This is a genomic window from Hymenobacter rubidus (assembly GCF_016734815.1).
Classification (GTDB): Bacteria; Bacteroidota; Bacteroidia; order Cytophagales; family Hymenobacteraceae; genus Hymenobacter; species Hymenobacter rubidus.
This window is the reverse complement of record NZ_JAERQF010000029.1, coordinates 1-56,087: the sequence shown is the minus strand read 5'-3', so window position 1 is coordinate 56,087 and position 56,087 is coordinate 1. Positions and strand designations below refer to the sequence as shown.

Annotated in this window: 60 protein-coding genes and 4 tRNA genes (1 of these 64 running past the window's edge); 61 read left to right on the top strand and 3 right to left on the bottom strand. The window is 56.9% G+C overall.

Going from position 1 to position 56,087, the window contains the following annotated elements; genetic code table 11:
* The 59 genes from JKL48_RS17525 to JKL48_RS17235 all read left to right on the top strand — a co-directional run.
* On the top strand, positions 1–1,131 hold the 3' portion of the coding sequence (locus JKL48_RS17525; protein WP_201985346.1) for a M1 family metallopeptidase. Its footprint begins 1,458 nt before the window's first position; the window shows 1,131 of its 2,589 coding nt (coding positions 1,459–2,589); its start codon lies beyond the left edge, outside the window; the stop codon is at positions 1,129–1,131.
* Between the two features lie 170 nt (positions 1,132–1,301).
* A tRNA-Tyr gene (locus JKL48_RS17520) sits at positions 1,302–1,381 on the top strand.
* Between the two features lie 19 nt (positions 1,382–1,400).
* Positions 1,401–1,473 (top strand) — tRNA-Gly (locus JKL48_RS17515).
* A gap of 16 nt (positions 1,474–1,489) precedes the next feature.
* A tRNA-Thr gene (locus JKL48_RS17510) sits at positions 1,490–1,561 on the top strand.
* 170 nt (positions 1,562–1,731) lie between these two features.
* Positions 1,732–2,922 (top strand): elongation factor Tu, encoded by a 1,191-nt coding sequence (gene tuf, locus JKL48_RS17505; protein WP_046245268.1) that lies wholly within the window; start codon positions 1,732–1,734, stop codon positions 2,920–2,922.
* A 156-nt stretch (positions 2,923–3,078) separates the two neighbouring features.
* The gene (locus tag JKL48_RS17500) at positions 3,079–3,360 is read left to right on the top strand and encodes a type II toxin-antitoxin system HicB family antitoxin (RefSeq protein WP_201985343.1); all 282 of its coding nucleotides are present in this window, start codon (positions 3,079–3,081) and stop codon (positions 3,358–3,360) included.
* A gap of 416 nt (positions 3,361–3,776) precedes the next feature.
* Positions 3,777–3,847, top strand: a tRNA-Trp gene (locus tag JKL48_RS17495).
* Positions 3,848–3,909: 62 nt separating this feature from the next.
* On the top strand, positions 3,910–4,104 hold the full coding sequence (gene secE, locus JKL48_RS17490) for a preprotein translocase subunit SecE (RefSeq protein ID WP_201985341.1): 195 nt from the start codon (positions 3,910–3,912) through the stop codon (positions 4,102–4,104).
* A 12-nt stretch (positions 4,105–4,116) separates the two neighbouring features.
* On the top strand, positions 4,117–4,683 hold the full coding sequence (gene nusG, locus JKL48_RS17485) for a transcription termination/antitermination protein NusG (RefSeq protein WP_196290995.1): 567 nt from the start codon (positions 4,117–4,119) through the stop codon (positions 4,681–4,683).
* A gap of 227 nt (positions 4,684–4,910) precedes the next feature.
* Positions 4,911–5,354 carry a 50S ribosomal protein L11 gene (gene rplK / locus JKL48_RS17480; RefSeq protein WP_198067444.1) on the top strand — a complete coding sequence of 148 codons (444 nt, stop codon included), beginning with the start codon at positions 4,911–4,913 and terminating at the stop codon, positions 5,352–5,354.
* 20 nt (positions 5,355–5,374) lie between these two features.
* The gene (gene rplA / locus JKL48_RS17475) at positions 5,375–6,073 is read left to right on the top strand and encodes a 50S ribosomal protein L1 (protein ID WP_201985338.1); all 699 of its coding nucleotides are present in this window, start codon (positions 5,375–5,377) and stop codon (positions 6,071–6,073) included.
* A gap of 15 nt (positions 6,074–6,088) precedes the next feature.
* A complete protein-coding gene (gene rplJ, locus JKL48_RS17470) occupies positions 6,089–6,637 on the top strand; it encodes a 50S ribosomal protein L10 (RefSeq protein WP_201985336.1) in 549 nt (182 codons plus the stop codon).
* Between the two features lie 63 nt (positions 6,638–6,700).
* Positions 6,701–7,078, top strand: coding sequence for a 50S ribosomal protein L7/L12 (gene rplL, locus JKL48_RS17465; RefSeq protein ID WP_201985334.1), 378 nt, complete (start codon positions 6,701–6,703; stop codon positions 7,076–7,078).
* A 267-nt stretch (positions 7,079–7,345) separates the two neighbouring features.
* The gene (gene rpoB / locus JKL48_RS17460) at positions 7,346–11,215 is read left to right on the top strand and encodes a DNA-directed RNA polymerase subunit beta (protein WP_201985384.1); all 3,870 of its coding nucleotides are present in this window, start codon (positions 7,346–7,348) and stop codon (positions 11,213–11,215) included.
* 390 nt (positions 11,216–11,605) lie between these two features.
* Positions 11,606–15,958 (top strand): DNA-directed RNA polymerase subunit beta', encoded by a 4,353-nt coding sequence (gene rpoC, locus JKL48_RS17455; RefSeq protein WP_201985331.1) that lies wholly within the window; start codon positions 11,606–11,608, stop codon positions 15,956–15,958.
* 493 nt (positions 15,959–16,451) lie between these two features.
* Positions 16,452–16,775, top strand: a complete 324-nt coding sequence (locus JKL48_RS17450) for a DUF3467 domain-containing protein (RefSeq protein ID WP_046245258.1) — start codon at positions 16,452–16,454, stop codon at positions 16,773–16,775.
* Between the two features lie 34 nt (positions 16,776–16,809).
* A complete protein-coding gene (locus JKL48_RS17445; RefSeq protein WP_201985324.1) occupies positions 16,810–17,043 on the top strand; it encodes a hypothetical protein in 234 nt (77 codons plus the stop codon).
* Positions 17,044–17,045: 2 nt separating this feature from the next.
* Positions 17,046–17,312 (top strand): Txe/YoeB family addiction module toxin, encoded by a 267-nt coding sequence (locus JKL48_RS17440; protein WP_201985322.1) that lies wholly within the window; start codon positions 17,046–17,048, stop codon positions 17,310–17,312.
* A 183-nt stretch (positions 17,313–17,495) separates the two neighbouring features.
* Complete coding sequence (rpsL, locus tag JKL48_RS17435) at positions 17,496–17,927, top strand: 30S ribosomal protein S12 (RefSeq protein ID WP_068191715.1); 432 nt, start codon at positions 17,496–17,498, stop codon at positions 17,925–17,927.
* Between the two features lie 98 nt (positions 17,928–18,025).
* Complete coding sequence (rpsG, locus tag JKL48_RS17430) at positions 18,026–18,493, top strand: 30S ribosomal protein S7 (protein WP_035567919.1); 468 nt, start codon at positions 18,026–18,028, stop codon at positions 18,491–18,493.
* 107 nt (positions 18,494–18,600) lie between these two features.
* A complete protein-coding gene (gene fusA / locus JKL48_RS17425) occupies positions 18,601–20,739 on the top strand; it encodes an elongation factor G (RefSeq protein ID WP_201985313.1) in 2,139 nt (712 codons plus the stop codon).
* A gap of 97 nt (positions 20,740–20,836) precedes the next feature.
* Positions 20,837–21,142 (top strand): 30S ribosomal protein S10, encoded by a 306-nt coding sequence (rpsJ, locus tag JKL48_RS17420; RefSeq protein ID WP_035567915.1) that lies wholly within the window; start codon positions 20,837–20,839, stop codon positions 21,140–21,142.
* 121 nt (positions 21,143–21,263) lie between these two features.
* Positions 21,264–22,577, top strand: a complete 1,314-nt coding sequence (locus JKL48_RS17415; RefSeq protein WP_201985311.1) for an O-antigen ligase family protein — start codon at positions 21,264–21,266, stop codon at positions 22,575–22,577.
* 164 nt (positions 22,578–22,741) lie between these two features.
* On the top strand, positions 22,742–23,362 hold the full coding sequence (gene rplC, locus JKL48_RS17410; RefSeq protein WP_196291005.1) for a 50S ribosomal protein L3: 621 nt from the start codon (positions 22,742–22,744) through the stop codon (positions 23,360–23,362).
* Between the two features lie 9 nt (positions 23,363–23,371).
* Complete coding sequence (gene rplD / locus JKL48_RS17405; protein ID WP_201985309.1) at positions 23,372–24,010, top strand: 50S ribosomal protein L4; 639 nt, start codon at positions 23,372–23,374, stop codon at positions 24,008–24,010.
* The gene (rplW, locus tag JKL48_RS17400) at positions 24,010–24,297 is read left to right on the top strand and encodes a 50S ribosomal protein L23 (RefSeq protein ID WP_035567908.1); all 288 of its coding nucleotides are present in this window, start codon (positions 24,010–24,012) and stop codon (positions 24,295–24,297) included. The genes rplD and rplW overlap by 1 nt, the downstream gene beginning before the upstream one ends.
* A 52-nt stretch (positions 24,298–24,349) precedes the next feature.
* The gene (rplB, locus tag JKL48_RS17395) at positions 24,350–25,177 is read left to right on the top strand and encodes a 50S ribosomal protein L2 (RefSeq protein ID WP_196291007.1); all 828 of its coding nucleotides are present in this window, start codon (positions 24,350–24,352) and stop codon (positions 25,175–25,177) included.
* A gap of 3 nt (positions 25,178–25,180) precedes the next feature.
* Positions 25,181–25,459 (top strand): 30S ribosomal protein S19, encoded by a 279-nt coding sequence (gene rpsS / locus JKL48_RS17390; protein ID WP_068191730.1) that lies wholly within the window; start codon positions 25,181–25,183, stop codon positions 25,457–25,459.
* Between the two features lies 1 nt (position 25,460).
* Entirely contained in the window at positions 25,461–25,874 is a 414-nt protein-coding gene (gene rplV, locus JKL48_RS17385) for a 50S ribosomal protein L22 (RefSeq protein WP_196291008.1), read from the top strand.
* A 6-nt stretch (positions 25,875–25,880) separates the two neighbouring features.
* Positions 25,881–26,768 carry a 30S ribosomal protein S3 gene (rpsC, locus tag JKL48_RS17380; RefSeq protein ID WP_196291009.1) on the top strand — a complete coding sequence of 296 codons (888 nt, stop codon included), beginning with the start codon at positions 25,881–25,883 and terminating at the stop codon, positions 26,766–26,768.
* Positions 26,769–26,930: 162 nt separating this feature from the next.
* Positions 26,931–27,356 (top strand): 50S ribosomal protein L16, encoded by a 426-nt coding sequence (gene rplP, locus JKL48_RS17375; protein ID WP_046246580.1) that lies wholly within the window; start codon positions 26,931–26,933, stop codon positions 27,354–27,356.
* 3 nt (positions 27,357–27,359) lie between these two features.
* The gene (rpmC, locus tag JKL48_RS17370; RefSeq protein ID WP_196291010.1) at positions 27,360–27,572 is read left to right on the top strand and encodes a 50S ribosomal protein L29; all 213 of its coding nucleotides are present in this window, start codon (positions 27,360–27,362) and stop codon (positions 27,570–27,572) included.
* Positions 27,573–27,577: 5 nt separating this feature from the next.
* Entirely contained in the window at positions 27,578–27,874 is a 297-nt protein-coding gene (rpsQ, locus tag JKL48_RS17365; protein ID WP_201985306.1) for a 30S ribosomal protein S17, read from the top strand.
* 9 nt (positions 27,875–27,883) lie between these two features.
* Entirely contained in the window at positions 27,884–28,252 is a 369-nt protein-coding gene (gene rplN, locus JKL48_RS17360; protein ID WP_035567895.1) for a 50S ribosomal protein L14, read from the top strand.
* 3 nt (positions 28,253–28,255) lie between these two features.
* Positions 28,256–28,597 carry a 50S ribosomal protein L24 gene (gene rplX / locus JKL48_RS17355; protein WP_201985300.1) on the top strand — a complete coding sequence of 114 codons (342 nt, stop codon included), beginning with the start codon at positions 28,256–28,258 and terminating at the stop codon, positions 28,595–28,597.
* A gap of 15 nt (positions 28,598–28,612) precedes the next feature.
* Positions 28,613–29,167 (top strand): 50S ribosomal protein L5, encoded by a 555-nt coding sequence (rplE, locus tag JKL48_RS17350; protein WP_201985298.1) that lies wholly within the window; start codon positions 28,613–28,615, stop codon positions 29,165–29,167.
* Positions 29,168–29,179: 12 nt separating this feature from the next.
* Positions 29,180–29,449 carry a 30S ribosomal protein S14 gene (rpsN, locus tag JKL48_RS17345; protein ID WP_035567891.1) on the top strand — a complete coding sequence of 90 codons (270 nt, stop codon included), beginning with the start codon at positions 29,180–29,182 and terminating at the stop codon, positions 29,447–29,449.
* Between the two features lie 107 nt (positions 29,450–29,556).
* Positions 29,557–29,916, top strand: coding sequence for an Imm51 family immunity protein (locus JKL48_RS17340; RefSeq protein WP_201985290.1), 360 nt, complete (start codon positions 29,557–29,559; stop codon positions 29,914–29,916).
* Between the two features lie 174 nt (positions 29,917–30,090).
* On the top strand, positions 30,091–31,251 hold the full coding sequence (gene lepB, locus JKL48_RS17335) for a signal peptidase I (RefSeq protein WP_201985288.1): 1,161 nt from the start codon (positions 30,091–30,093) through the stop codon (positions 31,249–31,251).
* A gap of 147 nt (positions 31,252–31,398) precedes the next feature.
* Positions 31,399–32,259, top strand: coding sequence for an NAD(P)-dependent oxidoreductase (locus tag JKL48_RS17330; protein WP_201985285.1), 861 nt, complete (start codon positions 31,399–31,401; stop codon positions 32,257–32,259).
* Positions 32,260–32,539: 280 nt separating this feature from the next.
* Complete coding sequence (gene rpsH, locus JKL48_RS17325) at positions 32,540–32,938, top strand: 30S ribosomal protein S8 (protein ID WP_201985283.1); 399 nt, start codon at positions 32,540–32,542, stop codon at positions 32,936–32,938.
* Between the two features lie 27 nt (positions 32,939–32,965).
* Positions 32,966–33,520, top strand: coding sequence for a 50S ribosomal protein L6 (gene rplF / locus JKL48_RS17320; RefSeq protein ID WP_201985281.1), 555 nt, complete (start codon positions 32,966–32,968; stop codon positions 33,518–33,520).
* Positions 33,521–33,529: 9 nt separating this feature from the next.
* Entirely contained in the window at positions 33,530–33,880 is a 351-nt protein-coding gene (gene rplR / locus JKL48_RS17315; protein ID WP_196291017.1) for a 50S ribosomal protein L18, read from the top strand.
* Between the two features lie 90 nt (positions 33,881–33,970).
* Positions 33,971–34,462 carry a 30S ribosomal protein S5 gene (gene rpsE, locus JKL48_RS17310; RefSeq protein WP_035567955.1) on the top strand — a complete coding sequence of 164 codons (492 nt, stop codon included), beginning with the start codon at positions 33,971–33,973 and terminating at the stop codon, positions 34,460–34,462.
* A 5-nt stretch (positions 34,463–34,467) separates the two neighbouring features.
* Positions 34,468–34,647 (top strand): 50S ribosomal protein L30, encoded by a 180-nt coding sequence (gene rpmD, locus JKL48_RS17305; protein ID WP_190925707.1) that lies wholly within the window; start codon positions 34,468–34,470, stop codon positions 34,645–34,647.
* A gap of 13 nt (positions 34,648–34,660) precedes the next feature.
* Positions 34,661–35,110, top strand: coding sequence for a 50S ribosomal protein L15 (gene rplO / locus JKL48_RS17300; protein WP_201985279.1), 450 nt, complete (start codon positions 34,661–34,663; stop codon positions 35,108–35,110).
* Between the two features lie 15 nt (positions 35,111–35,125).
* Positions 35,126–36,445: a preprotein translocase subunit SecY gene (gene secY, locus JKL48_RS17295; RefSeq protein WP_196286032.1), complete on the top strand. Its 1,320-nt coding sequence runs from the start codon at positions 35,126–35,128 to the stop codon at positions 36,443–36,445.
* 8 nt (positions 36,446–36,453) lie between these two features.
* The gene (map, locus tag JKL48_RS17290; protein ID WP_201985277.1) at positions 36,454–37,239 is read left to right on the top strand and encodes a type I methionyl aminopeptidase; all 786 of its coding nucleotides are present in this window, start codon (positions 36,454–36,456) and stop codon (positions 37,237–37,239) included.
* A gap of 5 nt (positions 37,240–37,244) precedes the next feature.
* Entirely contained in the window at positions 37,245–37,463 is a 219-nt protein-coding gene (gene infA / locus JKL48_RS17285) for a translation initiation factor IF-1 (protein WP_035567874.1), read from the top strand.
* A gap of 21 nt (positions 37,464–37,484) precedes the next feature.
* A complete protein-coding gene (gene rpmJ, locus JKL48_RS17280) occupies positions 37,485–37,601 on the top strand; it encodes a 50S ribosomal protein L36 (protein ID WP_046246595.1) in 117 nt (38 codons plus the stop codon).
* Between the two features lie 111 nt (positions 37,602–37,712).
* A complete protein-coding gene (rpsM, locus tag JKL48_RS17275) occupies positions 37,713–38,090 on the top strand; it encodes a 30S ribosomal protein S13 (protein WP_196291020.1) in 378 nt (125 codons plus the stop codon).
* 87 nt (positions 38,091–38,177) lie between these two features.
* Positions 38,178–38,570, top strand: coding sequence for a 30S ribosomal protein S11 (rpsK, locus tag JKL48_RS17270; RefSeq protein WP_035567868.1), 393 nt, complete (start codon positions 38,178–38,180; stop codon positions 38,568–38,570).
* A 26-nt stretch (positions 38,571–38,596) separates the two neighbouring features.
* Positions 38,597–39,202 (top strand): 30S ribosomal protein S4, encoded by a 606-nt coding sequence (rpsD, locus tag JKL48_RS17265; RefSeq protein WP_196291021.1) that lies wholly within the window; start codon positions 38,597–38,599, stop codon positions 39,200–39,202.
* A gap of 90 nt (positions 39,203–39,292) precedes the next feature.
* Complete coding sequence (locus JKL48_RS17260) at positions 39,293–40,282, top strand: DNA-directed RNA polymerase subunit alpha (protein WP_198067467.1); 990 nt, start codon at positions 39,293–39,295, stop codon at positions 40,280–40,282.
* 170 nt (positions 40,283–40,452) lie between these two features.
* The gene (gene rplQ / locus JKL48_RS17255; protein ID WP_201985271.1) at positions 40,453–41,058 is read left to right on the top strand and encodes a 50S ribosomal protein L17; all 606 of its coding nucleotides are present in this window, start codon (positions 40,453–40,455) and stop codon (positions 41,056–41,058) included.
* Between the two features lie 234 nt (positions 41,059–41,292).
* Positions 41,293–42,564 (top strand): phosphopyruvate hydratase, encoded by a 1,272-nt coding sequence (gene eno / locus JKL48_RS17250; protein ID WP_201985269.1) that lies wholly within the window; start codon positions 41,293–41,295, stop codon positions 42,562–42,564.
* A gap of 77 nt (positions 42,565–42,641) precedes the next feature.
* Positions 42,642–42,956 (top strand): FtsB family cell division protein, encoded by a 315-nt coding sequence (locus tag JKL48_RS17245; RefSeq protein WP_201985267.1) that lies wholly within the window; start codon positions 42,642–42,644, stop codon positions 42,954–42,956.
* A gap of 100 nt (positions 42,957–43,056) precedes the next feature.
* Positions 43,057–46,713: a CARDB domain-containing protein gene (locus tag JKL48_RS17240; RefSeq protein ID WP_201985264.1), complete on the top strand. Its 3,657-nt coding sequence runs from the start codon at positions 43,057–43,059 to the stop codon at positions 46,711–46,713.
* A gap of 92 nt (positions 46,714–46,805) precedes the next feature.
* Positions 46,806–47,342: a hypothetical protein gene (locus JKL48_RS17235; RefSeq protein WP_201985258.1), complete on the top strand. Its 537-nt coding sequence runs from the start codon at positions 46,806–46,808 to the stop codon at positions 47,340–47,342.
* A 57-nt stretch (positions 47,343–47,399) separates the two neighbouring features.
* On the opposite strand, the gene JKL48_RS17230 is transcribed toward JKL48_RS17235, so the two are convergent.
* The 3 genes from JKL48_RS17230 to hscA all read right to left on the bottom strand — a co-directional run bounded on the left by JKL48_RS17230 (position 47,400) and on the right by hscA (position 51,983).
* Positions 47,400–48,578 carry an anhydro-N-acetylmuramic acid kinase gene (locus tag JKL48_RS17230; protein WP_236668883.1) on the bottom strand — a complete coding sequence of 393 codons (1,179 nt, stop codon included), beginning with the start codon at positions 48,576–48,578 and terminating at the stop codon, positions 47,400–47,402.
* An 84-nt stretch (positions 48,579–48,662) separates the two neighbouring features.
* Positions 48,663–49,988 (bottom strand): O-antigen ligase family protein, encoded by a 1,326-nt coding sequence (locus tag JKL48_RS17225; RefSeq protein WP_201985256.1) that lies wholly within the window; start codon positions 49,986–49,988, stop codon positions 48,663–48,665.
* A gap of 57 nt (positions 49,989–50,045) precedes the next feature.
* Positions 50,046–51,983, bottom strand: a complete 1,938-nt coding sequence (gene hscA / locus JKL48_RS17220) for a Fe-S protein assembly chaperone HscA (RefSeq protein WP_201985254.1) — start codon at positions 51,981–51,983, stop codon at positions 50,046–50,048.
* A gap of 315 nt (positions 51,984–52,298) precedes the next feature.
* Here hscA and JKL48_RS17215 point away from each other — a divergent pair, with 315 nt between their 5' ends.
* Together JKL48_RS17215 and JKL48_RS17210 are read left to right on the top strand one after the other, a co-directional pair.
* Complete coding sequence (locus tag JKL48_RS17215; RefSeq protein ID WP_201985251.1) at positions 52,299–54,500, top strand: DUF4331 family protein; 2,202 nt, start codon at positions 52,299–52,301, stop codon at positions 54,498–54,500.
* 114 nt (positions 54,501–54,614) lie between these two features.
* Positions 54,615–55,943, top strand: a complete 1,329-nt coding sequence (locus JKL48_RS17210) for a tetratricopeptide repeat protein (RefSeq protein WP_201985239.1) — start codon at positions 54,615–54,617, stop codon at positions 55,941–55,943.
* The last annotated feature ends 144 nt before the right edge of the window (positions 55,944–56,087 follow it).

Genomic DNA, 56,087 nt, shown 5'->3' with positions numbered 1-56,087 from the left:
TCAGCGGTTGAAATCTCCAAGCTGCGCACCGCTTTCGAAGAAACCACCGGCGAGGACCTGATGTGGTTTTTTGACCAATGGTTCCTCAAGCGCGGCCATCCCGAGCTGCACATCACCCACAGCTACACCAACGGCCAAGTAAGCCTTCGCGTGCAGCAAACCCAGGATACCCTGTTCCAGCCCATCTACCGTTTACCCGTCACTGTCGCCGTTTGGACCAACAGCAGCCAGCCCACCGAGCAGCGCATCACCGTCACCAAAGCTGACCAAACCTTCGTGCTGCCAGCCAGCCAGAAGCCCAACTTGGTAAAGTTCGACAGCCAAAGCCAACTCCTGGCGCAGTTCGATGAAGCGCGCAGCGTTGATGAGCTGGTGTTTCAGTTCTACCACGCCCAGAACTACCAGCAGAAAGCCGAGGTAATGGAACTCCTCCAGAACAAAACCACGGAGATGTCCGTGAGCAGCCTCCTGCGCAATGCGCTAAACGACAAGTTCTGGAACGTGCGCCGCCTTGCCCTCGACCACCTCCGCCGCTACCGTGGCCCCGAGCCCGAAGGCATGCGCAAAGACATCCAACGCCTCGCCAGCACCGACCCCAACCCCCGCGTTCGGGCCCAGGCCATCAAAACCTTGGCCACGTTCCCCGATGGCAATTACGCTTCCATCTACGGTACAGCCATTGGCGACAGCTCTGCCCTCGTAGCTGCCGCTGCTATCGAAGTCCTGGCCAAGAAACCCGAAGCCAACACCCGGCAGCAAGTAGCCGCTATCGAAAACACTACCAGCGGCCCGCTCGTCTTGGCCATTGCAGAGTATTATGCCCTCAACGGTGCCCTCGACCAGTATCCTTGGTTCCTGCGCCGCCTGCCCGATGTGACCGAAGCCGACCTCTACGCCTACTTCCAGTCTTTCGGCACCCTCATGACCCACATTCCGCCCGTTGAGCGCGACAAAGGCGTCAAAATCCTTGAAGACTACGCCCGCAATGCCCCGCGTTACGAAGTGCGGCTTGGTGCCTACAAAAGTCTGGCTTTGCTCGTCCCATCCATGCCCAACCTAAAGGCGCTTCTCCAGAACATCCGCGAAAAAGAAACGGACGAACGCCTCAAAGCATTTTATAACCTTATGTAAAAGCGCTTTCCGTAGAATAACAGAAAAAAGAACAACCTTTTTTTACATGTCTGCTTGCCTTATGTCAGAAAAACCTTAATTTTGCGACTCCTTACGAAACACTACTGCCTCGGCAATGGTCAAAACGCAAGGGTTTCGCTTATTGGCAATCGGCCGGGAAGCACCAAAATGGGGGTATCGCATAGCGGCAATTGCGGGTGACTGTAACTCACCTCCTTCGGGTTCATAGGTTCGAGTCCTGTTACCCCCACTTTATTACAATGCCATCTGCGGGAGTAGCTCAGTTGGTAGAGCGGCAGCCTTCCAAGCTGCAGGTCGCGGGTTCGAACCTCGTCTCCCGCTCACGTTTTTAGAATAAGCCGTTTTAGCTCAGTGGTAGAGCACTTCCTTGGTAAGGAAGAGGTCATGGGTTCAAATCCCATAAATGGCTCAGATTACAACACAAGTCCAGCGGTCGGCGTCAAGCCGGCCGCCGGCACGGTTCTCTCAGGCAAGCGACGCACAGTTTTCTATTACAGTAGGGGCTGAGTCTCGCTTTCTTCGTGTACGGTCCGTTTTTACCTCAAATTCACTTCACCACCTCTTTTTTTACTCTTTACAATGGCTAAAGAAAATTTCGACCGGTCCAAGCCGCACGTAAACATCGGTACCATCGGCCACGTCGACCACGGCAAGACCACCCTGACCGCTGCTATCACCATGGTGCTGGCAAACCAGGGCCTGGCCGAAAAGCGTGACTTCTCTTCGATTGACAATGCTCCCGAAGAAAAAGAGCGTGGTATCACCATCAACACCGCTCACGTAGAGTACTCCACCAAAAACCGTCACTACGCCCACGTTGACTGCCCCGGTCACGCCGACTACGTGAAGAACATGGTAACGGGTGCTGCCCAGATGGACGGCGCTATCCTCGTGGTAGCTGCTACCGACGGCCCGATGCCCCAGACCCGTGAGCACATCCTGCTCGCTCGTCAGGTAGGTGTTCCCCAGCTGGTGGTGTTCATGAACAAAGTGGACATGGTGGATGACCCCGAGCTCCTCGAGCTGGTGGAAATGGAAATCCGCGAACTCCTCTCGTTCTACGACTTCGACGGCGACAACATTCCGGTTATCCAGGGTTCGGCCCTCGGCGGCCTGAACGGCGATGCCAACTGGGTTCCCAAAATCAACGAGCTGATGGACGCGGTTGACTCGTTCATTCCGATTCCCGCTCGTCTGACCGACCTGCCCTTCCTGATGCCTGTTGAGGACGTGTTCTCGATTACGGGCCGTGGCACTGTGGCCACCGGTCGTATTGAGCGCGGCATCATCAACTCGGGTGAGCAAGTTGACATCCTGGGTATGGGCGCTGCTGCCGGCCTGAAGTCGACGGTTACGGGTGTGGAAATGTTCCGCAAAATTCTCGACCGTGGCGAAGCTGGTGACAACGTAGGTCTGCTGCTCCGCGGTATTGAAAAAGAAGCCATCCGTCGCGGCATGGTTATCTGCAAGCCCGGCTCGGTAACCCCCCACCAGAAGTTCAAGGCTGAAGTCTACGTTCTCTCGAAAGAGGAAGGTGGCCGTCACACGCCGTTCTTCAACAACTACCGTCCGCAGTTCTACCTGCGTACCACCGACGTTACCGGCATCATCTCCCTCCCCGAGGGCGTTGAAATGGTAATGCCCGGCGACAACATCACCATCACCGTTGAACTCATCAACAAGGTGGCAATGGAGAAAGGCCTCCGCTTCGCTATCCGTGAGGGTGGCCGTACGGTAGGTGCCGGTCAGGTAACGGAAGTTCTCGACTAGTTTTAGCTTAACCGCTAGAAGTGAAAACGCCCCCGAGCAATCGGGGGCGTTTTTTTTATTATGTCATACAGATTAGAAACAACTTGCTCGTCGCTTGCGTTTGCAATGCAAATCTTATAGATTTGTCCACACTCCCTCATCTCATCGCCTTTCATCATGTCTGACCAAGTGCTAAAACTGACGGCTGTTATCGAAGCCACTGAGAGTCCCGGAATCTTCATGGGATATATTAAAGAAATTAAGGGTATCATGACCCATGGCAACTCTGTGAAGGAAGTAATGGAAGACCTCGAAGAGATTACCGGTTATATGCTGGAATACAAACGTGATGAAGCTCTTGCATTGTTAATGGCGCAGACACACCAGCCTGCTCCATCCTTAAAGCGTATGGCTAATCTGCCCTATGAGATTATTGAGGCAGAACATGCACACGCTTAATATAGGATAATGAAGCTGGACCGATTCTTAGCGTACCTCGAGTATCGTGAGTGTTTTGAAGAGCAAAAACATCGAATATTCACGATTTATCGGAATCGTGAAACTGGTGAAACTGCTAACATAGGCACTAGAACGACTGATATACCATCCAACACAATCGTGCAATATTGCCGAGCGCTGGGAATTGCGTCTCCTGATGTAGATGATATCAAAGAGATTGAAAGGAAACTTGCAGCCATCTGGAAATAACACTTCGTTTATCAGGAGTTAGCAAGGCTCAAAATAAATCAAGCCGCTCTCGAACCTTCGGGAGCGGCTTTTTTACGCTGAAACAGAAGCAAGTATTTGTTTTCTCTTCTGTTTCTCTTACCTTTGCACTCCCTTTAGCGAAATGCGCTTTTCGGGAATGTCAATAAACGAGTGTAGTTCAAGGGTAGAATAGAGGTCTCCAAAACCTTTGATGGGAGTTCGAATCTCTCCACTCGTGCAATTTGGGCCAGTTGGTCCGCTCCATGTTATTTCAGCGGCAACGCTGTTTTTCCCATCACAATGGACAAACTGAGCAATTATTTCCGCACCACCATCGAAGAGATGCGCTACAACGTAACGTGGCCCTCGACGACGGAACTGCAAAAAAGCGCCGGCCTGGTGCTGATTGGTTCGCTCGTGTTTGCCATCGTCGTGGGCGTCATGGATGTCAGCTTTGAGTCGGTACTTAAAGCGTTTTATAACTCGTTTCGCTAGTCAGCAATCAAGATGGGCGAATTGAAATGGTACGTGGTGCGCTCCGTGAGCGGCCAGGAAAAGAAAGCCAAGAATTACCTCGAAACGGAGCTCGGTCGGCACAACCTGACCGAGCTTGTTCCGCAGGTACTGATACCGGTAGAGAAGGTGTTTGAGATGCGCAACGGCAAGAAGCGCGTCCGCGAGCGGAACCTCTACCCCGGCTACATCATCATCCACGCCGACCTCGGCCACGGTGAGGTGGACCACATCATCACCAGTACGCCCGGCGTGATTGGTTTCCTCGGCGACAAAGACAAGAAGGACGCAACGAACAACAAACCTGTTCCGCTGCACATTTCGGAAGTCAATCGCATCCTCGGCATCGTGGATGAAGCCGAGCAGCAAGCCGACGCTACTCTCGACAAGCCCTACGTAGTGGGCGAACTTGTGAAAGTGGTGGACGGCCCCTTCAACGGCTTCTCCGGCAACGTGGATGAGGTGTTTGAAGAGCGTAAGAAGCTTAACGTAGTTGTGAAGATTTTCGGCCGTTCGCAGCCGGTAGAACTCAGCTACACCCAAGTTGAAAAAGAGGTATAGAACGTCATGCCGAGCGAAGCCGAGGCATCTCGCTCGCATCGTCTGACGATTTAGTTAGTAACACACGCGAGATGCTTCGGCTTCGCTCAGCATGATGTTCTAACTGATTCATATAAAAAAACACCACGCCGGCTAATTGCTCCGGGTCGGCGGGGCTTCCAAACAGGAGTTTACTAAACTGAGGCAAGCGCGAGTTACGACGCAGGAGCCACAGCCAAACCAATCAAATGGCCAAAGAAATCAGAGGTTATCTGCGTCTGCAGATAAAGGGAGGCGCCGCGAACCCTTCGCCGCCGGTAGGACCTGCACTTGGTAGCAAAGGCTTGAACATCATGGAGTTTTGCAAGCAGTTCAATGCGCGCACCCAAGATAAAGCCGGCCAAGTTTGTCCTGTACTCATCACCATGTACACCGACAAGTCGTTCGACTTCGTGGTGAAGACGGCACCGGCTCCGGTGCTGCTCATGGAAGCTGCCAAGTTGCAGAGCGGTTCGAAAGAGCCGAACCGTAACAAAGTGGGCTCCGTGACATGGGACCAAGTGCGCACCATTGCCGAAACGAAAATGCCCGACTTGAACGCTTTCCAAGTGGAAGCCGCCATGAAGCAGGTAGCCGGTACGGCTCGCAGCATGGGCATTACCATCAAGGGCGATTCTCCTTTTGCTGAATAATTAAACGGAGAAAAGAACAGATGGCACAAGTAAGCAAAAAGCGCAAGGAAGCCCTTGCCAAACACGACCTGACGCAAGTGCGCAGCCTCGTGGAAGCCGCAATCGTGGTGAAGGACATTACCTACACCAAATTCGATGCTTCGGTAGATATTGACGTTCGCCTCGGCGTGGACCCTCGCAAAGCGGACCAGATGGTTCGTGGCGTGGCCACCCTGCCCCACGGCACCGGCAAAACCGTTCGCGTTCTGGCACTCGTGACTCCTGACAAGGAGGCCGAAGCTCTGGCCGCCGGCGCCGACTTCGTGGGGCTGGACGACTATATCTCGAAAATCGAGAAAGGCTGGACCGACATCGACGTAATCATCACCATGCCCGCCGTAATGGCTAAGGTAGGTCGCCTGGGCCGTGTGCTCGGTCCCCGTGGTCTGATGCCGAACCCGAAGTCGGGCACCGTAACGACCGACGTAGCCAAGGCTGTGCAGGAAGTGAAAGCTGGTAAAATCGACTTTAAAGTTGATAAAACCGGTATCATTCACTGCTCGGTTGGTAAAGTATCGTTCGACCCGAAGATGCTGGCCGAAAACGCCTTGGAGGTAATCCAGACGTTGGGTCGCCTGAAGCCTTCGTCTTCGAAAGGCACCTACATCAAGAGCATCACGCTCTCGAGCACGATGTCGCCCGCCGTTCCGGTTGACAGCCAAGTAAATTCCGCTAGCTAATTAAACCAACCAAACATGACTCGGGAAGAAAAACAAGCCCTCGTGGATGAGTTGAGCGGAAAAATGCAATCGCACAACTCGTTCTACATCGTCGATGCTTCGGTGATGTCGGTAGCGAAAATCAACGACTTCCGTCGTCTGGCGTTCAACCGCGGCCTGGAATACAAGGTGTACAAAAACACCTTCATTCGTAAGGCTTTGGATACGCTCGGCCACGACACGTCGGAAATGGATGCCGCGCTGAAAGGCCAGTCGGGCGTGTTGTTCTCCACGGAGAGCGGCTCGGCTCCTGCCAAGATGCTGCGTGACTTCTATAAGGCCCAGGCGTACCCCCGCGGTGTTGAGCCCAAGCCCGTGCTGAAAGGCGCTTATGTTGATGCCAGCATCTACATCGGCTCGAACCAGCTCGAAGGCCTGACCACCATCAAAGGCAAGCAGGAACTGCTCGGTGAACTCATCGGCCTGCTCCAGTCGCCCGCCAAGAATGTTATCTCTGCTCTGTCGAGTGGTGGCAACAAACTGGCCGGTATCCTCAAAACCCTCAGCGAAAAAGAGGCCGCGTAGCCCGCTGCTTTTTCGCACTCCAATCAAATTTTCAACAACACTTTTTTTTAACAATCTACAGAAATGGCAGATTTGAAAGCATTCGCTGAGCAGCTCGTAAACCTGACGGTGAAAGAAGTAAACGAATTGGCAGGCATCCTGAAGGACGAGTACGGCATCGAGCCTGCTGCTGCTGCAGTAGTTGCTGGTCCTGCTGGCCCCGCTGCAACTGAAGAGGCTCCCGAGGAAAAGACGTCGTTCGACGTTATCCTGAAGGCTGCCGGCGGCCAGAAACTGGCTGTGGTGAAGCTGGTGAAAGACCTGACCGGTCTGGGCCTGAAAGAAGCCAAAGAACTGGTTGACGGTGCTCCTAAGCCCCTGAAAGAAGGCGTAACCAAAGACGAGGCTGAGTCGCTGAAAAAGCAGCTCGAGGAAGCCGGTGCTGAAGTAGAAGTTAAGTAGTTTCTGCTCCTGAAGCATCTCCGGACCCGCTTCGAATAAGGATTAGACCTGGCAACTTAGCCAGGTCTTTTCCTGTTTGTAGCGTGTCAACCGCGCGAGCTACCCGGTTCGCGCTTTTGCTATGTCAGCTAACCATCTTGTTGCAGAGGTGGTTAGGGAGTGTACCGCACCGCTGACGGGCCGCCACCCCGGCCTCCCTTATTACGCTTCTGTGTCCATCTTTTAATCCCCATCGCATTGGCTACACCGAAAGCAAAGACGGCCGCCCTGAAGAAAACGGCCGCCGAGCGAATCAATTTCGCCAAGATTAAGAAGGTTATCGAGTACCCGGACTTCTTGGACGTGCAAGTGCGCTCGTTTCAGGAATTCTTTCAGTTGGAAACCGCTGCTGAGCGTCGTTCTAACGAAGGATTGTTCAAAGTGTTCGCCGAGAACTTCCCGATTTCGGACTCGCGCGAAAACTTCGTGCTCAACTTTATCGATTACCACGTCGACCCGCCGAAATATTCGGTCGACGAGTGCATCGACCGTGGTTTGACTTATTCGGTTCCGCTGAAAGCCAAGCTGCGTTTGATTTGCAATGATAAGGACAACGAGGACTTCGAGACGATTGAGCAGGAGGTGTTCCTCGGGAACATTCCTTACATGACCGTGAAGGGCTCGTTCGTTATCAACGGTGCCGAGCGTGTTATCGTATCGCAGCTGCACCGCTCGCCGGGCGTATTCTTCGCCCAGAGCAAGCACACGAACGGCACCAAGCTGTATTCGGCCCGGATTATTCCGTTCAAAGGTTCGTGGATTGAGTTTGCCACGGACGTGAACAACGTAATGTACGCGTATATCGACCGGAAGAAGAAATTCCCGGTGACGACGCTGCTTCGCGCTATCGGCTACGGCACGGACAAAGACATCCTCGACTTGTTCGGGCTGTCGGAGGAAGTGAAATCCGACAAGAAAAACCTCAAGAAAGCCGTTGGTCGCAAGCTGGCTGCCCGGGTGCTCCGCACCTGGACGGAAGACTTCGTGGACGAGGACACCGGCGAAGTAGTATCGATTGACCGCAACGAAGTGTTGCTGGAGCGCGATGCTACCATTGAGGAAGCTGATATCGATGTGATTCTGGAAGCCGGCGCTAAGTCGGTAATCCTGCACCGCGAGAATGTGAACATTGCGGATTTCGCAATCATTTACAACACGCTGCAAAAGGATAACTCCAACTCGGAGAAGGAAGCCGTTGAGCAGATTTACCGTCAACTCCGGAACACGGAGGCTCCTGACGAAGAAACCGCTCGTGACATCATCCAGAAGCTGTTTTTCTCGGATAAGCGCTACGACCTCGGCGAGGTGGGCCGCTACCGGATTAACAAGAAGCTCCAGATTGGCATGGACCAAGAGTCGCGGGTGCTGACCAATGAGGACATCGTTCTCATTGTGAAGTACCTGATTGGTCTGAGCAACTCGAAGGCCATTGTCGATGACATTGACCACTTGAGCAACCGTCGCGTACGCACCGTGGGCGAGCAGCTTTACGCCCAGTTTGGCGTGGGCCTGGCCCGGATGGCGCGTACCATCAAGGAGCGCATGAACGTGCGGGACAACGAGGACTTCAAGCCAGTGGACTTGATTAACGCCCGGACTTTGTCGAGCGTTATTAACTCGTTCTTCGGCACGAACCAGCTGTCGCAGTTCATGGACCAGACCAACCCGCTGGCTGAGGTGACGCACAAGCGTCGCGTATCGGCACTCGGGCCGGGAGGTCTGTCGCGGGAGCGCGCTGGCTTCGAGGTACGTGACGTTCACTACACGCACTACGGTCGTCTCTGTACCATCGAAACGCCGGAGGGACCTAACATTGGTCTGATTTCGTCGCTGTGCGTGCACGCTCGCGTGAATGCGATGGGCTTCATCGAAACCCCTTACCGCGACGTGAAAGGCGGTAAGGTGGACATGAGCGCCAACGTGAAATTCCTGACTGCTGAGGAAGAGGACACCCACCACATCGCGCAGGCCAACTCCCTGCTGGATGAGGGCGGTAACCTGACCCAGGAGCTGGTGAAAGGTCGTTTCGAAGGTGACTTCCCGGTGGTAAATCCGTCGGAGTACTCCTATATGGACGTGGCCCCGAACCAGATTGTATCGGTTGCGGCTTCGCTGATTCCGTTCCTGGAGCACGATGACGCCAACCGTGCGCTCATGGGCTCGAACATGCAGCGTCAGGCGGTGCCGCTTCTGCGCCCCGAGGCTCCGATTGTGGGCACGGGTCTGGAAGGCCGTATTGCCAGTGACTCGCGTACCCTGATTATGGCTGAAGGCGAGGGCGTGATTGATTTCGTGGACGCCAACAAAATCGTGGTGAAGTACGACCTCACGGAGGACGACATCATGGTGAGCTTCGACGCCGAGCGTATTACCTACGACCTCATCAAGTTCCGTCGTACCAACCAGGACACTTGCCTCAACCTGACGCCGCTCGTGAAGCGCGGTGAGCGGGTGACCAAAGGCCAGGCGCTTTGCGAAGGTTACGGCACCAACCAAGGCGAACTCGCTCTGGGCCGCAACATGCAGGTGGCCTTCATGCCATGGCAGGGTTACAACTTCGAGGATGCCATCGTCATCTCGGAGCGCGTGGTTCGCGACGACATCTTTACCTCGATTCACATTGAGGAATTTGAGTTGGAAGTGCGCGAGACCAAGCGCGGCGAAGAAGAGCTGACCTCGGAGATTCCGAACGTGAGCGAAGAAGCTGTGCGCAACCTCGACGACAACGGCATCATCCGCCTCGGCGCTGAAGTGAAGGAAGGCGACATCCTGATTGGTAAAATCACGCCTAAGGGCGAGACGGACCCCACGCCGGAAGAGAAGCTGCTCCGCGCCATCTTCGGCGACAAGGCCGGCGATGTGAAGGATGCTTCGCTCAAAGCGCCGCCCTCCTTGCAGGGTGTTGTTATTGGCACGAAACTCTTCTCGCGTCCTAAGAAAGACAAAAACCTCCGGGCCAAGTCGAAGAAGGAAGTGGAAGACTTGAAGGCGACCTACGCGCAGGAACTGCGTGGCGTGAAAGCCATCATGATTGACAAGCTGGTGCAATTGCTGGAAGGCAAAACGTCGCAGGGCATCAAGCACCGCTTCGGCGAGGAGATGATTGCCAAGGGCGTGAAGTTCAACCGCAAGAACATCAACGAGGGCATGTTCCCCGAGAAGAACCCTTACAAGGACGAAAGCAACTACGCCGTTCCGGAAGAGGTGAACCTGTTTAAGGACCTGATTCTGGAAGGCTGGACGGCTGATGCCCGCGTGAATGGCCTGGTGCTGGAGCTGGTGCGTAACTACGCCAAGCGCCGCAACACCATCACCGCGAAATTCAAGCGTCAGCGCTTCACCCTGGAAGTGGGCGACGAACTGCCCGCCGGCATCGTGCAGCTGGCCAAAGTTTACATCGCCAAGAAGCGCAAGCTGAAGGTGGGTGATAAAATGGCCGGCCGCCACGGTAACAAGGGTGTGGTAGCCCGCATCGTGCGCGATGAGGACATGCCCTTCCTGCCCGACGGCACGCCGATGGACATTGTGCTGAACCCGCTCGGTGTACCAAGCCGGATGAACATCGGGCAGATTTACGAGACGGTACTTGGCTGGGCTGGGCTGAAAATGGGTCGCACCTACGCTACCCCGATTTTCGACGGTGCTACCGAAGACGAAGTAGCTCGTGAGCTGACCGAAGCTGGTCTGCCGGACTGGGGCCGTGCTTACCTGCACGATGGCCTGACGGGCGACCGTTTCGACCAGCCGGTGACCGTGGGCGTGATTTACATGCTCAAGCTGGGTCACTTGGTTGACGACAAGATGCACGCTCGTTCCATCGGGCCGTACTCGCTCATCACGCAGCAGCCGCTGGGTGGTAAGGCGCAGTTCGGTGGCCAGCGCTTCGGCGAGATGGAAGTGTGGGCATTGGAGGCCTTTGGTGCTTCCAACGTGCTGCAGGAAATCCTGACCGTGAAATCGGATGACGTGGTGGGCCGCGCGAAAGCGTACGAAGCCATTGTAAAAGGCGACGTTCTGCCCAAGCCGAACATCCCCGAGTCGTTCAACGTGTTGCTCCACGAACTCCGTGGTCTGGCACTCGAAATCACGATGGAATAGTGAATTGCTGCGGTTGCGGCCGGGGCGCAAGTCTCGGCCGCAACTCGCGGTTTGCCTGCCGGCAGGCAACAGGAGGCGCTGATTGAGCGACTCTGGTAACGAAAGGTGAGAAAACGCTTCGGTGAAAGAGGAGCGGGGGCTGTTCCGAGATATGGTCAGTGCAGCATTAAAACCCCCAGCGAATCTTAATCGAAGGCCTTCTTATCATTCCGTCCTGTCAGCAGTTTTAATTTTTCGACCTTTTAAGAGTGCCTTTGCCCGACATACCTATCTGTTAAGCAAAGGCACTTTTTGAAGTGTCAAACTGTTTTGATTCTCTTGCGCCCTTCTGGCGAACGGCGAAGAATCAGGCAGCTCAAAGCCAACAGCTACTAGCTTAACCCCAATCAAATGGCTTTCGCAAAAAACAAGAAAGTAGTTCAGGACTTCTCCAAAGTCACCATCTCGCTGGCCTCGCCCGAAGCAATTCTGGAGCGCAGCACCGGCGAAGTGGTGAAGCCTGAAACCATCAACTACCGCACGTACAAGCCCGAAATGGGTGGCTTGTTCTGCGAGCGGATTTTCGGTCCGGTGAAGGACTGGGAATGCCACTGCGGTAAATACAAGCGCATTCGCTACAAGGGCATCATCTGCGACCGTTGCGGCGTGGAGGTGACCGAGAAGAAGGTGCGTCGTGAGCGCATGGGCCACATCGAGCTGGTGGTGCCCGTTGCCCACATCTGGTACTTCAAGTCGCTCCCCAACAAAATCGGCTACCTGCTGGGCCTGCCCACCAAGAAGCTCGACCAGATTATCTATTACGAGCGGTACGTCGTTGTTCAGCCCGGTTCGCTGGCTGAAGAAGGCGTGCAAGTGCTCGACTTTCTTACCGAGGATGAATACCTGGACATCATCGACAAGCTCCCCCGGGAGAACCAGATGCTGCCCAACGAGGACCCCAACAAGTTCATCGCCCGCATGGGTGCCGATGCCCTGCACATGCTGCTGGAGCGCATCAACCTGGACGAGTTGAGCTACTCGCTGCGTGACTCCGCTGCCCACGAAACCTCGCAGCAGCGTAAGGCTGAAGCCCTAAAGCGTCTGCGCGTAGTGGAAGCTTTCCGCGACGCCGCTACCCGCATCGAGAACAAGCCCGAATGGATGGTAATCCGCATGGTGCCCGTGATTCCCCCGGAATTGCGTCCCCTCGTGCCGTTGGACGGTGGCCGTTTCGCCACTTCCGACTTGAACGACCTGTACCGTCGCGTTATCATCCGCAACAACCGACTCAAGCGCCTGATTGAAATCAAAGCGCCCGAAGTGATTTTGCGGAACGAGAAGCGCATGCTGCAGGAAGCCGTTGACTCGCTGTTCGACAACTCGCGTAAGGTGAACGCCGTGCGCGCCGAAGGCAACCGCGCCCTGAAGTCGCTGTCCGATATGCTGAAAGGCAAGCAGGGCCGCTTCCGTCAGAACCTGCTCGGCAAGCGTGTCGACTATTCGGGTCGTTCGGTAATCGTCGTTGGTCCTGAGCTGAAACTGCACGAGTGCGGCCTGCCCAAGAACATGGCAGCCGAGCTGTTCAAGCCGTTCATCATCCGCAAGCTCATCGAGCGCGGTATTGTGAAGACGGTGAAATCGGCCAAGAAGATTGTGGACCGCAAGGACGCCGTTGTTTGGGACATCTTGGAAAACGTGCTGAAAGGCCACCCAGTGCTCCTCAACCGGGCTCCTACGCTGCACCGTCTGGGTATCCAGGCGTTTCAGCCACGCCTCATCGAGGGCAAGGCTATCCAACTGCACCCGCTCGTTTGTACGGCTTTCAACGCTGACTTTGACGGTGACCAGATGGCTGTGCACGTGCCTCTGGGCCCGGCCGCCATCCTGGAAGCTTCGATGCTCATGCTGGCGTCGCACAACATCCTGAACCCCGCCAACGGCGCGCCCATCGCGGTACCGTCGCAGGACATGGTTCTGGGCCTGTACTACGTAACCAAAGGCAAGCGTAGCACCGAAAACGAGACGATTCAGGGCGAAGGCCGTGTATTCTACTCGGACGAAGAAGTGGTAATTGCCATCAATGAAGGCCAGCTGTCGAAGCACGCTTACATTAAGGTGCGTACCAAAGTGCGCGACGAAAACGATGACCTCGTTACCAAAGTGGTGGAAACCGTGGCTGGCCGCGTGCTTTTCAACCAGCTGGTGCCTGAGGAAGTAGGTTTCGTGGACGAACTGCTGACCAAAAAGAAGCTCCAGCAAATCATCTCGCTGGTGTTCAAGCGCACGGGCATGGCCCGCACGGCGCAGTTCCTCGATGATATCAAGACCCTTGGTTTCCAGTCGGCCTACAAAGGTGGCTTGAGCATGGGTCTGGGCGACATCAACATCCCCAAAGAGAAGGACGAACTGGTGCTGCAAGCCCAGAACGACGTGAAAGCCGTAACCCAGAACTACCAGATGGGTCTGATTACGGACAACGAGCGTTACAACCAGGTTATCGATATCTGGACGCGCATCAACAACCAGATTACGGAAACGTTGATGGGCCGTCTGGAGAAGGAAAATCAGGGCTTCAACTCCATCTACATGATGATGCACTCGGGAGCCCGCGGCTCGCGCGAGCAGATTCGTCAGCTGGGCGGTATGCGTGGTCTGATGGCCAAGCCGCAGAAGTCGCTGCAAGGCTCGATTGGCGAGATTATCGAAAACCCGATTCTGTCGAACTTCAAAGAAGGCCTCGACGTAATCGAGTACTTCATCTCGACGCACGGTGCTCGTAAAGGTCTGGCTGACACGGCTCTGAAGACGGCTGACGCCGGCTACCTGACCCGTCGTCTGGTAGACGTTTCGCAGGACGTAATCGTGAACGAGCAAGACTGCGGTACCCTGCGTGGCATCGAGACCTTCGCGTTGAAAGACAACGAGGACATCGTGGAGCCGCTGTCGGAGCGTATCCTTGGCCGTGTGACGGTGCACGACATCGTGGACCCGAACACCAACGAGGTGCTCCTGGCTTCCGGCTCGGAAATCAAGGAAGACACCACGCGTCGCATCGACATTGCGGGTATTGAGTCGGTGGAAATCCGCTCGGTGCTGACTTGCGAAAGCAAGCGCGGTATCTGCGCCAAGTGCTACGGCCGCAACCTGGCTTCGGGCCGCATGGTGCAGCGTGGCGAGGCTGTCGGCGTTATCGCCGCTCAGTCGATTGGTGAGCCCGGCACGCAGTTGACTCTGCGTACCTTCCACGTAGGTGGTACGGCTTCCAACATCGCCGTTGAGTCGAGCATCAAAGCCAAATTCGCTGGCGTGGTTGAGTTCGAAGACGTTCGTACCGTGGCAACCACCACGCCGGAAGGCGTGAAGGGTGCTGTAGTAATGGGCCGCTCGGGCGAAATCCGCATCGTGGAGAAAGGCACCGGCCGCGTCTTCACCACCAACCACGTTCCCTACGGCTCGTTCATGCTGGTAGAGGAAGGCCAGGAAGTGGAAAAAGGCACGGAGCTGAACACCTGGGACCCCTACAACGCTGTTATTCTGGCTGAGTTTGATGGTACCGTCGTGTTCGACGCCATCACCGAAGGCATCACCTACCGCGAGGAGTCGGACGAACAGACCGGTCACCGCGAGAAGGTGATTATCGAATCGAAGGCCAAGGACCAGAACCCGTCCATCATTGTGCGCCCCGGCAAAAAAGGCGATGTGGAAGGCCAAAAGGCCTACAGCATCCCGGTGGGCTCGCACTTGAACGTGGAGAACAACGACAAAATCTCGGCCGGTCATATCCTCGCCAAGATTCCGCGCTCCGTGGGCAAAACCCGCGACATCACCGGTGGTCTGCCGCGTGTGACCGAGCTGTTCGAAGCTCGTAACCCGTCGAACCCGGCCGTGGTATCGGAAATCGATGGCGTAGTAACTTACGGCACCGTGAAGCGTGGCAACCGTGAAATCTTCGTGGAGTCGAAAGACGGCGTCAAGAAGAAGTACATGGTGCCGCTGTCGAAGCACATTCTAGTGCAGGACAACGACTTCATCCGCGCCGGCATGCCGCTGTCGGATGGCGCCATCACGCCTTCGGACATCCTGAGCATTCAGGGCCCCGGCGCCGTGCAGGAGTACCTCGTGAACGAGATTCAGGAAGTGTACCGCTTGCAGGGTGTGAAAATCAACGACAAGCACATCGAAGTGGTAGTCCGCCAGATGATGCAGAAAGTTGTGATTTTAGATGCCGGTGACACGTCGTTCCTTGAAAACCAGGTGATTGACAAAATCATCTTCATGGCCGAGAACGACATGATTATCGACATGAAAGTCGTGACCGAAGCCGGTGATTCGACTAACCTGAAGCCCGGCCAGATTGTGACGGCCCGTCGCCTCCGCGACGAGAACAGCAGCCTGAAGCGCCGCGACCTTGCCCTCGTGCAAGTGCGCGATGCCCAGCCCGCCGTGTCGCGCCCCACGCTGCAAGGCATCACGCAGGCATCGTTGGGTACGGCCTCGTTCATCTCGGCCGCTTCCTTCCAGGAGACGACCAAGGTGCTGAGCGAAGCCGCCATCCGTGGCAAGGCCGATCAGCTGCTGGGCCTGAAGGAGAACGTAATCGTCGGTCACCTCATCCCGGCCGGTACTGGCTTGCGCGAGTACACGCGTCAGGTAGTAGGCTCGAAAGAGGAGATGGAAGCTGCCCAAGCCGCCCAGGCCGCCGAAGCTGCCGTTCCCGCCAAGCGCCCCAGCCGAGCTGGCAAGCGCGAAGTGTCGGCTGAGTAATCCGCCGTAGGTTTGTAATGGAAAAGCCGACTGGGGTATCCTGGTCGGCTTTTTCTGTTTGTGACTTATTAGCCAGCAAAACAGTATTCTGAATTCAACAGGTACCCAATCATGATATTCGCCTGGCTTTTTTTCATGTTGTGTTTGTGGGCAGTCTTTACACTCTTTTTATTGGCGCCTTACTACCTCGTCAGCCATTCTAAGCTTAAAGTTCTTGTTCGTACTTGGATAATTGCTTTTTGGTGGGAGATATCCTTAATAATGTTGGTACCTAAAGTAACCATACCAGTGCTTGACATGCACATGGAAGGTTATATGTACCTGATGGTTTTCACAATTGGAATCAATGAAGTGGGGCACGGAATTCTATACGACCATAGATTTGATTACTTGCTTCTACTAGTGATACCGCTGATTATTGCCCTCATCGCGTACTGGCGAAATAGGCAAGTCAAAGATTAGCGAGACTTGATAATTCTTAAACACCGCTCTAATGCAACCAACCGACCAAAACCCGGACCCCAACGCCATCAACATCGAGCTTTCCGAAGCCATGGCCGAGGGCGAATACGCCAACCTCGCCATGATTGCGCACAGCAACAGCGAGTTCGTGATTGATTTCATCCGCATGATGCCCGGCCTGCCCAAGGCCAAGGTGAAGGCGCGCATCGTCGTCACGCCCGAGCACGCCAAGCGCCTGCTGCAAGCCCTCACCGAGAACATCGAGCGGTTCGAAGCCGCTTTCGGCACCATCAAGATGCAGAGCGAAGCCCCCAGCTACCCGATGAACTTCGGTGGTGCGGTAGGGGAGGCGTAGGGAATTTCTCCGCAGCTTTTTATCTTTACTAGCTATGGAAATTGTCTTCGACGTACCCGCCGACCGTGTTGCTTTCATGCTCGAAATGTTGAGCAGCATCAACTACGTCAGAAACCCCCGACCTCGCCGCGTCCGCAAGTCGGCAGATGTGAAAGAGCAGGATACGACGGAGTATCTGTTGTCTTCGGAAGCAAATGCGGAAAGCTTACGTCGTTCAATTGCGCAGTTACGGCGTGGCGAAGTAGTGCAGGTTGAAATCGCAGACTAAGCATGAACATTGTTTCATTCTCAGTTGAGGCACTCGGCCATTATCAATATTGGCAGGAGTCAGACAAAGCCATTCTGCGTAAAATCAACCAGCTTTTGAAGGAGTGCCTGCGGACACCATTTGCCGGAACGGGCAAACCAGAACCGCTGAAAGGGGAACTGTCCGGCTTCTGGTCACGCCGCATCAATCACGAACACCGCTTGATTTACGAAGCCAAAGGAGATACACTCTTCATCATTGCGTGCCGGTATCATTACGGGAAGCGGTAAGCTGAACCAGATGCTTTAGCTGCGAAAGCGCCTCCATTTTCCAGTGGAGGCGCTTTCTTTTTTAAGCCAAAACCCACGCTCCTAAAATTAACATCCTCACTCTGTTTGCTATTGCGACGAAATAATCTTACCTTTGCAAGCCAAATTTTAGGGGCAAACGGCTCCAAACAAACCATTCGCTAAATGCCAACCATCAATCAGTTAGTACGGAAAGGCCGTGAGGCTTTGACAACCAAGTCGAAGTCGCCCGCCCTTGATTCGTGCCCGCAGCGTCGGGGCGTGTGCACCCGTGTGTACACCACCACGCCTAAGAAGCCGAACTCGGCTATGCGCAAAGTGGCCCGTGTGCGCCTTACCAACGGTAAGGAAGTAAACGCATACATCCCCGGTGAAGGCCACAACCTCCAGGAACACAGCATCGTGCTGATTCGTGGCGGCCGGGTTAAAGACTTGCCAGGTGTTCGCTACCACATCATCCGTGGCGCCCTGGACACCGCCGGTGTAAGCGGCCGCACGCAGCGCCGTTCGAAGTACGGTGCCAAGCGTCCGAAGCCGGGTCAACCCGCCGCAGCAGCTGGCAAGGGTGGCAAGGGGGCACCCGCTAAAAAGAAATAAATGATTTAGTTGTTGGTTGTTAGTTGTCAGTTGTTGGGTCGTTCAATCGGCTGAGCAACTGACAACTGACAACAAGCAACTGACAACTATTCCATATCATGAGAAAGTCAAAACCGAAGAAGCGCATCTTGCTGCCGGACCCTAAGTACAAGGAGACGCTGGTAACCCGTTTCGTGAACTACATGATGTACGACGGCAAGAAAAACCTGGCGTACACCATCTTCTATGACGCCTGCGACCTCGTGGAGCAGCGCACCAAGGAGAGCGGCCTCGAAATGTGGCGCAAAGCGTTGAACAACGTGATGCCCACCGTGGAAGTGAAAAGCCGCCGCGTAGGTGGTGCCACCTTCCAGGTTCCGATTGAAGTGCGCGCCGACCGCCGCATTTCGGTAGGTGCCAAGTGGATGATTCAGTATGCCCGTCGTCGTGGTGAGAAGACCATGAAAGACAAGCTAGCTGGCGAAATCATCGCCGCCGCCAAAGGCGAAGGTGCTGCCGTTAAGAAAAAAGACGACACCCACCGCATGGCCGAGGCCAACAAGGCCTTCTCGCACTTCCGTTTCTAAACTGGAAATTTGGGTTTGGGGTCTTAGGGACTTGGATTTATTTGACGGACTGTTCTGTTAAACGACCCAAGACCTGAGACCCTAAATTTTAAGCCTTAACCAACATCATGGCCGTTAACAAAGAACTTTACTACCTCCGCAACATCGGGATTATGGCGCACATCGACGCCGGTAAGACCACGACGTCGGAGCGTATTCTGTATTACACGGGTAAAACCCACAAAATCGGGGAAGTGCACGATGGTGCCGCCACGATGGACTGGATGGAGCAGGAGCAGGAGCGCGGCATCACGATTACCTCGGCTGCCACGACCACGTTCTGGAACTACCCCACCGATATCAAAGGTGACCCCACCGCTGATACCAAGCAGTACAAAATCAACCTGATTGACACCCCCGGCCACGTTGACTTCACGGTAGAAGTAGAACGTTCGCTGCGCGTGCTTGACGGTGCCGTGGCCCTGTTCTGCGCCGTTTCGGGCGTTGAGCCGCAGTCGGAAACCGTATGGCGTCAGGCTGACAAATACAAAGTGCCCCGCATCTGCTTCGTCAACAAGATGGACCGTGCCGGCGCTGACTTCTTCAAAGCCGTAAACGAAATCAAGGAGAAACTGGGCGCTAACCCCATTCCTCTGCAGATTCCGATTGGTGCCGAAGAAACCTTCAAAGGCGTAGTTGACCTGCTGACTGGCAAAGCCATTGTGTGGGACGACAAAACCGAAGGCAAGTCGTACGACGAAGTTCCCGTTCCCGAGGACCTCGTGGAAACGGTTGCCGAATGGCGCCAGAAGCTCATCGAGAGCGTAGCCGAGTATGATGATGCGTTGCTGGAGAAATTCTTTGACAACCCCGACTCCATCACGAAAGAGGAAATGATGGTCGTTATCCGCCAGGCGGTTATCGACATGAAGTTCTCGCCCGTGCTCTGCGGTTCGGCCTTCAAAAACAAAGGTGTGCAGACGATGCTGGATGCCGTTATGGCCTACCTGCCGTCGCCGCTCGACATGCCCGCCATCATCGGTACCAACCCCGAGAGCGGTGAGGAAATGGAGCGTCACCCCGACAACTCGGAGCCTTTCACCGCTCTGGCGTTCAAAATTGCTACCGACCCGTTCGTGGGCCGTTTGTGCTTCTTCCGCTGCTACAGCGGCGTGCTCGACTCGGGCTCGTACGTGCTCAACAACCGCACCGGTAAGAAGGAGCGTATCTCGCGCCTGATGCAGATGCACTCCAACAAGCAGAACCCCATCGACAAGATTCAGGCCGGTGACATTGCTGCAGGTGTTGGTTTCAAAGACATCAAAACCGGCGACACGCTGACCGACGAGAAGAACCCAATGGTTCTGGAGTCGATGAGCTTCCCCGAACCGGTAATTGGCTACGCCATCGAGCCGAAAACGCAGGCTGACGTCGACAAAATGGGCATGGCCATCGCCAAGCTCATCGAGGAAGACCCCACTTTGCGCGTGAACACGGACGAGGAAACCGGCCAGACCATCCTCCGCGGCATGGGCGAATTGCACCTTGAAATCATCATCGACCGCATGCGTCGTGAATTCAAAGTGGAAATCAACCAGGGTGCCCCGCAGGTAGCCTACAAGGAGATTCTCACCAAAGTGGTTGACCACCGCGAAACCTACAAGAAGCAGACCGGTGGCCGCGGTAAATTCGGCGATATCGTGTTTGAGCTGGGTCCGAAAGAAACCGAGCCGGAGAAACCCGGTCTGGAGTTTGACAACGCCATTGTGGGCGGTGTTATCCCCCGCGAATTCATTCAGCCAATTCAGAAAGGTTTCGAAGAAGCCATGAAGCGTGGTCCGCTGGCGGGCTTCCCCATCGAAACGATGAAGGTACGCCTCTACCACGGCTCGTTCCACGACGTTGACTCGGACGCCCTGTCGTTCGAACTCGCCGCCCGTGACGGTTTCCGTGAAGCTGCCAAGAAGGCCGGCCCGAAATTGCTGGAGCCCATCATGGCCGTTGAAGTGGTTTGCCCCGACGAGTACACGGGTCCCGTAACCGGTGACTTGAACCGTCGTCGCGGTCTGATGAAAGGCATGGACACCAAAGCCGGTGCCCAGGTTATCAAGGCCGATGTTCCGCTGTCGGAGCTGTTCGGCTACGTAACCGCCCTGCGTACGATTTCGTCGGGTCGTGCTTCGGCTTCGCTCACGTTCTCGCACTACGAGCAAGTGCCGAGCAACATGGCCGATGCCATCGTTGCCAAAACCAAAGGAGGTAAATAAGTGACCGTTGGTTAGTGGCTGTTACTTGTCAGCCACCAACCAATAGCCATAAATCAAAGCTTTTCAAAACGGAGGCAATCGGCTTCCACCAATCCCAATGAACCAGAAAATTCGCATTAAGCTGAAAAGCTACGACCACAACCTCGTAGACAAATCGGCCGAGAAAATCGTGAAAGCTGTGAAGGCCACCGGTGCCATCGTTAGCGGTCCGATTCCTTTGCCGACCCAAAAGGAGAAGTTCACCGTGCTGCGCTCGCCCCACGTGAACAAGAAGAGCCGGGAGCAGTTCCAGCTTTGCACCTATAAGCGCCTCGTGGACATCTTCTCGACCTCGTCGAAGACCGTTGATGCCCTGATGAAGCTGGAATTGCCCAGCGGCGTTGACGTAGAAATCAAAGTCTGAGGATTCGATTTCAGTCTTAATTGAGTTAAAGCTCCGCTGTGATTCGTCGCGGCGGAGCTTTTTCTTTAGCGTTGCCTGGCATTCATACGCCATGTTTACAGTTGTGAAAGTAATTTAAACAATGTCACTCCAAGTTGTAATCAAGATGCTATCAAGACTTTATGCAACTGGAAAGCTTTCGCAAATCCTGCTGTTTATAGCTTGCTTAGCGGGTGTAATAGGCCTGTTCGCCTCTAGGGCCTTAATTTCCTTGAGTCCGGCGTTGGGTGGAATTGCCATTTTCACCAACCCACATATCGCTCAGGCTTTACGAGCGTACAGGTATAATAAGTCAGCTTGGGGTTTGATGGCGGTATATGGGCTTCTGGTACTTAGCTATGGCATTACCGAAAACGTTGGGGAGTGGCGAGAGCAACTCATTCGGCAATTGCCATGGGTTGCGTTGCCGCTGGTTATAGGTTTATCGGTGCCTCTATCTTCAAAACAGCGGCAGTGGGTCGGACAAGCTTATGTGTACGTGGCGGGAGCAGTCGCATTGGCTACAAGCATTAAATACTTTCTCAATCCGGCCTATGTCCACAGACTGGTGGTGGATAATCAGAATATGCCTTCCGCGTTGGGCGTATTTCATATTCACTTTGGGATAATGCTTGCCTTAGCTACCTGTTTTGGAACAGTACTCATTGCAAAAGTTGAACTTGGGAAATTCGCCAAATGGACGATAATTGTAGCTATTGCCAATTGCATCCTCACCTTACATCTATTAGCGTATAGGACCGGTCTCTTAGCACTTTATGCTACTGTGCTTGTTGCCGCAGGTACTTTACTACTCCGTCGGCCCAAGGTGGCCGTAGCATTACTCCTGTTGATTATAGTAGTGCCTGTGGTTTCGTATTACAGCATGGAGTCCATCAGACGGCGCGCCGTTGCTACTGTTGATGATGTTCAGCATTTCACCCGGCATCGCAACATCAATAATTACTCCATTGCACGGCGTATGGCTGCTTGGGTTAATGCTGGTACGTTGATACAGGAAAACCCCATATTAGGAGTTGGACCTGCGGATACATTTGATGCCATGATGGCACAGTATGACCGTCGGAGCTTTGGGCTGCGGTACAAAAACCGGGTAATGCTTCACAATCAGTACTTGCACATGCTGGTTGGCAGCGGCATTATTGGCCTAGCGCTGTGGTTATGGGTGCTTTTCAGGCCATTATTCAAACAGCATCTACGCGCTGACCCCGCCATAGTAAGTTTCATCATTGTGCAGGCAACGGCTATGCTGGTCGATTCGCTGCTTGAAATGCAATTGGGATTGAATATATTCTTATTCCCTTACGTTTTCCTCATCGTCGGTAGAGAGCGTGCAACCCGCGCTACTGAGCTGGAGGATATGAATGCACCGCCGCAACTGGTGCCTTCCGCACAGTAACGATAAAATGGCCAGCCCAATTTCGATAATGAGCTAACAGCCTCACTGAGAAAATATTTCTCGGCCACATTGGGATAGCCCCAGCTTTTTTTCTATCTTTGCACTCCCTTAGCGAAAACGGCACTCGGCCGTTTTCTTTTTGTGTTCATTAATAACCAAATAGAATGCCTGGCATCATCGGTAAAAAAATCGGTATGACAAGCCTCTTCACTCCGGACGGGAAAAACATTCCCTGCACGCTCATCGAGGCGGGTCCGTGCGTAGTGACGCAGGTTAAGACTATCGCGAATGACGGTTACACCGCCATTCAAATTGGGTACGGCGAGAAAAAAGAGAAGAACACCACCAAAGCCTTGGTTGGTCACTTCAAAAAAGCCGGTACGACCCCCAAGAAAAAATTGGTTGAATTCCGCCTCGACGCCGAATCGACCTACGCCGCTGGCGCTACCATCGACGCGACTCTCTTCGAAGAGGGCGAGTTTGTGGACGTAGTAGGCACTTCGAAAGGCAAGGGTTTCCAAGGTGTTGTAAAGCGTTACAACTTCCAGGGTGTTGGTGGCCAGACCCACGGCCAGCACAACCGCCTGCGTCACCCCGGTTCTATCGGTGCTTGCTCGTGGCCTTCGCGCGTATTCAAAGGAATGCGCATGGGTGGCCGCATGGGCAACGACCGCGTGAAAGTGCAGAACCTGAAGGTGATGCGCGTAGTAGGCGACAAGAACCTGATTCTGGTGAGCGGCTCGATTCCCGGCGCGAAGAACTCTTACGTGGTAATCGAGAAATAGACTAGTACGATGGAACTCGCAGTATATAACCTCAAAGGCGAAGACACCGGCCGCAAAGTGACCCTGTCTGACGCCATCTTCGGCCTCGAAGTAAACGAGCACGTGATGTACCTGGACGTGAAGCAGTACTTGGCCAACCAGCGCCAGGGCACGCACAAGTCCAAGCAGCGGAACGAGGTGCACGGCACCACGAAGAAACTGAAGAAACAAAAAGGCACGGGCGGCGCCCGCGCCGGCAGCATGAAGTCGGGTGTGTTCGTTGGTGGTGGCCGCATGTTCGGTCCCCAGCCCCGCGACTACGGTTTCAAGCTGAACAAGAAGACCAAGCGCGTAGCTCGCCTCTCGGCTCTGTCGAGCCTGGCGAAGGATGGCAAAATCTCCGTTGTGGAGAACATTGCCATGACGGCTCCCCGCACCAAGGACTTCGTTGCCATCCTGGACGGCCTCAAGCTGACCAACGGCAAAAAGACCATGCTTGTAACCGGCGAGGTGAACAAGAACGTTATCCTCAGCGCCCGCAACCTGCAGAAAGTGAAAGTGTCGACGCCCATCGGCCTCAACACCCACGACCTGCTGAACACGGACACGCTCCTGATTTCGGAAGACGGCATGGCTTCATTGGTTGAACTCTATAGCACCGCCGAATAATGAGCACGCTGAAACGCCCCATCGTTACCGAAAAGGCCACCGGCCTTAACGAGAAAGGTCGCTACACCTTCGAAGTGGAGCGCACCGCCAACAAAGTGCAAATCAAGAAGGACATCGAAACGCTGTACGGCGTGACGATTACCGACATCAACACGATGCGCACTATTGGCAAAATGAAGTCGAAAGGCACCAAAGGCGGCCAGGTTTCCGGACGTCGTGCCCACGGCAAGAAAGCCATTGTGACCGTGAAAGAAGGCGATGTTATCGACTTCTACGGCAACCTCTAGGCCGATACGCTTCGCCTCAAATTTTTCGCCGCAAAAGCACAACTAGCTAGTAATGGCACTTAAAAAACTCAGACCAACAACCCCAGGGCAGCGCTTCCGCGTTGCGCCGGCGTTCGACGAGATTACGACGTCGACCCCGGAGAAGTCGCTGATGACTTCCCTCTCCAAATCGGGTGGCCGGAACTCTTCCGGTAAAATGTCCAACCGCTACATCGGCGGTGGTCATAAAACCCAGTACCGCATCGTGGACTTCAAGCGCGACAAAGCCGGTGTTCCGGCCGTCGTGAAGTCCATCGAGTACGACCCCAACCGCACTGCGCGCATCGCCCTCGTCAACTATGCCGATGGTGAGAAGCGTTACATCATCGCTCCCGCCGGCATGACCGTAGGCGCGAAGATTGTGTCGGGCCCCGGCGTCGCTCCCGAAGTAGGCAATACCTTGCCGCTGCGCGAGATTCCCCTCGGTACCATCCTCCACAACATCGAATTGCAGCCCGGCCAGGGCGCGGCCATGGCTCGCTCGGCCGGCACCTACGCCCAAATCGTAGCCCGCGAAGAGAAGTACGCCACGCTGAAATTGCCTTCGGGCGAGATGCGCATGGTGCTCGTTACCTGCATGGCCACCGTTGGTACCGTGTCGAACGGCGACCACATGAACACCGTGATGGGCAAAGCCGGCCGTAACCGCTGGGCTGGTCGTCGTCCCCGCGTTCGTGGTGTGGTAATGAACCCTGTCGACCACCCCATGGGTGGTGGCGAAGGCAAATCGTCGGGTGGTCACCCGCGTAGCCGCAACGGCATTTTGGCTAAAGGCCAGAAGACCCGCAACAAGAACAAGTATTCGGAGAACCTGATTGTGAGCCGCAAAGGCAAGAAGTAATATATGGCACGTTCACTCAAAAAAGGGCCGTACATTGACTTCCGGCTGGAAAAGAAAGTCACGGCACTCGAAACGGCTGGTAAGAAATCGGTGGTGAAGACCTGGTCGCGCCGCTCGATGATTTCCCCGGATTTCGTTGGCCACACGTTCGCTGTTCACAACGGCAATAAGTTCATCCCGGTGTATGTGACCGAGAACATGGTGGGGCACAAGTTGGGCGAATTTGCCCCGACGCGTAACTTCCGTGGTCACGTCGCCAAAAAAGATAAAGGCAAGCGCTAAGATGGAAGCAGTAGCAAAACTCCGCAATGTGCCGACCTCGCCTCGTAAGATGCGACTGGTGGCCGACCTCGTGCGCGGCAAGAAAGTGACCCAGGCCCTCGGCCTGTTGCGCTTCGAAGCCAACATCGGCGCCGAGAAGATTGAGAAACTGCTCCTTTCGGCCTTGGCCAACTGGCAGCAGCACAACGAAGAAGAGCGGATTGAGGACGCAAACCTCTACATCAGCGAAATCTTCGTGGACGAAGGACGCCAGCTGAAGCGCCTGCGCCCCGCCCCTCAGGGCCGTGGCCACCGCATCCGCAAGCGTAGCAACCACGTGACGCTGAAAATCGACACGAAGGTTGAAAAGCTTGGCTCCAAGCACGCCAAAGAAGTTGGCACTACCGAAAACCCTAAGGCCGACGCCAAATCCTAATTTAGTATGGGACAGAAAGTAAATCCGGTTGGCTTCCGCTTGGGAGTTATCAAAGGCTGGGACTCCAACTGGTACGGCGGCAAGGACTTCGCCGAGAAACTGGTGGAGGACGAGAAAATCCGCAAGTACATCAACGCGCGCATTCAGAAAGGCGGCATCAGCCGCATTGTGATTGAGCGCACCCTGAAGCGCATCACCATCACCATCAACACGGCGCGTCCGGGTGTAGTGATTGGCAAAGGCGGCCAGGAAGTTGACAAGATTAAGGACGAGCTGAAGCAAATCACCAGCAAAGACGTTCAAATCAACATCTTCGAAATCAAGCGTCCGGAGTTGGATGCCAAACTGGTTGGCGAGAGCATCGCCCAGCAGCTGGCCGCTCGTATCTCCTTCCGTCGCGCCATGAAGATGTCGATTCAGGCTGCCATGCGTGTTGGTGCCGAAGGCATCAAGATTCAGTGCGGTGGCCGTCTCGGCGGTGCGGAAATTGCCCGTTCGGAGCAGTACAAAGAAGGTCGTACGCCGCTGCACACGCTGCGCGCCGATATCGACTACGCTTTGTCGGAAGCTCAGACCGTGTATGGCAAAATCGGCATCAAGGTGTGGGTAATGCGCGGTGAGGTGTTCGGCAAGCCCGACCTCTCGCCGAACCAGCAGCTCACCAACCCCGGTGGTGGCGAAGGTGGCGGTGGTCGTCGTGACGACCGTGGCCCCCGCGGCGAGCGTCGCGAAGGCGACCGTGGCCCGCGTCGTGACGGTGGTGCCGGTCGTGGCAACGCTGGCGGTGGCGACCGCGCCCCCCGTGGCGCTGGCGACAACGCCGGTCCCCGTCGCAACGGCCCCGCCCAAGGCGGTGGTGCTGCCGGCGGTGCCGCTCGCGGCCCACGTCGCTAGACGTTTCTTTTCAGGACGTCATGCAGAGCGCAGCGAAGCATCTCGCGTGTTTCGTTGAACGAAGTCGGTAAACGATTGAGTTTACTGCTGCACGCGAGATGCTTCGCTGCGCTCTGCATGACGTTCTAAATTCCTCTCGATTCTCTTTAAAATTTCAATAAAATGTTACAACCGAAAAGGACCAAGTATCGCAAGATGCAAAAGGGTCGCGTAACAGGCCTCGCCTACCGCGGCAGCTCCATAGACTTCGGTTCGTTCGCTATCAAGTCGCTGGAAGTGTCTTGGATTACGGCTCGCCAAATTGAGGCTGCCCGTATCGCCATGACCCGCGCCATGAAACGCGAAGGGCAAGTATGGATTCGCATTTTCCCCGACAAGCCAATCACCAAGAAGCCCGCTGAGGTGCGCATGGGTAAAGGCAAAGGCTCGCCCGAGTATTGGGTAGCCTGCGTGAAGCCCGGCCAAATCATGTTCGAGTCGGACGGTGTGTCGCTGGAAGTAGCCAAAGAATCGCTGCGTCTGGCGGCTCAGAAGCTCCCCGTAAAAACTTCATTCGTGGTTCGCCGCGACTATACGGACGCTGCTTAAGTCATGAAGAACAAGACCGACCTCAAAGGCCTTTCCGCTGAAGCGCTGAAAGAGCAAATCAAAACCGAGCAGGCCCAGGGCCAGCAGCTGCGTTTCGCCCACGCGATTTCGCCCCTGGAAAACCCCGCCCGCCTCAAGGCCAACCGTAAAAACGTCGCCCGCTTGCTCACCGAGCAGACTCGTCGGAACAACGAGCAGGCCTCTAACCCCGCTTAATTCCGATGGCAACCGACGTAACAATCCAAGACCAAGCCGTAGCTGAAGACTCGCGCAACATGCGCAAGGAAATCACCGGCACGGTAACGAGCTCGAAGATGGACAAGTCCATCACCGTGGCTGTGGTGCAGAAACAGAAGCACCCCAAGTACGGCAAGTTCGTGACCAAAACCACGAAATTCCACGCCCACGACGAGAAAAACGAGTGCGGCGAAGGCGACACGGTGCGCATCATGAGCACCCGTCCGCTGAGCAAGACCAAGCGGTGGCGCCTGGTTGAAATTGTTGAACGCGCTAAATAATCTGAACCGATGATACAGCAAGAATCCCGCCTGACGGTAGCCGACAACAGCGGCGCCAAGGAAGTCCTCTGCATCCGCGTTTTGGGTGGCACGGGCAAGAAATACGCCAGCGTTGGCGACAAGATTGTGGTGGCCATCAAGTCGGCTATCCCTTCGGGCAACGCCAAGAAAGGCACCGTGAGCAAGGCCGTCGTGGTACGTGTGAAGAAGGAAGTGCGCCGCAAAGACGGTTCGTACATCCGTTTCGACGACAACGCTGCTGTGTTGCTCAACAACAACGACGAGCCCCGCGGCACGCGCATCTTCGGCCCAGTGGCCCGCGAGCTGCGTGAGCGTCAGTTCATGAAAATCGTATCCCTAGCCCCCGAAGTACTCTAAGCCATGGCTATCAGAAAAGCAGACCCCGTGCAACTGCACGTAAAGTCGGGCGATACCGTGAAGGTGATTGCTGGCGACGAAAAGGGCAAAACCGGCGTTATCAAGTCGGTGAACCGGGTGACTCAGCGCGTAACCGTTGAGGGCCTGAACCTGGTGACGAAACACAACAAGCCGAGCGCCAAATCGCCCCAGGGCGGCATCACCAAGATGGAGGCGCCCATGCACGTGAGCAACGTGCAGGCTATCAACCCCACCACCGGTGAGCGGGTGCGCAAAGGCGCCGCAGCGGCCGCAGCTCCGGCTGCCCCTGCCAAAGCCAAGCGTGCCTCTGCCAAAACGGCTTAAGCAGCCCCCACCATCATGGCCCGTCTCAAAGACATTTATAAAAAAGACGTTGTACCCGCGCTCCAGGAGAAATTCCAGTTCAAGAGCATCATGCAGGTACCCCGTATCACCAAAATCTGCATCAACCGCGGCATTGGCGCGGCGGTAGCCGACAAGAAATTGGTCGACAACGGCGTGGAAGAACTGACGGTTATCACCGGCCAGAAAGCCATTGCCACCATCGCCAAGAAATCGGTGTCGAACTTTAAGCTCCGCGAAGGCATGCCCATCGGTGCGAAAGTGACGCTGCGCGGCGAGAAAATGTACGAGTTCATGGACCGTCTCCTGACGGTGGCCCTGCCCCGCGTACGTGACTTCAAAGGCATCAACGACAAAGGTTTCGATGGTCGTGGCAACTACACGCTCGGCGTGAAGGAGCAAATCATCTTCCCCGAAATCTCGATTGACAAAATCAAAGGCATCTCGGGCATGGACATCACGTTCGTAACCACCGCCGAGAACGACGAGCAGAGCTACGAGCTACTCAAGGCGTTCGGTATGCCTTTCGCCAACGCTAAAAAAGACGCTTAATCTTCCGAACTCATGGCTAAAGAATCCATCAAAGCACGGGAGCGCAAGCGCATTGCCACCGTGGCCCGTTACGCTGAGAAGCGCAAGGCTCTGAAAGCTGCCGGCGACTACGAAGGTCTCGACAAGCTGCCCAAAAACGCTTCGCCCGTGCGCCTGCACAACCGCGACATGATTGACGGCCGCCCCCGCGGCTACATGCGCAAGTTTGGCATCAGCCGCGTGCGTTTCCGCGAAATGGCTCTGGCCGGGAAGATTCCCGGTGTGACCAAGTCGAGCTGGTAGTATTCCGGTTTAGGACAAACAAAAACCCCCAGACATTATGCCTGGGGGTTTTTGTTTGTCCTTACCTTTCTGACATAACTCTCTCAAACTTCTTTCAATTTTTACTCATGGAAAACACCTTCCCGTTTCAGGTTGATAAACTGACTGACCCTGAATCAAAGACTCCTTACTATTGCATCCAAGCATCAGTTGGAGACATTGACGGTTATCCTGACTTATTTGAGGAATATGGATTCGGCGGGAATGGCTACTCTTGGGCGGAACACATTCAAGCAATACTGAACGAGAGAGAGCCTGATATTCTAGAGCAGTTGGAGTTTGATGAAGAAGGGGATACTTTTCTGGTTCGGACCGAAAACGAAGAAACCATGCATAAATTCATAAGTGCTATTCAGCCGGTATTTGGTACGAAAAAGACTCTGAAAAAATATCTGAGCCAAGCTGACCCAGATGATTTTGAGGAATAGCAAAACAGAAACGGAGTTGCTCGACATCGGGCAACTCCGTTTCTGTTTTTAAGTGGCCACTCCCGTTTCCCTGGCTGCTAGGGCGGCGGGTGGTGGGGGAGGGGCGAAAGCTGGGCAATAGGTGAGGGGCTATCCACGTTGGAATAATTGTGTCATCTCAAACCTATTTCGCTGATGCGTATTCCCTACTTCTTTTCCCGTGGTGCTAATCCCGCACACAAGCCGCCCAAAACCAAAACCCGCGAGTGGGCCGACTCCCTGATTTTTGCCATCGTGGCGGCCACGCTCCTGCGCTGGTCGGCGGTGGAAGCCTACACCATCCCGTCGGAAAGCATGGAGGGCACCCTGCTGGTGGGCGACTACCTCATGGTGAGCAAGCTGCACTACGGCCCCATCACGCCCCAAACGCCGTTGCAGGTACCCCTCACGCACCAAACCCTGTGGGAGAAAGGACCGCAGAGCTATTCCGACCTCATCCAGCTGCCTACCTACCGCTTCCCAGGCTTCAGCTCGGTGCAGCGCAACGACGTGGTGGTGTTCCATGTGCCGCACGAGCAGCAGCGCCCCGCCGATGTGCGCACCAACCTCATCAAGCGCTGCATTGCAGTAGCTGGCGACACGCTGAGCATCCGCAGCGGCCAAGTGTTCCTCAACGGCCAGCCCGGCGCGGTGGCCGGCCGGCCCCAAACTACCTACTTCCTGGAAGTACCCGCGCCCAACGATGAAATCGTAGCGGCGCTGCACGCGCAGGGCGTGGTCGACTACCGCGAGCCCGATGGCGTGCCCCGCGCCATCATCAACCCTGAAACGGGCAAGCCCGGCTTCGTCATCAGCTGCCCGGCCGAGGTGGCCGCCTACTTCCGCCGGCAGCCCTACACGAAGTCGCTGGAGGTGGTGCAGTACCCCGTGCAGCTCTTCCCCGACGTGGCTGACTTCGACGTATCGCAAGCTGCCAGCGCCACCCCCCGCCGCTGGCAGCTCGATGACTACGGCCTGCTGCCCGTGCCGAAGCAAGGCCAGACCATCACCCTCACGCCCGCCAACGCCGCGATGTACTACAAAATAGTGTCGCAGTACGAGCACAATGCCAGCATCACCTGGCAGGATGGCATGATTCAGCAAAACGGCCAACCTCTGACCAGCTATACCATCAAGCAGAACTACTACTTCATGATGGGCGACAACCGCCATAACTCCGAAGATTCCCGCTTTTGGGGCTTCGTGCCCGAAGACCACATTGTGGGCAAAGCCGTGTTCACCTGGCTGTCGCTCGACCCGAATGCAGACCTGCTGCACAAAGTCCGTTGGAGCCGACTGTTCCGGCCCATCGAGTAACCACATACCTCGCATCACAGGTCAACCAGAAAATTGGAGTAAGTGAAACAAATGGGGGTGTTCCGGTATTCGGAGCAATCCCATTTGCCGTTATAGCCTACGCCAGCCCCCGCGTTGGTTCACGTTATTTATCCCTCACCACCTATCATGGAATCATCAATCACCACCGGCTGGATTGGCCTGGGCAACATGGGCACGCCCATGGCCCGCCGCCTGCTCGCCGCCGGTCACCCCGTCGCCGCTTACAACCGCAGCCCCGCCAAAGCCGAAGCTCTCCGCGCCGAGGGGGCCACCGTCGCGCCCACCCCCGCCGCCGTGCTCGATGCCGCGCAAGTCATCTTCCTCATGGTATCGGATGACCAGGCCATCCGGGAGCTATTCACCGGGGAGCAGGGCCTGCTACAGTCCCCCGCCACCGGCAAGCTCATCATCAACATGAGCACCGTCTCGCCCGGCATCAGCCAAGAGATGACCGAGCTAAGCCGCGCCCACAGCCACAATTACCTCGATGCGCCCGTCTCCGGCAGCGTGAAGCAGGCCGAAAGCGGCCAGCTCGCCATCATGGTCGGCGGCGAAGAAGACGCATTCAAGCAAGCCAAACCCTTGTTCGCACACCTCGGCAAGCTGGCCCTGCGCGTGGGCCCCACCGGCGCGGGCAACACCGCCAAGCTTGCCATGAACACGCTGCTCGGTTTCGAGGCTCAAGGCTTAGCCGAAGCCGTCCGCTTCGCCCAGCAGCACGGCTTAGCTATGGAGGATTTGCTCACGCTAATTAAGAACAGCGCCCTCGCCAGCACCTTCATGACAATGAAAGGGGAGTCGCTACTCGGCGAGAACTACCAGGCGGCTTTCGCCCTCAAACTGCTCGCCAAGGACCTGCGGCTAGCAAAAGCAGAAGGGCTGGATAGTCCGTTGGCCAACGTCGTCCATCAAACCTTCCAGGAAGCCGAATCCACCCACGGGGACGAAGACGTCATCGCCATTCTCAAGCACCTGAAGAGGAGCTAGAGGGACAGCCGACCGGTTGTATTTCGGACGGTTCCCACTCGTTACTCAAGAATATTTCAGTCAGGCACTTGCAAAAGCCCCTGGTAGTCTGCTACCTTTGCACTCCCAAAACCTGAGGCTTGCCTCAAAACCATTTGGCAGGTTGCCAAAAGAAACCATTGGCCGGACCGTCGCCGGACGTGCCAAGTAGTCTTAACCGAAATTTCGTTGGTCCCGTTGGGCACCCGGCGAAATTTTCTTATCTTTGCGCTCCGAAAAAAGCGGACGTATTTAATAAATAATGAACACTGACCCCATTGCCGACTACCTGACCCGGGTACGCAACGCCATCAAGGCGAACCACCGGGTGGTAGAAATCCCGGCCAGCAACATCAAAAAGGAAATCACGAAAGTGCTGTACCACAAAGGGTACATCCAGTCGTACCGTTTTGATGATTCGTCGGTTCAGGGCACCATCAAAATCGCCCTGAAGTACAACCCCGCCACGAAGGCCCCCGCCATCACCAAGCTGCAGCGCGTTTCGACGCCCGGCTTGCGTCAGTACGTGGCCGCCGACAACCTGCCCCGCGTCCTCAGCGGCCTGGGCGTGGCCATCATCTCGACCTCGAAAGGGGTGATGACGGAGAAAGAGTGCAAAACCGAGAACGTGGGCGGCGAGGTGCTGTGCTACGTGTACTAGTCCGGAACCGCTTTAGCAAATTCAATTATGTCACGTATTGGTAAACTGCCGATTTCCGTCCCCGCCGGGGTCGCTATTTCGGTCGACAACAACAACGCGGTGACGGTGAAAGGCCCCAAAGGCTCGCTCACTACGCAAGTAGACCGCGACATCACCGTAGCCATCGAAGACGGTACCCTCACCGTAACCCGCCCCACCGAGCAGAAGCGCCACAAGGCCATGCACGGCCTCTACCGCTCGCTCATCAACAACATGGTGACCGGTGTTAGCGCTGGTTTCGAGAAGAAACTCGAACTCGTGGGCGTAGGTTACAAAGCCTCGCTCGTGGGCAGCACGCTGGAACTGGCCCTCGGCTACTCGCATAACGTGTACATCGCCCTCCCCGGCGAAGTATCCGCTACCGCAGTAACCGAAAAGGGTAAGAACCCGATTGTGACGCTGAACAGCATCGACAATCAGCTGCTGGGCCAAGTGGCCGCCAAAATTCGTTCGCTGCGCAAAGTGGAGCCCTACAAAGGCAAAGGTGTGCGCTTCGTGGGCGAGATTATCCGTCGCAAAGCTGGTAAAACGGCTTCTAAATAAGTTCGCATCATGGCATTTGATAAAGCAACTCGCCGCAAGCGGATTCAGCGCATCATCCGCACGAAAGTGTCCGGTACCACGGAGCGTCCGCGCCTGTCGGTGTTCCGCAGCAACACGGGCATTTATGCTCAGATTATCGACGACACGACCGGCCGCACCCTCGCTGCCGCTACGTCGAAAAAAGTAACCGCCGAAGGTGGCAACGGTGTGGCTCTGGCCGCTGCCGTAGGCCGTCAGGTAGCCGCGGTTGCCCTGGAAAAAGGCATCACGAAAGTGGTGTTCGACCGCTCGGGTTACCTCTACCACGGTCGCGTAAAATCATTGGCTGAAGGTGCTCGCGAAGGCGGCCTCAATTTCTAAACTATCATGGCGCAAGAACGCGACAACAATCGTCCTGGCGGAGACCGTCAGCGCAGCAACGACCGCGACCGGAATAAGGATAACTCCCGCATGGGTGCCGACTCCGACTTCAAAGAAAAAGTAGTAGCCATCAACCGCGTAGCGAAGGTGGTGAAAGGCGGTCGCCGCTTTAGCTTCTCTGCCATCGTGGTAGTAGGCGACGGCAACGGCAACGTAGGCTACGGCCTCGGCAAAGCCAACGAAGTAACCGACGCCATTGCCAAAGGCATTGACGACGCCAAGAAGAACGTGGTGAAAGTGCCCATGTACAAGCACACCGTTCCTCACCTCATGGAAGGCCGCTACGGCGGTGGTTTCGTGCTCATCCAGCCGGCTGCTGCCGGTACGGGTGTAATCGCCGGCGGTGCTATGCGCGCCGTGTTCGAGAGCGCCGGTATCAAGGATGTGCTGGCGAAGTCGAAAGGCTCGTCGAACCCTCACAACGTGGTAAAAGCGACGTTTGCAGCCCTCGCCAAAATGCGCGACCCGTTGCAAATCGCTCAAGCCCGTGGTATTTCTTTGGCCCGCGTTTTTAACGGTTAATTGACATGGCACAAATTCAAGTAAAGCTCGTGCGCAGCGCCATTGACCGCCCCGAGCGTCAGAAGCGCACCGTTCAGTCCCTCGGCCTGAACAAACTCAACAGCACCGCTACCCACGAATCGAACCCGTCCATCCTGGGCATGGTGAAGAGCGTGCAGCACCTGCTCCAAGTAACCGAACTGTAAGACTATTATCGTCATGCTTAATCTCAGCAATCTATCGCCCGCCTACGGCTCGACTAAAAACGAGAAGCGGATTGGCCGGGGCGAAGGCTCCACGCGCGGTGGCACGTCGACCCGTGGTCACAAAGGCGCCAAGTCGCGTTCGGGCTACAAGCGCAAGTCCGGCTTCGAAGGTGGCCAGATGCCCCTCCAGCGCCGTGTGCCTAAGTTCGGCTTCACGAACATCAACCGCGTCGAGTACAAAGCCATCAACCTCGATGTGCTCGCTGGCCTCCTCGAGAAAAACAGCGCCACCACCCTGGATGCCGCTTACTTCGTGGCCGCCGGTCTGGTTTCGAAAAACGCCAAAATCAAAGTTCTCGGCCGCGGCGAAATCGCCACCGCTGTGGAAGTTCATGCTCACGCCTTCTCGAAATCGGCTATCGAAGCCATCGAGAAAGCTGGCGGCAAAGCGGTAACGCTCTAATAGCTACCTTCGGCAATGAATAAGTTTATCGAGTCGATAAAAAACATTTTTGCGATTGAGGATTTGCGTACGCGAATCCTCAATACGCTTTTCTTCATTGCCATCTATCGCCTAGGCGTTTACGTGGTGTTGCCGGGCGTTGACCCCACGCAGCTCAAGACCGGCGCCCAAGGCTTGTTTGGCATTCTGGATACGCTGCTCGGCGGCGCATTCAGCCACGCGTCCATCTTCGCGCTGGGCATCATGCCGTACATCTCGGCGTCGATTGTGTTGCAGCTGCTCACCATCGCCGTGCCCTACTTCCAGAAGCTCCAGAAGGAAGGCGAGTCGGGACGTAAGAAAATCAACCAGTACACCCGGATTCTCACGATTCCAATTGTATTGGCTCAATCGGTTGGCTTCATCGCCACGATTAACGCCGAAGCCATCATCAACCCCGGCACATTCTTCACCGTCTCGACCATGATTATCATCACGGCCGGCACGTTGTTCTGCATGTGGCTGGGCGAGAAAATCACGGACAAAGGCATCGGCAACGGTATCTCCATGATTATCATGATTGGCATCGTGTCGCGTCTCCCCGGTGCCATCATCGGTGAGGCCGCAGCCAAAGGCGTGAACAAGTCCCTGATTTTCCTGCTGGAAATGGTGGTGCTGTTCCTCGTGGTAATGGCGGTTATCGTGCTCACGCAAGCAGTTCGCCGCATCGCGGTGCAGTACGCTAAGCAAGTAGGCGGCACTACGCAGCTGGATGCCCAGCGTCAGTTCATTCCCCTCAAGGTGAATGCAGCAGGCGTAATGCCCATCATCTTCGCCCAGTCGCTGATGTTCGTACCCGCCATTGTGGCATCGGTATGGCAGAACCAGAGCGATACCGCCAGCTACATCGGCGTGAAGTTTTCGGACTACACCTCGTGGCAGTACAACCTGACCTTCGGCTTGCTGATTATTATCTTCACCTACTTCTACACGGCCATCAGCGTCAATCCTAACCAGATTGCCGATGACCTGAAGCGGAGCGGTGGTTTTGTGCCCGGCGTGAAGCCTGGCCGCGATACCTCGGAATACATCGATGAAATCCTGACGCGCATCACCCTGCCGGGTGCAGTGGCGCTGGCCCTCATCGCCATCTTCCCCGCGCTAGCGCTGTTGTTGGGCGTAACCCGTCCGTTCTCGGCTTTCTATGGCGGCACGTCGCTCATCATCATGGTGGGTGTGGTACTCGACACGGTGAACCAGGTGCAGAGCTACTTGTTGATGCAGCACTACGACGGCATGATGAAATCGGGTAAGCTGCGCGGTCGCACGGCCCAGCCCATTTCCATTGCCTCGTAATTAGCGCAATGGCAAAAGGTCCGATTCAATACAAAACCGAAGAAGAGATTGACCTCATCCGGGCCAGCGCCCAACTGCTGGCTAAAGCTCACGGCGAAGTCGCGAGCATGGTGAAGGAAGGAGTGACGACGCGGCAGCTTGATAAGCGCGCGGAGGAATTCATCCGGGACAACGGTGGGGTGCCATCCTTCAAAGGCTACAATAAGTTTCCCTACAGCCTGTGCCTCTCGCCGAATTCGGTGGTGGTGCACGGATTCGCCACCGACGAGCCGCTGAAAAGCGGTGACGTGCTATCGGTGGACTGCGGGGTTTTCCTGAATGGCTTTCATTCAGATAGTGCCTACACCTACCCAATCGGGGAGGTGGCGCCGGAAGTGCTGACGCTGCTTAAGGAAACGAAAGCATCGCTGTACAAAGGCATCGAACAAGCCGTGAGCGGCAACCGCGTGGGCGACATCAGCTACGCTATCCAGAACCATGTGGGCCCGTTGGGCTATGGGGTGGTGCGCGAGTTGGTAGGTCACGGAGTTGGCGCGAAGCTGCACGAAAGCCCCGACGTGCCGAACTACGGCAAGCGGGGTTCCGGGCCGCTCTTGCAAACGGGTTTGGTCATCGCGATTGAGCCGATGGTGAACCTGGGCAAGAAGGACGTGGTGCAGGAGGCGGATGGCTGGACTATTCGCACCCGGGACCGCAAGCCTTCGGCGCACTTCGAGCACACCGTAGTAGTTAGAAAAGAAAAGGCGGAGATTCTCACCTCCTTTGAATACATCGAAAAAGCATTGCAGCAGTAGCCCTTATGGCAAAACAAGCCTCGATTGAGCAGGACGGAACCATCCTGGAAGCCCTTTCTAACGCCATGTTCCGCGTGGAATTGGAGAACGGTCACCAGCTGATTGCCCACATTTCGGGCAAGATGCGGATGCACTACATCAAGATTCTGCCCGGCGACAAGGTGAAACTGGAAATGTCGCCCTACGACTTGTCGAAGGGCCGGATTAAGTATCGTTATAAATAAACCCGTTTCCCTTCACAGGTCATGAAAGTAAAAACCTCGGTGAAAAAGCGTAGCGTGGACTGCAAACTGGTCCGCCGTAATGGCAAGCTCTACGTCATCAACAAGAAAAACCCGCGCTTCAAGCAGCGTCAGGGTTAATTCAATTTTTAGAACCCCGGAACCTTGGGTACTGGGTCGTTGGTTGTTAGCCTTCGGCCCGCCTTCCAAGTAGTTGCCGGGTTTCTGTCCGCAAACACATAACCACACACAATGGCTCGTATCGCAGGGGTTGATATCCCGGACAACAAGCGCGGCGAAATTTCGCTGACTTACATTTTCGGCATTGGCCGGAGCAACGCCAGCAAGATTCTGGTAAAAGCTGGCGTCGACGTCAACAAGAAGGTGAAGGACTGGACCGACGAGGAGTCGGGTGCTGTCCGCGCCATCATTGCCGCCGAGCACAAGACCGAAGGCGTGTTGCGCTCGGAAGTAACGACGAACATCAAGCGTTTGATGGACATCGGTTGCTACCGTGGTCTGCGTCACCGCAAAGGTCTGCCGGTTCGTGGTCAGCGCACCAAGAACAACTCGCGTACCCGCAAGGGCAAGCGCAAAACGGTGGCCGGCAAGAAAAAGGCAACCAAATAAATTCACACGGGAATCGGCGCTGGCGGCTGCGAGTAATGCACTTGCGCGGCCAGCGCCAACACCTCCCGCATTTTTTGCGATAACCAAATGGCACAAAAAAGAAAAGACAAAGCCAAGAAGCGCGTTGTCGTGGTGGAGCAGGTGGGCCAGGTACACATTCGTGCCTCGTTCAACAACATCATCATCTCCATCACCAACAACAACGGTCAAGTTATTTCGTGGGCTTCGGCCGGCAAAATGGGCTTCCGCGGTTCGAAGAAAAACACGCCCTACGCCGCCCAAATGGCGATGAGCGACTGCGGTAAAGTAGCCCACGACCTGGGTATGCGCAAAGCCGAAGTATTTGTTAAAGGTCCAGGCTCGGGCCGTGAGTCGGCCATCCGCGCCCTCGGCAACGTGGGCATTGAGGTGACCACCATCCGCGACGTAACGCCGCTGCCGCACAACGGCTGCCGCCCCCCCAAGCGTCGTCGCGTTTAGTTTTCCACTTCAGAAATTAGATTACAATGGCACGTTATACCGGCCCTACCTCAAAAATTGCCCGTCGCTTCAACGAGCCGATTTTCGGCCCGAGCAAAGCGCTCAACAAAAAAGCCTATCCTCCGGGCCAGCACGGCCGCGGCCGTCGCAAGAAGCAGTCGGAGTACGCTGTCCAGCTGATGGAGAAGCAGAAGGTGAAGTACATGTACGGCATGTTGGAGAAGCAATTCGAAAACCTGTTCCACAAAGCAGCAGCTCTCCCCGGCATTACCGGCGACAACCTGCTCGCCCTGCTGGAAGCCCGTCTGGACAACGCCGTGTACCGTTTGGGCATTGCCTCGACGCGTCGCGCTGCTCGCCAACTCGTTGGTCACAAGCACATCACCGTGAACGGTGAAGTGGTGAACATTCCTTCGTACCACCTCCGTCCCGGCGACATCGTGGCCGTGCGTGAAAAGTCGAAGTCGCTGGAAGCCATCACCACGAGCCTATCGGTTCGCAACTCGCGCCAGTTCTCGTGGCTGGAGTGGGACGGCAAGGAGTTGGCTGGCAAGTTCCTCAACGCCCCCGCCCGTGAGCTGATTCCGGAGAAAATCACCGAGCAGCTCATCGTCGAACTGTATTCGAAGTAAGTAACGCTACTGGTAGCGGCCCGGCAATTTGTCGGGCCGCTCTTGTGCGTATACTTCACCCCCATTTTTTACATTTTTTACGCCCCACATATGTCAATCTTAGCTTTTCAGATGCCGGAGAAAGTGGTGATGGAGAAATCCGACGACTTCACCGGGACGTTTGAATTTAAGCCGCTCGAGAAGGGCTACGGCGTCACCATCGGCAATGCGCTGCGTCGCATTCTGTTGTCGTCGCTGGAGGGTTTCGCCATCACGTCGGTGCGCACCAACAGCGTGTTGCACGAGTTTTCGACCATCGAAGGGGTGATTGAGGACATGTCCGAAATCATCCTGAACCTGAAGATGGTCCGCTTCAAGAAAGTGAGCGACGCCATCTCGGATAAAATTACGGTGCGCGTGAAAGGCCAGGATACCTTCTCGGGCGCTGATATTGCCAAGTTCGCCAGCGGTTTCGAAGTACTGAACCCCGACCACGTGATTGCCCACCTCGACCCAAGCGTGGAGCTGGAGTTGGAGCTGACGATTGCCCGTGGCCGTGGCTACGTGCCCGCTGACGAGAACAAGCCGGCTGACCAGGTTTTCGGTCAGATTGCCATCGACGCTATCTACACGCCCATCAAGAACGTGAAGTACAGCATCGAGAACACCCGCGTGGAGCAGAAGACCGACTATGAGAAGCTCGTTATCGAGATTCAGACCGACGGTTCGATTCACCCGGAGGACGCGCTGAAAGGTGCGGCCAACATCCTCATTCAGCACTTCATGCTGTTCTCGGACAACACGATGACCCTCGAGGGCCCGCGCGTGACCGAAGACGAGCCGATTGATGAGGAAACCATGCAGATGCGCAAGATGCTCAAGACTCCTTTGGAGGACATGGAGCTCAGCGTACGCGCCAAGAACTGCCTCAAGGCTGCCGACATCAAGACGATGGGCGAGTTAGTGCAGCTCGAAATTGCCGATATGATGAAGTTCCGCAACTTCGGCAAGAAGAGCCTGACCGAGCTGGAAAACCTCGTGGAAGAGCGTGGTTTGGAGTTCGGCATGGACCTAGGCAAGTATCGCCTGGACGAAGACTAGAATATCGATTAAAGATGTGCTGATTGGCTGGACTTGTCCGGCGGGTTAGCACATCTTCTTTTTTATCCATTTACTATTTCACCAGTGTGCCCAAGGGGCAGCGGTTCTAATGAGGCCTTAGAGGCCCGCCGTGGTCGCCGCCCGCAAGCACACATTTTTTCAAACGACCGATGCGTCACGGAAGAAAAATCAACCACCTGGGCCGGACTACCGCCCACCGCCACGCCATGTTGTCGAACATGTCGTCTTCGCTCATCCTGCACAAGCGCGTTACCACCACGGTAGCTAAGGCCAAGGCCCTGCGTAAGTACATCGAGCCCCTGCTGACCAAGTCGAAAGAAGATACGACGCACTCGCGCCGCATGGTGTTCGCTGCGCTGCAGGACAAAGAGTCAATTAAGGAGTTGTTTGGCAACATTTCGAGCAAAATTGCTACCCGTCCCGGTGGCTACACCCGCATTCTGAAGCTGAGCGATACCCGTCTGGGTGACAACGCTGACATGTGCATCATCGAACTGGTGGACTTCAACGAGACTCTGATTGAGTCGAAGCAGGCTGCTGCTGATAAGGCTGCTGCTGGCACTACCCGTCGTTCGCGTCGTGGTGGCAAGAAGGCTGCTGGTGACAATGTTGCTACTTCGGCTACCGAAGTAAAAGGCGAAGCTGTTGCTCCGGCCGCAGTAGTTGAACAGTCGGCTCCGGCTGATACCGCTACTGAAACTGTGAAAGATGGCGAGAGCCGCGAAGAAGCGAAGGCTGATGAAGCTGGTGCTTAATTCGTAGCAATTGCTGCAAAGTTGAAAGGGACGCTCCGTGAGGAGCGTCCCTTTTTTTGTGCGAAAATTTTAGAGGGAGGAGAGCAAATAAGATTGCCTGTTTGGGCCGGTTCAATCGTTAGCACAAGCCGTGGTAAGTCGCTGCGAAACGTTCTTTTAATATCGTGAGCGTGCTTATGCCGGCTGATTCGCGTACGTTTGCAGCATATTTAACTGTTTACAAAACGACTTGCTATGAGCTTCATCTCGCAAATTCACGCTCGCCAGATTTTTGATTCCCGCGGTAATCCGACGGTAGAAGTTGACGTCACGCTTGACTCCGGTGTCGTAGGCCGCGCGGCGGTTCCGTCGGGCGCCAGCACGGGCAAACACGAGGCTGTAGAGTTGCGTGACGACGACAAGTCCATGTACATGGGCAAGGGCGTGCTGAAGGCTGTGGAGAATGTTAATTCGCGCATTGCGGAGGAACTGGTGGGCTTCTCGGTATATGAGCAGGCACTGCTTGACAAGATTATGCTGGAGATGGACGGTACGCCCAATAAGGCGAACTTGGGTGCCAACGCCATTCTAGGTGTGAGCTTGGCTGCCGCCCGTGCTGCGGCACAAGATGCTGGCATGCCGCTGTACCGCTACATTGGTGGGGTAGGGGCTTCGACCTTGCCTGTGCCGATGATGAACATCCTGAACGGCGGCTCGCACGCCGACAACTCGATTGACTTCCAGGAGTTCATGATTATGCCCACGGGAGCTTCTTCGTTTTCGGAAGCACTGCGTTGGGGTACGGAGATTTTCCACCACCTGAAGAATGTCTTGAAAAAGCAAGGCTTCAGCACCAACGTGGGCGATGAAGGCGGTTTTGCGCCGAACATCAAGTCGAACGAGGACGCTATTAAGATTGTGTTGCAGGCTATTGAAACGGCCGGTTACCGCCCGGGTGAGGACGTGTTCATTGCGATGGATGCGGCCGTGTCGGAGTTCTATGAGGATGGCGTGTACCACTTCAAGAAGAGCACCGGCGACAAGCTGACGTCGAGCCAGATGGTGGACTACTGGGCTGATTGGGTTAAGAAATATCCCATTATCAGCCTGGAGGACGGCATGGACGAGGACGACTGGAGCGGCTGGAAGTCGCTGACCGAGCGCGTGGGTAAGCAGACGCAGTTGGTGGGAGACGACCTGTTCGTGACCAACGTGGACCGTTTGCAGCGCGGCATTGATGAGAATATTGCTAATGCCATTCTCATCAAAGTGAACCAGATTGGTACCCTGACCGAGACGATTGCGGCCGTGAACCTGGGCCGTCGCAATGGCTACAAGTCCATCATGAGCCACCGCTCGGGTGAGACGGAGGACAGCACGATTGCCGATTTGGCTGTGGCGCTGAACACTGGTCAAATTAAGACGGGCTCGGCTTCGCGTTCGGACCGGATGGCCAAATACAACCAGCTGCTCCGCATTGAGGAGGAGCTGGGCGAGGTGGCGTACTTCCCCGGCAAGAAGATGTAATTATTTCAGTGATTCAGAGTATAAACGGCCAATTTCGCATTAGCGGAATTGGCCGTTTGTATTACCTTTATCGCGCAATGAATCTACCTTCCTTCATTAGCCCGGTGTTCCGGGTGGCCCGCAGTTTTTATTTCCTTACCGGCATAGGCTTTTTGGTCTGGATGCTGGTATTCGATGCAAACGATTTGGGCAAGCAGTTCGACATTTATCGTAAATGGCAGGACCTGCGCAACGAAAAACAGTATTACCTCGATAACATTGAGGTAGTGAAGAAAGAGCGAGCCGAACTGATGAGCTCGCCGGCGCTTCTGGAAAAATTTGCGCGGGAAAAATACCTCATGAAACGTCCGGGAGAGGACGTATTCGTGCTGGTGCCGGCTGCAACCGAATAGGCACTGGCCGAAACTATTTACAACTACTTATGAACGGGTAGCCAAAATGCTACTGCCCATTTTCTTTTATTTTCTCCCCATTTTTCCCCAACTTAATTATATGAAGCATAGCTACCCCGCTGCTTTGCGGCTATTGGTCAGAACGCTGGTTCTGATTGTACTGGTAGGATTGGCTTGGCCAACGGCGCTGCGGGCGCAGACCTACTCCCTGCCAGTAACTGGCTCCAATACCATCACCACTTGTTCGGGCACGCTGTATGATGATGGCGGCCCCAACAACAGCTACTCGACCTACGCCAACGGCGCAACGACCATCGTGCCGGCCACGGCTGGTAACAAGGTGCGGTTGCAATTCACGTCGTTTGCCGTGGAAGCGTACTACGACCATGTGTACATCTACGATGGCAGCAACATCAGCGCGCCGCTGATTGGCTCGTATGATTCGAGCAATCCGCCCACGACGGTGTACGGTACCACGGCTTCGGGGGCACTCACGGTGCAGCTGACTTCCGATGGCATCGGGCAGTACAGCGGGTTTGCGGCCACCATTGGCTGCGTGACTACGGTGCCACCGCAAGCCCAAGCCGATTTGGCCGTACAAGGCGCCTCATTGTCGCCGCTGAGCGTGGTAGCGGGCAACAGCGTTTCGGCCAGCTGCTACATCTACAACTTGTCGGGGGCAACGGCCAGCAGCAGCAACGTGGGCTATTACCTCTCGACGGATGCCACCCTGGACGCTGCCGACCAGTTGCTGGGCAACTCCATCGGTTATTCCCTGCCTGTCAACCAGTCGTCGTCGCGCTACGCTACCCTCACGGTGCCAACAGGCACAACGCCGGGCAACTACTACGTGCTATTTGCTGCCGATTACCTCAACCAGGTAAGCGAGAGCAATGAGAACAACAACGTGTCGTCGGTGAGCATCACCGTGACGCCGCCGAGCGTGGACCTGACCATTCTGCAAGCCACGGTATCGCCGCAGAATACGGCTGCGGGCAACCCGCTAAGCATGAGCTGCTACATCGTCAATCAGGGCAATGCGCCGGCTGCCAGCAGCAGCGTGGGCTTTTATTTCTCGACCGATGCCACGCTGGATGCGGCCGACCAACTGCTGACCTCGCAGTACGGTGCTCAGCTGTATCCGCCATACTCTTCGTCGCGCTACGGCACGGCGGCGGTGCCAGCGGGTACCGCGCCGGGCACGTACTACATTTTATTTGTGGCCGACTACCAGAACCAAGTAAGCGAGAGCAACGAAACCAACAACGTTTCGGCCGTAAGCATCACCGTTTCGCCGCCCGGCGTCGACCTCGTCATTCAGCAGGAACAGCTGTACCCTTCTTCGACAGTGGCCGGCAACTCGCTGCAAGTAAACTGCACGATATTCAACCAAGGCAACATCACAGCGGGTAGCAGCACGGTTGGGTTCTACCTGTCAACCAACACGACGTTCGATGCCGCCGATGTGCTGCTGAGCACGGTGACCGGTGGCACGCTAACCGCCAACCTTGGCAGCTACCGCTCGGCCTACCCAATTGTGCCGCTGGGCACTGCGGCGGGCAACTACTACGTCCTGTTTGTGGCCGACCCGGCCAATGCCGTGACCGAATCGGTCGAAACCAACAACGTGCGGAGCCTGCCCCTCACGGTGGTGGGCGCCACCATCGACCTGACAGTGCAAAGCGCTTACCTCACGCCTACCTCGGTGGCGCCGGGCGGGGTAACGTCGGCATCGTGCTACCTCTACAACCAAGGCAACGCACTGGCCAGCAACGCCACCATCGGCTACTATCTCTCGACCAACCTAACGCTGGATGCCAGCGACGTGTTGCTAGGCAACACGACCGGGAGCGTGTCGGGCGGCTATTATGCATCGCGCTACGCCAGCCTGACCGTGCCGACTGGCACGGCAGTGGGCAGCTACTACGTCCTGTTTGTAGCCGATTACCTGAACCAGGTGGCTGAAACCAACGAAAACAACAACATCGCCACGGCAACGCTGCAAGTAGTGGCGCCCGGTGTCGACCTGAACATTACGCAGGCCTACGTGAACCCGTACACCACGGCGCCCGGCAATACGCTGAGTGCCAGCTGCTACATCAACAACATAGGCAACACCACGGCCAGCAGCAGCACGGTAGGCTATTACTTGTCGACGGACCAAGTGTTCAGCACGAATGACGTGCTGATGCTGAACAGCCCTGGCTATACCCTGGCCGCGGGCCAGTATTACTCGCACTACGACAGCCCGGTAGTACCCGCCAGTACTGCCCCCGGCGCGTACTATGTGTTGTTTGTGGCCGACCCGCTCAATGCCGTGTCGGAAACCAACGAGAACAACAACGTGGCTTACCAAGCCATTCAGGTGCTGGCGCCGAGCGTTGACCTGCAAATTCAGCAACCCGTGCTGTCGACTGCCAGCGTGACGCCGGGCTTCTCTGTAGGCGGCAGCTGCTACATTTATAATGGCGGCAACACCACGGCCAACACCAGCACAGTGGGCTTTTATTTGTCGACGGACCAAGTGTTCAGCACGAATGATGTGCTACTGACCTCCACCACGGGCACCTCCTTGTTCCCAGGGCAAAGCTCGTCGCGCTACGGCAGTCTGATTATTCCAACGGGCACTACGGCAGGCAACTACTACGTCCTGTTCGTCGCCGACCCATTGAACGTCGTCGCTGAAACCAACGAGAACAACAACGTGGCCTACCAGTCCTTGACCGTGCTGGGGCCGTTTACGGGCACCTTGGTGCCGTTCTCGGGTACGGCATCTGTGACCACCTGCTCGACCACGATTTACGACAACGGCGGGTACAGTAATTACGCTGACTATTCCAACGGTTCGCTGACCATCCGGCCTGGTACGGCGGGTTCGATGGTGCAACTCGTCTTCAACTCGTTTGCGCTGGAGTCGGGCTTCGACTACGTGCGCATCTACGATGGCACCACCATCAATGCGCCGTTGCTGGGGTCCTACACCGGTACGCAGGGCCCGCCGATTACCGTGGCGACCAACGTGGATGGTGCCCTGACCGTGCAGTTTACCAGCGACGGCAGCGTGACGTACAGCGGCTTCGATGCCACGGTGAGCTGCGTGGCCGCGCCCCAGTCGGACCTGCTGCTAACCCAGATTGGCGCGTCTCCTTCGTCGGTGCCTGCTGGTGGCAACTTGTCGCTCAGCGCCACCATTGCCAACCAGGGAAGCGGCCCGGCCGCCAGCTCGGCCGTGGGCTATTATCTGTCGACGGACCGGATACTGAGCGCCAATGACCGCCTGTTGGGCACCAGCACCGGCACAGCGTTGGGCCCCAACTTGGACGCTGCTCGCCAACTGGTAGCGCCGGTGCCCAGCAACGTGACGCCAGGCCCGTATTTCGTGCTATTTGTGGCCGACCCGGCAAATGCCGTAAGCGAGTCGGACGAAACCAACAACTTGGCTTCCTTGGCCGTGACCGTAACCCAGGGACTGGCCAACCGCGACCAGACGACGGGCTACACCGTGGCCGTGGTACCCAACCCGGTGGCCGCCGGCAGTGCGCTGCAAGTGGCCCTGGACGGCGTAGGCGCCAGCGGCAAGGCGTCGCTTGACCTCTACAATGCGCTGGGACAGCGGGTGCTTTCGCAAGCGATGCAGCTGGGCACGGGCCGCGCCAACCGTGCCGAAATTGCTACCCAGGGCCTCGCCACGGGTGTCTACACGCTGCGCCTTACAGGAGCCGGGCTGAGCGTGACGCGCCGCATCGTTATCGAATAAGCGCGCTGGCGCCGGCCGGCTCGGCCAGAGCAGGCAGCGGGGGCGGTTGGCCGGGCACATGCCGGGCTAGCCGCCCCCGCTTATTTTTGGCCATGCAAGCATTCCTCAGCTATTGGCTAACGCAGCGGCCGACGAGCAGGCGCAGTGGGTGGTTGGCACAGTGTGGCGGGGCGCTGCTGGTAGTGGCAATGGTCGCAATGAGCCCGCTACGGCAGCCGGTGCCGCGCCGGCCTGGGCAAGCGCTGGCGGCGGGACAGTTTTTGCGGGCGGTGCTGCGGGCTGATTACCAAGGGGCGTATGCCCGGCTGGCTCCTGAAGTGCGGCAGGCCATTAATTTCGGGCAGTTTGAACAAGCAGCCCAGTCTATCTGGAAGAATGGCCAGCGGCACGGTCGGGGCATCGAGCTGTATAAGCTGGGGGTGCGATTGGGCGATGGTCGCGCCTCGCGCCTCTTTTACGCCTTCTCGTTTGCTGCCGATTCGAGCCTGCAAGCCCCATCGATATTACTTGAGGTGACGTTTCGCGACACTGCCTCGCGGGCCGTGCTGGGCTTTGGTGTGCGGGCTGGGCAGGCGCAGCAGCTCCCGCGTAACACGCCCGCCGGTAAAACCACCCATAAAAGAAAATAGGGCAACTGGTTATGCTTCGACAAGTTTAGCAGGACCATTTTCTTTATTCCATACGAACTACGGAAGGCAGATTTTGCCGAGGCTCAGGGCTGGATTTCCGGCAATGGTTTCGTTGGCCAATACCGCAAAGAGCACGGCTTCTTTGGCATCAGCCGGAATGCCCAATTCATCAATGGAAGCGAAACGGACTTCAGGCAACAACCGCCGGAGCGCGGCCATAAGTGTGGCATTGTGGCTGCCGCCTCCGCTCACGTAGGCTACTATTTCGGCCCCCACTGTTGCCAGCATGCTGCTCTGTTGAGCTGCCAGCGCCACGCCCGTGGCGCTTAACTCCACCAAAGTAGCCAGCAAGTGCTGGGCGGGAAGGGCACTGGTGTGCGTGCGCGCCTGGGCTGCCCGCAGGTAGTCAATTCCAAATAGCTCGGGCCCCGTGGTTTTGGGCAGGGCTGCCGCGAAAAACGGGTGAGCCAGCAGTTCGCGCAACAGTTCCGGATGCGCGGCACCCTGGGCAGCAAGGGCGCCGTGTTCGTCGTAAAGGCGGCCGGGGTAATGCGCTCGGGTGACGGCGTCGAGCAAAGTATTGGCCGGCCCGGTATCGGTGGTGAGGGCTGGGCCGGTTGAGGAATCGGCGGGCAGGTAGGTGAAATTGCCAATGCCACCCAGGTTGAGCAGCAAGCGGTTTTCGGTGGGCGCAGCAAAAAGCAACTGGTCGGCAAAACCTGCCAGCGGAGCCCCTTCGAAGCCGTGCGCCACGTGCTTCTGCCGAAAATCGGCCACGGTGATGATGCCCGTGAGCGCCGCCAGATGGTCGCCATCACCGATTTGCAGGGTGGCGTGGTGCCCAAAATCGGTTCGTTGGTGCTGGTGAGCGGGGGCGTGCCAGAGGGTTTGGCCGTGGCTGGCCAGCAGGTCGACAGCGGCGGGCTGAACGTGCCAGGCGCTGAGGCAGGCTAACACCTGCGCCGCGTGGTAGCGGCCCAGTTCGGCATGCAGCAGGGTGAGGTCCTGCAAGGCAACGTTGGGCTGCGAAACGGCGCGGATGCGCTGCCGCAGGTCGGTGGAGTAGGGCACGGTTTGGAACTGCTCCAGCGCAACGCGCAGCGTGTTTCCGTGGCCCTGGCAGGTGCATAGCGCAACGTCCAACCCATCGAGCGAGGTACCCGACATCAATCCCACCACCCGGCGCGTCGGTTGCTGGGCCAGGGAAAAAAGTCGCGCTAGAGACGGATTCAGCAAGTTGTATGGGCCTTTGAGAACTTTTTGCCGAGTACAAAAAGGAGTTTGTGCCTGCTTGTACCCATACGGATGAGCTGTGGGTGGTTAAGCGGCAGCTTTCGCTCCTCCGGCCAGTCGCGAGTAGGAAGCCGGGCGCTCGTAATAGCGCTGGAGGCCGATGGCCAGCCAAAATACGACCACCACCCGCGGTTCCTGCCAGAAGTCCTGTGAAAGCGAATGCAGCAGGAAGAACAGGAAATAGACCGTGAAGCCTACCTGCAACGGCGTAGGCCGCCAGCGAAAAGCCCAGCGCAACTGCCGCCCCACCAGGTAGCCGAGCAGCATGAGGCCCGAAAGCAGCCCCAGCGCCCCGGCCTCGACCAGCCAGCTGAGGTAGAGGTTGTGGGCGTTCATGCGCCGCAGGGTGGTGAGGTAGGTGGGATGGTTGGGCGAGTGCCGGACGAAGTCGAGGTAGCGGTCGGGGAAGGTGCCGGGCCCCACGCCAATCACGGGTTCCTGCTGGTAGAGGTCGAGGCTGAACAGCCAGCGGTTCAGGCGCTCGGCGTTGGACTCGTTGGTGGCCGAAAAGTCGCTCACCGTGCCCAGCTCGTGCAGCAGATGCGTGTTGACGAGCGAGGCATTGGGGTATATGCGCGTCAACGTCTGCCAGGCCGCGAAGATGAGAACCCCCGCCACGGCCCACGGCAGGAGCAGACGCCGGCCCGCCGACCAGCCCGCATAAGCCATCAGAAGCAGCGCCTGGGCCGATAATGACACGTAGGAAGCGCGCGAGTAGGAGAAAGCCACCACCATGAGCACCGCCGTCAGCAGCGCCGTCACCAGCACCCGCCCCCGCACGTTCTGGGCCCAGGGGTGGTAGAGCAGCACCAGGTTCAGCACCAACACCAGGGGCTCCAGCAGCACCGTCAGGTTGGTGTGCCCGTTTTTAGAGAAGGGCTGGGCAACGACGTAAGAAATGCTGTAGGACAAACCCATAAATAAGTGCCGCGTAAGCACATAGGCCACCAGCAAAGACGTGCCCACGGCCAGCGCGCCAATGGCGCGCAGCCACTCGGTACGGTTGAACACCAGCACCCGCGGCACGCAGTAGCCAAACAGCACGTAGAGCACCAGCGTGGTAAAATACTTGGCCGATACCAGCAAATCGCTGGAAAAGACGGTGGCCACAAACATGGCGCCGAAGTGAAAAGCAATCAGCTTGTCGAGCCGGTGGCTGCTGAGCGGCCACGCCAGCCAGCCGCCCAGCAGGCCCAGCACCGTGAGGCCCACCGTGAGGGCCATCAGCGGTTCGGAAGCCACCATCAGACCCAGGTGAAACCGGTCCGAAAACCAGTCGACCGAGAGCGGCAGGCTGGCCAACGAAAGGTAAAAGAGCAGCAACAGCCGCGAACGAAAACGCGAGATACTCATGCGTAACAAGTCAGAATAAGAAAGCCCGGCGCCCGCCCGGCGCGGGCCGCTCCGTAATTAGCCGATTTTTTTGCCCGCCATGGCTTGCTGAATGGAGATGTTCATCACGCGCTCAGCGTAGGGCCGGGTCAGCTCGTCCAGTTCGTCCATGGCTTTCAGGATGGGGTCGCGCTCGATGCCGGCCAGGGCGGTGCGCAGGATTTCGGCCTGTGCTTCGGTGGCCGTGAGTTCTTCAGGGGTGAGGTGCTCGCGGTTTTTGCGCGTGAAATTGCTTACCTGGTACAGCAGCTGCTCGGCGGCCGTGCGGGCCTCAATGAGCAGGCGGGCAGCCACGTCGTCCTTGGCGTTCATGAGCGAATCCATCAGCATTTGCTCCACCTGCTCATCGGTCAGGCCGTATTGGGGCTTGATTTCGACTTGCTGGCGGGTGTTGGAGCGCAGCTCAATGGCCTCGACCTGCAAAATTCCGTCGGCGTTCAAAAGGAAGTTGACATCAACTTTCGGCAGGCCCGCCGGCATGGCCGGAATGCCGGTGAGCACAAACTCGCCCAGCTTGCGGTTCTGGCTCACGAGGTCGCGCTCGCCTTGGTATACGGCTATCTTCAGGTTCACCTGGCCGTCCACGCTGGTGGTGTACTGGCGGCCGGCCTTGGTCGGAATTTTGGAGTTGCGCGGGATAATGGGGTCGAGCAGACCGCCCAGCGTTTCGATGCCCAGCGTGAGCGGGGTCACATCGAGCAGCAGCACGTCGCGCCGGTTGCCGGCCAGAATATCGGCCTGAATGGCGGCCCCCAAGGCCACTACTTCGTCGGGGTTAAGGGAGTTGTTGGCCGGCTGGCCGAAAAACTCCGACACGGCCTCGAACACGAGCGGCACGCGGGTGGAGCCACCTACCAGCAGCACGGCATCGAGTTTAGTTGTTAGTTGTTGGTTGTTAGTTGTCAGGCTTTGGTTAGTACTACCAACTAACAACGGAGAACCAACAACTAATCCTGCATCGGCTACGGCCTGGCGGCAGGCGGCGATGGTGCGCGCCACCAGCGGCCGGATGAGGTCGTTGAACTGCGCGCGGGTGAGCGTGACGGTGGTATTCTGGCCCGCTTCGTCGGTGAGTTGGGTGGTGAAGTCGTCGTGCTGGCTGAGGTAGCGCTTGGCCATTTCGGCGGCCAGGCGCAACTGCTGCTGCAGGTGCGGGTTGGTTTGGTAGGCCGTGGGCAGTTGGAAGGCCTCCTGCCAATGGTCCGACACGGCCCGGTCGAAGTCGTCGCCGCCCAGGTAGGTGTCGCCGTTGGTGCTCAGTACCTCAAAAATGCCCTGCTGAATGCGCAGAATGCTGATATCGAAGGTGCCGCCGCCGAGGTCGTACACAGCCACGGTTTTTTCCTCGTCGGGGCTCAGGCCGATGCCGTAGGCCAGGGCGGCGGCCGTGGGCTCGTTCACAATGCGCAGCACCTCGAGGCCCGCCAGGCGGCCGGCGTCGCGGGTGGCCTGGCGCTGCGAGTCGTTGAAATACGCCGGCACGGTGATGACGGCGCGGTTCACCGGCGTTTTGAGGGCGTGCTCGGCGCGGGCGCGCAGTTCCTTCAGGATGTCGGCCGACAGCTCAATGGGAGAGAAAAAACGGTCGTCGACCCGGATTTTAACCAGTCCCTCCGAATTATCGTCGATGATTTTATAACCGAGCTGGGTGGCATGCTGGCCCAGGTCGCGGTAGCTTTTGCCCAGCAGGCGCTTCACCGAATAGATGGTGCGCTGCGGGTCGGTAAGCAGGAATTCGCGGGCCTCGTTGCCCACCACGGGGTCCAGGCCCTCGGCTGGGAAGTGCACCACCGAGGGCACGATGGTGCCCCGGCCCTGGTCGTTGATGGCCAGGGGCTGGCGGGTGTCGGGGTGCACGTAGGCCACCAGGCTGTTGGTGGTGCCGAGGTCGATACCGACAATAATTTCTTCCTGTTGGAGGCTGCCGGTGGCGAGGTTGATTGCGACTGTAGCCATATATAAGTAAGCCACTGGCAACAGTGGCCTAAAAAGTAGTAAAAAGATAACACTCGTTAGTGCGGTGCAAAAGTAGCGCTAAACCCCGCCGGGCCAGAAAGAATGCGCTTTCACGATTGAAGCAGCTAGAAGACCGAATTATTTTAGGAATATTTTGATGGCTTTTAAAACCGAAATCAGTTAAGCTCTCGTAAGGGAAATACAACCGCACACAATCGTTTGGGATGCCAGATTACCGGAAGGTTCCGGGCGGTACTGTGCTGCTTATTTTTTGCTCCTATTCTTTTCACATTTCAAACCAACCCTTTTTTGTTCATGAAAAACCTGCTTACTCGTCCCCTTTTCCACGTTGCGCTACTCGCAACCTCGGTGGGAGGGATGCTGGCCTGGAGTGGTCAGCACAACACGCTGGAGGCCTCGAGCCACCGCGAAGCCCCGCTCATCGCCGATGACCCGCTGGCCGATAACACCGACCTCTACGCCTTCCGCAGCCCCGATTCGCCCGCGAACGATGCCAACGCCAGCGTCACCATCATCGCCAACTACATTCCGCTGGAGCTGCCCCAGGGCGGCCCCAACTACAACACGTTTGGGGAGAATATTCGCTACGAAATCCACGTGAAGAACGGCACGGCCGGCAATGCCGGCGACGACATCACCTACCGTTTCACATTTACGCGCACCAACCAGGACAATACTACTTTTTTCAACATCCGGTTGGGGATGCAGAACCTGAGAACCACCTACATCTGCGAGAAAAGCGTGGGTGGTGGGGCTTTCACCACCATTCTAAACAACGGCGTGGTGCCGCCGCCCAACATCGGCCCGCGCTCCATCAACGGGCCGGCCGGTCTGAACCAGGCCTTGCCCTACGGTACGCTCATGACGGGCACTACCTACCTGCAGACCCTGGCCGACGGCACGAAAATCTTCTGCGGCCCGACGGACGACCCATTTTTTGCTGACCTGGGCGGCATCTTCGACCTGGGCGGCATCCGGGCTCCCGGCGCCGCGCGCGACGGCCTGGCCCGCAAAAACACCCACGCCATTGCCATGCAGATTCCGGTGTCGGTGCTGAAGAAAGCCACGGCTCCGGCCCTGACGACGACCACCAACATTCTGGATTCCAACTACATCATTGGGGTGTGGGCTTCGGCTAGTCGTTTGTCAATCAAAACGCTGTCGGCTACCGGCGCGGCCCCGACCTATTCGGGCAACTACGTGCAGGTATCGCGCATTGGCATGCCGCTGCTGAACGAAGTTATCAACCCCATTGGCTCGAAAGATGCCTGGAACTCGGGTTCGCCCTATGCCGAAGTGGCCGCCACCGACGACTACCTCTCCAACCCCGAACTGGGCCTCTACATGGCCGATAACGCTCCGGTAGCTCCGGCAGCCCCCAAAGTGGCCGGCCAAACCTACTACGGTGAGGCAGTCCCCGGACTCGGGCCGCTGCGCATCCAAAGCAAGTCGCTGGCGGGCCAGGCCTTGCTGGGCGGCGCCAGCTTCGCTGGCTTTGACTTCCGCAACGGTGCGGCGGGTCTGAGCGGTTTGGCCGGTAATGCTTTGTTGAACGGCACGGCGCTGGCTCCCATTGCCAGCGGTGGCTACGGCGAATACCTGCTGGTAGCCGGCAAGCCCCGCTCGGTTGACATCAAGCCCATTTTCCATACGGGGGTGCCCAACGCCATTCCGTATCAGTTGGCCGTGGGCAAAAACGGCAACCCGTTGGCTGCCGGCAAACCTTTCATCAACAACTTCCTGCTGGTGGGCGCCTCGCCCAGCAACCCCGGTGGCGACATGCTGCGCCTGAACATGGCCGTGCCCCCTACGCCCCGCAACTCGGCTGATTTCAGCTCAGAAGGCCTGCTGGCCGCCGCTGCCATTGCGCTGAACCCGACTGCCAACCCGGCTTACACCATGTACAACAACACCACGGTGCAGAATATTCCGAACATGGACGGCTTCCCCAACGGCCGCCGCCTGGAAGACGACGTGACCCGCATCGAGCTGCAAGCCGTGGGTGGCGTAGTACTGGCCGCCGTGGGCCTGTGGTACGACGACTACACGCCCACCAGCACCAGCCCCGTGACCACGCAGCTGGGCCGCGTATTGAATTTCAATGCCGGCATCACGGCCAACGACACCACGTTCCGGGCTTCGTTCCCCTACGTGCAGCAGCCCTGGAGCGGCACCACGGCCCAGCGCGTAGCCTTGGCGCAGCGCTCGACCAGCCTTGGCCTGTCGCCGGACCTGACCGTGGCCCAGGTGTACCCCAACCCCTTCATCGACCGCACGACGCTGCGCTTTGAGCTGCCCGCCAAAGGCACGATGAGCATCGTAATCAGTGACGTAGCTGGCCGCCAGGTAGCTACCATTGCCAAAGACAAGTCTTTTGTGCAGGGTGTTAACGAAGTGACCTGGACGCCGGGCCGCGACGTGGCCCCCGGCCAGTACATCGCCACGCTGTATAACGGCAAAACGGTGGTGCAATCGGTGCGCATCGAGCGCCAATAAGCTGCCTTAGCCGCTAAGAGAAAGAGCCGTCGTTTGGTCCGTTTGGGCTGGCGGCGGCTCTTTTTTCGTAGCTTTCACTAGCCAACCATTCCCGCTCATTTCCTTCCTTCTGTCTTGAAAAAGTATCTATACCCCAGTTTGCTGGTGGTATTCGGCCTGCTGGCCGCCGCCATTTTTTTCTTCAAAAAACCCGAGCACCGCACCCCCGAGCTGAAGGAGCGCCACGGCGACCTGGCCGCCGGGGGTGAGTGGCTCAATACCAAAGCCGCCATCGAAGGCCTGCTGGCCAAGCTGCGCACCAACCCCGACGACCACAAAAGCCGCCTGCTGCTGGCCCAGGCCTACATGCAGGAAGCCCGCGTGACCGGCGACCACCCCTATTACGACGGCGCCGCCATGGAGCTGCTGGAAGAAGTTCTCAAGGCCGAGCCCGAAAACTTCGAGGCACTGTGCTGCAAGGCTTCCCTTTGCCTCACCCAGCACCACTTCGCCCAGGGCCTTGGTATTGCGGAGCAGGCCCAAAAGCTGAACCCCAACAGCGGCTTCGTGTACGGCCTGCTGACCGATGCCAATGTGGAAATGGGCCACTACGACGAAGCCGTGAAGGTGGCCGACAAGATGAATGCCCTGCGTCCCGACCTGGCCGCGTATGCCCGCGTGAGCTACCTGCGCGAGATTTACGGCGACGTGCCCGGCGCTATTCAAGCCATGGACCTGGCCGCCAAGGCCGGCTACGTGGGCCTGGAGCAAACTGAGTGGACCCGCGTGGCCTTGGGCCACCTCTATGAAGTGAGCGGCGACACGGCCCGCGCCCGTGCCTACTACCAAATGGCCCTGACGGCCCGGCCCGGCTATGCCTACGCGCTGGCGGGCCTGGGCCGCATGGCGGCGGCTCATAAGGACTACGCGAAGGCCATTGGCCTCTACAAACAAGCCCGCATTACGGTGAAGGACTACGCGTTTTCGGATGAACTGACGGACCTCTACCGCCTCAACGACCAGCCGGATGAAGCAAAGAAAATGGCCGAGGAGTCCATTGACATGCTGGCGAATGCAGCCAAAGAGGCCGACAGCAACGAGCAGATGGGCCACTACGCCGACCGCGAACTAGCCTATGCCTACCTCAAAACCAACGAGCTGGACAAGGCCCTGGAGCACGCCAAAATTGAGTACGCTCGTCGGCCCGACAACATCGACGTGAACGAAACCATGGCCTGGGTGCTCTACAAGCGCGGCCAGTTTGCCGAAGCCCAGAAGTACATGCAGGTGGCCCGCCGCACGGGCTCCAAAAACCCGGTGCTGCTGTGCCGCGCCGGCCTTATCCTCACCAAGATGGGCAAGACGGCCGAGGGGCAGACGCTGATTGAACAGTCGCTCAAAACCGCGCCCTATCTGAACCCTGACGTGGAAGCGGAGGGCAAGAAAATGCTAGCCGCCCGCTAGAGCGTAGTTCAATGAAAGCCCGTCCTGCTCATCTGGCGTGGGGGGGGGCGGGGGGGGGAAAAAGGTTCGGGGGGGCGGGGGCCGGGGGGGGGGGGGGGTTTTTAGTCTTTTTTTATAAGGTTCTTTTGGCTCGTTGGGGGGAAA

Bases quoted from the DNA above. Each gene is read 5' to 3' on its own strand.
- lepB (WP_201985288.1), top strand. From the start codon at position 30,091: ATGCGTATTCCCTACTTCTTTTCCCGTGGTGCTAATCCCGCACACAAG.
- JKL48_RS17240 (WP_201985264.1), top strand. From the start codon at position 43,057: ATGAAGCATAGCTACCCCGCTGCTTTGCGGCTATTGGTCAGAACGCTG.
- rplN (WP_035567895.1), top strand. From the start codon at position 27,884: ATGATACAGCAAGAATCCCGCCTGACGGTAGCCGACAACAGCGGCGCC.
- rpsS (WP_068191730.1), top strand. From the start codon at position 25,181: ATGGCACGTTCACTCAAAAAAGGGCCGTACATTGACTTCCGGCTGGAA.
- fusA (WP_201985313.1), top strand. From the start codon at position 18,601: ATGGCCGTTAACAAAGAACTTTACTACCTCCGCAACATCGGGATTATG.
- tuf (WP_046245268.1), top strand. From the start codon at position 1,732: ATGGCTAAAGAAAATTTCGACCGGTCCAAGCCGCACGTAAACATCGGT.
- JKL48_RS17440 (WP_201985322.1), top strand. From the start codon at position 17,046: ATGAACATTGTTTCATTCTCAGTTGAGGCACTCGGCCATTATCAATAT.
- rplR (WP_196291017.1), top strand. From the start codon at position 33,530: ATGGCATTTGATAAAGCAACTCGCCGCAAGCGGATTCAGCGCATCATC.
- rpsE (WP_035567955.1), top strand. From the start codon at position 33,971: ATGGGTGCCGACTCCGACTTCAAAGAAAAAGTAGTAGCCATCAACCGC.
- JKL48_RS17235 (WP_201985258.1), top strand. From the start codon at position 46,806: ATGCAAGCATTCCTCAGCTATTGGCTAACGCAGCGGCCGACGAGCAGG.
- nusG (WP_196290995.1), top strand. From the start codon at position 4,117: ATGGGCGAATTGAAATGGTACGTGGTGCGCTCCGTGAGCGGCCAGGAA.
- JKL48_RS17500 (WP_201985343.1), top strand. From the start codon at position 3,079: ATGTCTGACCAAGTGCTAAAACTGACGGCTGTTATCGAAGCCACTGAG.
- hscA (WP_201985254.1), bottom strand. From the start codon at position 51,983: ATGGCTACAGTCGCAATCAACCTCGCCACCGGCAGCCTCCAACAGGAA.
- rplP (WP_046246580.1), top strand. From the start codon at position 26,931: ATGTTACAACCGAAAAGGACCAAGTATCGCAAGATGCAAAAGGGTCGC.
- secY (WP_196286032.1), top strand. From the start codon at position 35,126: ATGAATAAGTTTATCGAGTCGATAAAAAACATTTTTGCGATTGAGGAT.
- rpmJ (WP_046246595.1), top strand. From the start codon at position 37,485: ATGAAAGTAAAAACCTCGGTGAAAAAGCGTAGCGTGGACTGCAAACTG.
- rplO (WP_201985279.1), top strand. From the start codon at position 34,661: ATGCTTAATCTCAGCAATCTATCGCCCGCCTACGGCTCGACTAAAAAC.
- rplD (WP_201985309.1), top strand. From the start codon at position 23,372: ATGGAACTCGCAGTATATAACCTCAAAGGCGAAGACACCGGCCGCAAA.
- JKL48_RS17415 (WP_201985311.1), top strand. From the start codon at position 21,264: ATGTCACTCCAAGTTGTAATCAAGATGCTATCAAGACTTTATGCAACT.
- eno (WP_201985269.1), top strand. From the start codon at position 41,293: ATGAGCTTCATCTCGCAAATTCACGCTCGCCAGATTTTTGATTCCCGC.
- rplW (WP_035567908.1), top strand. From the start codon at position 24,010: ATGAGCACGCTGAAACGCCCCATCGTTACCGAAAAGGCCACCGGCCTT.
- rpsM (WP_196291020.1), top strand. From the start codon at position 37,713: ATGGCTCGTATCGCAGGGGTTGATATCCCGGACAACAAGCGCGGCGAA.
- JKL48_RS17330 (WP_201985285.1), top strand. From the start codon at position 31,399: ATGGAATCATCAATCACCACCGGCTGGATTGGCCTGGGCAACATGGGC.
- rpsH (WP_201985283.1), top strand. From the start codon at position 32,540: ATGAACACTGACCCCATTGCCGACTACCTGACCCGGGTACGCAACGCC.
- rpoC (WP_201985331.1), top strand. From the start codon at position 11,606: ATGGCTTTCGCAAAAAACAAGAAAGTAGTTCAGGACTTCTCCAAAGTC.
- rplB (WP_196291007.1), top strand. From the start codon at position 24,350: ATGGCACTTAAAAAACTCAGACCAACAACCCCAGGGCAGCGCTTCCGC.
- JKL48_RS17340 (WP_201985290.1), top strand. From the start codon at position 29,557: ATGGAAAACACCTTCCCGTTTCAGGTTGATAAACTGACTGACCCTGAA.
- infA (WP_035567874.1), top strand. From the start codon at position 37,245: ATGGCAAAACAAGCCTCGATTGAGCAGGACGGAACCATCCTGGAAGCC.
- rpmC (WP_196291010.1), top strand. From the start codon at position 27,360: ATGAAGAACAAGACCGACCTCAAAGGCCTTTCCGCTGAAGCGCTGAAA.
- rplA (WP_201985338.1), top strand. From the start codon at position 5,375: ATGGCACAAGTAAGCAAAAAGCGCAAGGAAGCCCTTGCCAAACACGAC.
- JKL48_RS17225 (WP_201985256.1), bottom strand. From the start codon at position 49,988: ATGAGTATCTCGCGTTTTCGTTCGCGGCTGTTGCTGCTCTTTTACCTT.
- JKL48_RS17260 (WP_198067467.1), top strand. From the start codon at position 39,293: ATGTCAATCTTAGCTTTTCAGATGCCGGAGAAAGTGGTGATGGAGAAA.
- rplQ (WP_201985271.1), top strand. From the start codon at position 40,453: ATGCGTCACGGAAGAAAAATCAACCACCTGGGCCGGACTACCGCCCAC.
- rpsQ (WP_201985306.1), top strand. From the start codon at position 27,578: ATGGCAACCGACGTAACAATCCAAGACCAAGCCGTAGCTGAAGACTCG.
- rpsJ (WP_035567915.1), top strand. From the start codon at position 20,837: ATGAACCAGAAAATTCGCATTAAGCTGAAAAGCTACGACCACAACCTC.
- rplX (WP_201985300.1), top strand. From the start codon at position 28,256: ATGGCTATCAGAAAAGCAGACCCCGTGCAACTGCACGTAAAGTCGGGC.
- rpmD (WP_190925707.1), top strand. From the start codon at position 34,468: ATGGCACAAATTCAAGTAAAGCTCGTGCGCAGCGCCATTGACCGCCCC.
- rpsG (WP_035567919.1), top strand. From the start codon at position 18,026: ATGAGAAAGTCAAAACCGAAGAAGCGCATCTTGCTGCCGGACCCTAAG.
- rpsK (WP_035567868.1), top strand. From the start codon at position 38,178: ATGGCACAAAAAAGAAAAGACAAAGCCAAGAAGCGCGTTGTCGTGGTG.
- secE (WP_201985341.1), top strand. From the start codon at position 3,910: ATGGACAAACTGAGCAATTATTTCCGCACCACCATCGAAGAGATGCGC.
- JKL48_RS17445 (WP_201985324.1), top strand. From the start codon at position 16,810: ATGGAAATTGTCTTCGACGTACCCGCCGACCGTGTTGCTTTCATGCTC.
- rplJ (WP_201985336.1), top strand. From the start codon at position 6,089: ATGACTCGGGAAGAAAAACAAGCCCTCGTGGATGAGTTGAGCGGAAAA.
- rplF (WP_201985281.1), top strand. From the start codon at position 32,966: ATGTCACGTATTGGTAAACTGCCGATTTCCGTCCCCGCCGGGGTCGCT.
- rplE (WP_201985298.1), top strand. From the start codon at position 28,613: ATGGCCCGTCTCAAAGACATTTATAAAAAAGACGTTGTACCCGCGCTC.
- rplC (WP_196291005.1), top strand. From the start codon at position 22,742: ATGCCTGGCATCATCGGTAAAAAAATCGGTATGACAAGCCTCTTCACT.
- rpsN (WP_035567891.1), top strand. From the start codon at position 29,180: ATGGCTAAAGAATCCATCAAAGCACGGGAGCGCAAGCGCATTGCCACC.
- map (WP_201985277.1), top strand. From the start codon at position 36,454: ATGGCAAAAGGTCCGATTCAATACAAAACCGAAGAAGAGATTGACCTC.
- rplL (WP_201985334.1), top strand. From the start codon at position 6,701: ATGGCAGATTTGAAAGCATTCGCTGAGCAGCTCGTAAACCTGACGGTG.
- JKL48_RS17450 (WP_046245258.1), top strand. From the start codon at position 16,452: ATGCAACCAACCGACCAAAACCCGGACCCCAACGCCATCAACATCGAG.
- rpsC (WP_196291009.1), top strand. From the start codon at position 25,881: ATGGGACAGAAAGTAAATCCGGTTGGCTTCCGCTTGGGAGTTATCAAA.
- rpsD (WP_196291021.1), top strand. From the start codon at position 38,597: ATGGCACGTTATACCGGCCCTACCTCAAAAATTGCCCGTCGCTTCAAC.
- JKL48_RS17245 (WP_201985267.1), top strand. From the start codon at position 42,642: ATGAATCTACCTTCCTTCATTAGCCCGGTGTTCCGGGTGGCCCGCAGT.
- rplV (WP_196291008.1), top strand. From the start codon at position 25,461: ATGGAAGCAGTAGCAAAACTCCGCAATGTGCCGACCTCGCCTCGTAAG.
- rpsL (WP_068191715.1), top strand. From the start codon at position 17,496: ATGCCAACCATCAATCAGTTAGTACGGAAAGGCCGTGAGGCTTTGACA.
- rplK (WP_198067444.1), top strand. From the start codon at position 4,911: ATGGCCAAAGAAATCAGAGGTTATCTGCGTCTGCAGATAAAGGGAGGC.
- JKL48_RS17215 (WP_201985251.1), top strand. From the start codon at position 52,299: ATGAAAAACCTGCTTACTCGTCCCCTTTTCCACGTTGCGCTACTCGCA.